Annotated in this window: 53 protein-coding genes (1 of these 53 only partly in view); 22 read left to right on the forward strand and 31 right to left on the reverse strand. The window is 69.1% G+C overall.

What is annotated here, in order from left to right; translation table 11 throughout:
• From DT074_RS16935 to DT074_RS16955, 5 genes are all read right to left on the reverse strand, one after another.
• Positions 1 to 276, reverse strand: a 276-nt coding sequence (locus tag DT074_RS16935) for a DUF3035 domain-containing protein (protein WP_119421040.1), incomplete at its 3' end; no start/stop codon positions are given.
• 5 nt (positions 277 to 281) lie between these two features.
• The gene (lspA, locus tag DT074_RS16940; RefSeq protein WP_368744732.1) at positions 282 to 800 is read right to left on the reverse strand and encodes a signal peptidase II; all 519 of its coding nucleotides are present in this window, start codon (positions 798 to 800) and stop codon (positions 282 to 284) included.
• A gap of 91 nt (positions 801 to 891) precedes the next feature.
• A complete protein-coding gene (gene ileS, locus DT074_RS16945) occupies positions 892 to 3,750 on the reverse strand; it encodes an isoleucine--tRNA ligase (protein ID WP_119421042.1) in 2,859 nt (952 codons plus the stop codon).
• A gap of 147 nt (positions 3,751 to 3,897) precedes the next feature.
• Positions 3,898 to 4,353, reverse strand: coding sequence for a methylated-DNA--[protein]-cysteine S-methyltransferase (locus DT074_RS16950; protein WP_119421043.1), 456 nt, complete (start codon positions 4,351 to 4,353; stop codon positions 3,898 to 3,900).
• A 45-nt stretch (positions 4,354 to 4,398) separates the two neighbouring features.
• A complete protein-coding gene (locus tag DT074_RS16955) occupies positions 4,399 to 6,447 on the reverse strand; it encodes a thioredoxin domain-containing protein (RefSeq protein WP_119421044.1) in 2,049 nt (682 codons plus the stop codon).
• A gap of 101 nt (positions 6,448 to 6,548) precedes the next feature.
• Here DT074_RS16955 and DT074_RS16960 point away from each other — a divergent pair, with 101 nt between their 5' ends.
• Together DT074_RS16960 and DT074_RS16965 are read left to right on the forward strand one after the other, a co-directional pair.
• Positions 6,549 to 6,782 (forward strand): metallothionein, encoded by a 234-nt coding sequence (locus DT074_RS16960; RefSeq protein WP_119421045.1) that lies wholly within the window; start codon positions 6,549 to 6,551, stop codon positions 6,780 to 6,782.
• Between the two features lie 18 nt (positions 6,783 to 6,800).
• A complete protein-coding gene (locus tag DT074_RS16965; RefSeq protein WP_119421046.1) occupies positions 6,801 to 7,214 on the forward strand; it encodes a VOC family protein in 414 nt (137 codons plus the stop codon).
• 3 nt (positions 7,215 to 7,217) lie between these two features.
• Here the strand turns inward: DT074_RS16965 and DT074_RS16970 are convergent, their stop codons facing one another.
• Both DT074_RS16970 and DT074_RS16975 read right to left on the reverse strand, forming a co-directional pair.
• Positions 7,218 to 7,778 carry a GNAT family N-acetyltransferase gene (locus DT074_RS16970; protein ID WP_368744734.1) on the reverse strand — a complete coding sequence of 187 codons (561 nt, stop codon included), beginning with the start codon at positions 7,776 to 7,778 and terminating at the stop codon, positions 7,218 to 7,220.
• Positions 7,775 to 8,128 (reverse strand): Mpo1-like protein, encoded by a 354-nt coding sequence (locus DT074_RS16975; protein WP_119421047.1) that lies wholly within the window; start codon positions 8,126 to 8,128, stop codon positions 7,775 to 7,777. The genes DT074_RS16970 and DT074_RS16975 overlap by 4 nt, the downstream gene beginning before the upstream one ends.
• Before the next feature lie 196 nt (positions 8,129 to 8,324).
• Here DT074_RS16975 and rpmB point away from each other — a divergent pair, with 196 nt between their 5' ends.
• Complete coding sequence (gene rpmB, locus DT074_RS16980) at positions 8,325 to 8,615, forward strand: 50S ribosomal protein L28 (protein ID WP_119421048.1); 291 nt, start codon at positions 8,325 to 8,327, stop codon at positions 8,613 to 8,615.
• 13 nt (positions 8,616 to 8,628) lie between these two features.
• On the opposite strand, the gene DT074_RS16985 is transcribed toward rpmB, so the two are convergent.
• The 9 genes from DT074_RS16985 to pyrF form a co-directional block, all read right to left on the reverse strand.
• A complete protein-coding gene (locus DT074_RS16985; protein ID WP_119421049.1) occupies positions 8,629 to 9,591 on the reverse strand; it encodes an esterase-like activity of phytase family protein in 963 nt (320 codons plus the stop codon).
• Positions 9,591 to 10,166 (reverse strand): 16S rRNA (guanine(966)-N(2))-methyltransferase RsmD, encoded by a 576-nt coding sequence (gene rsmD, locus DT074_RS16990; protein WP_119421050.1) that lies wholly within the window; start codon positions 10,164 to 10,166, stop codon positions 9,591 to 9,593. The genes DT074_RS16985 and rsmD overlap by 1 nt, the downstream gene beginning before the upstream one ends.
• 32 nt (positions 10,167 to 10,198) lie before the next feature.
• Positions 10,199 to 14,464, reverse strand: a complete 4,266-nt coding sequence (locus tag DT074_RS16995) for a PAS-domain containing protein (protein ID WP_162914964.1) — start codon at positions 14,462 to 14,464, stop codon at positions 10,199 to 10,201.
• A 131-nt stretch (positions 14,465 to 14,595) separates the two neighbouring features.
• Entirely contained in the window at positions 14,596 to 15,879 is a 1,284-nt protein-coding gene (locus DT074_RS17000; RefSeq protein ID WP_119421052.1) for a bifunctional folylpolyglutamate synthase/dihydrofolate synthase, read from the reverse strand.
• Positions 15,880 to 15,892: 13 nt separating this feature from the next.
• Positions 15,893 to 16,798, reverse strand: coding sequence for an acetyl-CoA carboxylase, carboxyltransferase subunit beta (accD, locus tag DT074_RS17005; protein ID WP_119421053.1), 906 nt, complete (start codon positions 16,796 to 16,798; stop codon positions 15,893 to 15,895).
• Positions 16,795 to 17,601: a tryptophan synthase subunit alpha gene (gene trpA / locus DT074_RS17010; RefSeq protein WP_119421054.1), complete on the reverse strand. Its 807-nt coding sequence runs from the start codon at positions 17,599 to 17,601 to the stop codon at positions 16,795 to 16,797. Before trpA ends, accD begins: the two co-directional genes overlap by 4 nt.
• A gap of 73 nt (positions 17,602 to 17,674) precedes the next feature.
• Positions 17,675 to 18,895 carry a tryptophan synthase subunit beta gene (gene trpB, locus DT074_RS17015; RefSeq protein WP_119421055.1) on the reverse strand — a complete coding sequence of 407 codons (1,221 nt, stop codon included), beginning with the start codon at positions 18,893 to 18,895 and terminating at the stop codon, positions 17,675 to 17,677.
• 35 nt (positions 18,896 to 18,930) lie between these two features.
• Positions 18,931 to 19,578 carry a phosphoribosylanthranilate isomerase gene (locus tag DT074_RS17020; protein WP_119421056.1) on the reverse strand — a complete coding sequence of 216 codons (648 nt, stop codon included), beginning with the start codon at positions 19,576 to 19,578 and terminating at the stop codon, positions 18,931 to 18,933.
• On the reverse strand, positions 19,575 to 20,279 hold the full coding sequence (pyrF, locus tag DT074_RS17025) for an orotidine-5'-phosphate decarboxylase (RefSeq protein ID WP_119421057.1): 705 nt from the start codon (positions 20,277 to 20,279) through the stop codon (positions 19,575 to 19,577). Before pyrF ends, DT074_RS17020 begins: the two co-directional genes overlap by 4 nt.
• A 130-nt stretch (positions 20,280 to 20,409) precedes the next feature.
• Between pyrF and DT074_RS17030 the strand changes: the two genes are divergently transcribed.
• From DT074_RS17030 to DT074_RS17060, 7 genes are all read left to right on the forward strand, one after another.
• On the forward strand, positions 20,410 to 21,495 hold the full coding sequence (locus tag DT074_RS17030; RefSeq protein WP_368744735.1) for an HlyD family secretion protein: 1,086 nt from the start codon (positions 20,410 to 20,412) through the stop codon (positions 21,493 to 21,495).
• A 145-nt stretch (positions 21,496 to 21,640) separates the two neighbouring features.
• A complete protein-coding gene (locus DT074_RS17035) occupies positions 21,641 to 23,239 on the forward strand; it encodes a DHA2 family efflux MFS transporter permease subunit (RefSeq protein WP_368744736.1) in 1,599 nt (532 codons plus the stop codon).
• Position 23,240: 1 nt separating this feature from the next.
• Positions 23,241 to 23,903 carry a TetR/AcrR family transcriptional regulator gene (locus DT074_RS17040; RefSeq protein ID WP_119421058.1) on the forward strand — a complete coding sequence of 221 codons (663 nt, stop codon included), beginning with the start codon at positions 23,241 to 23,243 and terminating at the stop codon, positions 23,901 to 23,903.
• A gap of 31 nt (positions 23,904 to 23,934) precedes the next feature.
• On the forward strand, positions 23,935 to 24,222 hold the full coding sequence (locus tag DT074_RS17045) for a type II toxin-antitoxin system RelE/ParE family toxin (protein ID WP_119421059.1): 288 nt from the start codon (positions 23,935 to 23,937) through the stop codon (positions 24,220 to 24,222).
• A gap of 5 nt (positions 24,223 to 24,227) precedes the next feature.
• Entirely contained in the window at positions 24,228 to 24,515 is a 288-nt protein-coding gene (locus tag DT074_RS17050) for a HigA family addiction module antitoxin (RefSeq protein ID WP_119421060.1), read from the forward strand.
• 61 nt (positions 24,516 to 24,576) lie between these two features.
• Entirely contained in the window at positions 24,577 to 25,209 is a 633-nt protein-coding gene (locus tag DT074_RS17055; RefSeq protein ID WP_119421061.1) for a hypothetical protein, read from the forward strand.
• Between the two features lies 1 nt (position 25,210).
• Positions 25,211 to 26,704: a S1 family peptidase gene (locus DT074_RS17060; RefSeq protein WP_119421062.1), complete on the forward strand. Its 1,494-nt coding sequence runs from the start codon at positions 25,211 to 25,213 to the stop codon at positions 26,702 to 26,704.
• A gap of 21 nt (positions 26,705 to 26,725) precedes the next feature.
• On the opposite strand, the gene DT074_RS17065 is transcribed toward DT074_RS17060, so the two are convergent.
• Complete coding sequence (locus DT074_RS17065) at positions 26,726 to 26,965, reverse strand: hypothetical protein (protein WP_119421100.1); 240 nt, start codon at positions 26,963 to 26,965, stop codon at positions 26,726 to 26,728.
• Between the two features lie 337 nt (positions 26,966 to 27,302).
• Between DT074_RS17065 and DT074_RS17070 the strand changes: the two genes are divergently transcribed.
• The 3 genes from DT074_RS17070 (at position 27,303) to DT074_RS17080 (ending at position 30,830) form a co-directional block, all read left to right on the forward strand.
• Entirely contained in the window at positions 27,303 to 28,814 is a 1,512-nt protein-coding gene (locus tag DT074_RS17070; protein WP_119421063.1) for a sensor histidine kinase, read from the forward strand.
• A gap of 59 nt (positions 28,815 to 28,873) precedes the next feature.
• Entirely contained in the window at positions 28,874 to 29,302 is a 429-nt protein-coding gene (mce, locus tag DT074_RS17075) for a methylmalonyl-CoA epimerase (RefSeq protein ID WP_119421064.1), read from the forward strand.
• 121 nt (positions 29,303 to 29,423) lie between these two features.
• A complete protein-coding gene (locus DT074_RS17080; RefSeq protein ID WP_119421065.1) occupies positions 29,424 to 30,830 on the forward strand; it encodes an EAL domain-containing protein in 1,407 nt (468 codons plus the stop codon).
• Between the two features lie 63 nt (positions 30,831 to 30,893).
• Here the strand turns inward: DT074_RS17080 and DT074_RS17085 are convergent, their stop codons facing one another.
• The 5 genes from DT074_RS17085 to mnmE are packed head-to-tail and all read right to left on the reverse strand — an operon-like array spanning position 30,894 to position 36,523.
• Complete coding sequence (locus DT074_RS17085) at positions 30,894 to 31,802, reverse strand: ParB/RepB/Spo0J family partition protein (RefSeq protein WP_119421066.1); 909 nt, start codon at positions 31,800 to 31,802, stop codon at positions 30,894 to 30,896.
• Between the two features lie 25 nt (positions 31,803 to 31,827).
• Positions 31,828 to 32,655 carry a ParA family protein gene (locus DT074_RS17090; RefSeq protein WP_368744738.1) on the reverse strand — a complete coding sequence of 276 codons (828 nt, stop codon included), beginning with the start codon at positions 32,653 to 32,655 and terminating at the stop codon, positions 31,828 to 31,830.
• Positions 32,636 to 33,253, reverse strand: coding sequence for a 16S rRNA (guanine(527)-N(7))-methyltransferase RsmG (gene rsmG / locus DT074_RS17095; protein WP_119421067.1), 618 nt, complete (start codon positions 33,251 to 33,253; stop codon positions 32,636 to 32,638). The genes DT074_RS17090 and rsmG overlap by 20 nt, the downstream gene beginning before the upstream one ends.
• Positions 33,253 to 35,130, reverse strand: a complete 1,878-nt coding sequence (gene mnmG / locus DT074_RS17100) for a tRNA uridine-5-carboxymethylaminomethyl(34) synthesis enzyme MnmG (protein ID WP_119421068.1) — start codon at positions 35,128 to 35,130, stop codon at positions 33,253 to 33,255. Before mnmG ends, rsmG begins: the two co-directional genes overlap by 1 nt.
• A 49-nt stretch (positions 35,131 to 35,179) precedes the next feature.
• Complete coding sequence (gene mnmE / locus DT074_RS17105) at positions 35,180 to 36,523, reverse strand: tRNA uridine-5-carboxymethylaminomethyl(34) synthesis GTPase MnmE (RefSeq protein ID WP_119421069.1); 1,344 nt, start codon at positions 36,521 to 36,523, stop codon at positions 35,180 to 35,182.
• A 42-nt stretch (positions 36,524 to 36,565) separates the two neighbouring features.
• Between mnmE and DT074_RS17110 the strand changes: the two genes are divergently transcribed.
• Entirely contained in the window at positions 36,566 to 37,165 is a 600-nt protein-coding gene (locus DT074_RS17110; protein WP_368744739.1) for a P-loop nucleotide/nucleoside kinase family protein, read from the forward strand.
• 3 nt (positions 37,166 to 37,168) lie between these two features.
• Here DT074_RS17110 and DT074_RS17115 read toward each other — a convergent pair whose 3' ends face one another.
• From DT074_RS17115 to DT074_RS17135, 5 genes are all read right to left on the reverse strand, one after another.
• Entirely contained in the window at positions 37,169 to 37,561 is a 393-nt protein-coding gene (locus DT074_RS17115) for a (2Fe-2S) ferredoxin domain-containing protein (protein WP_119421071.1), read from the reverse strand.
• A 16-nt stretch (positions 37,562 to 37,577) separates the two neighbouring features.
• A complete protein-coding gene (locus DT074_RS17120) occupies positions 37,578 to 37,838 on the reverse strand; it encodes a DUF6489 family protein (RefSeq protein ID WP_119421072.1) in 261 nt (86 codons plus the stop codon).
• A gap of 92 nt (positions 37,839 to 37,930) precedes the next feature.
• Complete coding sequence (locus DT074_RS17125; RefSeq protein WP_162914965.1) at positions 37,931 to 39,175, reverse strand: MFS transporter; 1,245 nt, start codon at positions 39,173 to 39,175, stop codon at positions 37,931 to 37,933.
• Positions 39,176 to 39,512: 337 nt separating this feature from the next.
• Entirely contained in the window at positions 39,513 to 40,820 is a 1,308-nt protein-coding gene (locus tag DT074_RS17130; protein WP_119421074.1) for a polyhydroxyalkanoate depolymerase, read from the reverse strand.
• A 78-nt stretch (positions 40,821 to 40,898) separates the two neighbouring features.
• Entirely contained in the window at positions 40,899 to 41,783 is an 885-nt protein-coding gene (locus tag DT074_RS17135; protein WP_368744740.1) for a pyruvate, water dikinase regulatory protein, read from the reverse strand.
• Positions 41,784 to 42,260: 477 nt separating this feature from the next.
• Here DT074_RS17135 and hemE point away from each other — a divergent pair, with 477 nt between their 5' ends.
• The 5 genes from hemE to serB all read left to right on the forward strand — a co-directional run bounded on the left by hemE (position 42,261) and on the right by serB (position 46,440).
• Positions 42,261 to 43,220, forward strand: a complete 960-nt coding sequence (gene hemE / locus DT074_RS17140; protein WP_438503691.1) for a uroporphyrinogen decarboxylase — start codon at positions 42,261 to 42,263, stop codon at positions 43,218 to 43,220.
• Complete coding sequence (gene hemH, locus DT074_RS17145) at positions 43,217 to 44,242, forward strand: ferrochelatase (protein WP_119421076.1); 1,026 nt, start codon at positions 43,217 to 43,219, stop codon at positions 44,240 to 44,242. Before hemE ends, hemH begins: the two co-directional genes overlap by 4 nt.
• Positions 44,243 to 44,245: 3 nt before the next feature.
• The gene (gene hemJ, locus DT074_RS17150; RefSeq protein WP_119421077.1) at positions 44,246 to 44,683 is read left to right on the forward strand and encodes a protoporphyrinogen oxidase HemJ; all 438 of its coding nucleotides are present in this window, start codon (positions 44,246 to 44,248) and stop codon (positions 44,681 to 44,683) included.
• Between the two features lie 78 nt (positions 44,684 to 44,761).
• A complete protein-coding gene (locus DT074_RS17155) occupies positions 44,762 to 45,496 on the forward strand; it encodes a glutamine amidotransferase-related protein (RefSeq protein ID WP_119421078.1) in 735 nt (244 codons plus the stop codon).
• A gap of 62 nt (positions 45,497 to 45,558) precedes the next feature.
• Positions 45,559 to 46,440, forward strand: a complete 882-nt coding sequence (gene serB, locus DT074_RS17160; protein ID WP_119421079.1) for a phosphoserine phosphatase SerB — start codon at positions 45,559 to 45,561, stop codon at positions 46,438 to 46,440.
• Here the strand turns inward: serB and DT074_RS17165 are convergent.
• Positions 46,413 to 47,669 (reverse strand): MFS transporter, encoded by a 1,257-nt coding sequence (locus DT074_RS17165; protein WP_119421080.1) that lies wholly within the window; start codon positions 47,667 to 47,669, stop codon positions 46,413 to 46,415. The two genes, serB and DT074_RS17165, sit on opposite strands and share 28 nt — an antisense overlap.
• A gap of 65 nt (positions 47,670 to 47,734) precedes the next feature.
• Between DT074_RS17165 and DT074_RS17170 the strand changes: the two genes are divergently transcribed.
• A complete protein-coding gene (locus DT074_RS17170; RefSeq protein ID WP_162914966.1) occupies positions 47,735 to 48,769 on the forward strand; it encodes a DUF2125 domain-containing protein in 1,035 nt (344 codons plus the stop codon).
• A gap of 11 nt (positions 48,770 to 48,780) precedes the next feature.
• On the opposite strand, the gene DT074_RS17175 is transcribed toward DT074_RS17170, so the two are convergent.
• Entirely contained in the window at positions 48,781 to 49,725 is a 945-nt protein-coding gene (locus tag DT074_RS17175; protein WP_119421082.1) for an autotransporter outer membrane beta-barrel domain-containing protein, read from the reverse strand.
• Positions 49,726 to 49,869: 144 nt separating this feature from the next.
• Here DT074_RS17175 and DT074_RS17180 point away from each other — a divergent pair, with 144 nt between their 5' ends.
• Positions 49,870 to 52,167, forward strand: coding sequence for a caspase family protein (locus tag DT074_RS17180; protein WP_119421083.1), 2,298 nt, complete (start codon positions 49,870 to 49,872; stop codon positions 52,165 to 52,167).
• Positions 52,168 to 52,169: 2 nt separating this feature from the next.
• Here DT074_RS17180 and DT074_RS17185 read toward each other — a convergent pair whose 3' ends face one another.
• Positions 52,170 to 52,820 carry a COQ9 family protein gene (locus tag DT074_RS17185; protein ID WP_119421084.1) on the reverse strand — a complete coding sequence of 217 codons (651 nt, stop codon included), beginning with the start codon at positions 52,818 to 52,820 and terminating at the stop codon, positions 52,170 to 52,172.
• Complete coding sequence (def, locus tag DT074_RS17190) at positions 52,820 to 53,347, reverse strand: peptide deformylase (RefSeq protein ID WP_119421085.1); 528 nt, start codon at positions 53,345 to 53,347, stop codon at positions 52,820 to 52,822. Before def ends, DT074_RS17185 begins: the two co-directional genes overlap by 1 nt.
• A 79-nt stretch (positions 53,348 to 53,426) precedes the next feature.
• Between def and DT074_RS17195 the strand changes: the two genes are divergently transcribed.
• Positions 53,427 to 55,143, forward strand: the 5' portion of a protein-coding gene (locus DT074_RS17195; RefSeq protein WP_119421086.1) for a xanthine dehydrogenase family protein molybdopterin-binding subunit. It continues 533 nt past the right edge of the window; the window shows 1,717 of its 2,250 coding nt (coding positions 1-1,717); the start codon lies at positions 53,427 to 53,429; its stop codon lies beyond the right edge, outside the window.

Genomic DNA, 55,143 nt, shown 5'->3' on the forward strand with positions numbered 1-55,143 from the left:
CTCGCCGGCGGAGCGGCCGGCGGCCGGGGTCGGGGCCGCGCCGGTCAGCGCCGTCTGTGCGGCGTCGCGCGGGCGCTGCTCCTGGGGACGGGGGGCGCCGGGCTCCGGCGGGCGCAGCTGGAAGTCGGGCGGCACGGAGAGTGGCGCCCGGGTCACCACCTCGAACTCGTTCGGCGCCTGCCTTGCGGTGCCGAAGGTGTCGCGGATGGTGTCGCAGCCGCCGAGCAGGGGAGCCGCGGCCAGGCCGGCCAGGAGGAGTGCCTTCGAAGCGCGCATCGTGCCTATTCTAAACTCCGTGACCTTGTCGGCAATATGGCGCCGAGGATCAGCCCGACCGCCCCGCAGGTGATCGCCGCGTCGGCGATGTTGAAGGCCGGCCAGTGCCATCCGCCCAGGTGGAAATCGAAGAAATCCGCCACCGCGCCATAGACGACCCGGTCGATCGCATTGCCGAGCGCGCCCCCGATGACGAGGCCGAGCGCCAGCCGGTCGATGCCCCGCTCCGCCTTGCGCAGCCAGAAGCCGAGCAGGACGGAAACCGCGATCGAGAGCACCACCAGAATCCAGCGCTGGTTGTCGCCGAACCACTCGCCGCCCAGCATCCCGAAGCTGACGCCCCGGTTCCAGACCTGGACCAGGTTGAAGAACGGGGCGATCTCAAGGCCGCCGGGATTGGCCCGCATCAGGTCGACCAGGACGAATTTGGAGGCCTGGTCCAGGACCAGCACGACGGCCACGACCATCAGGCCGAAGCGGAGTTCACCCTGGGATATCGTCATGGCCGGGCTTGACCCGGCCATCCACGCCTCCGGACGGCGCGGCGTAAACCGTGGATGCCCGGGTCAAGCCCGGGCATGACGAAACAGCGTGATTGCGGCTGCCATTGCCGCATCATGCCACCGCGTCGTCGCAGCGGCGGCAGAGGTCGGGCTTCCTCTGCTTGCCGACCTCGGGCAGGACCTGCCAGCAGCGCTGGCATTTGTGGCCCGCCGCCGCCTTCGACACGACGGCGACGCCGCTCACATCCGGCAGACGGAACGCATCGGCCGGTCCGTCGCCCTCGATGGTCTCGATGCCGGAGGTGATGCAGGTTTCGGCGAAGTCGATGCCTTCCAGCGCCGCGCGGCGCTCGCCGCTCAGGTACACCACCGGCCCCGCCTGCAGCGAGGAGCCGATGCGCTTCTCCTTGCGCTCGATCTCCAGCGCGCCGGTGACGACGCGGCGGATGTCGCGGATCTCGTCCCATGTCGCGGCCAGCGCCGGGTCCAACCATTCCGCCGGCACGTCGGGGAAGGTGCGCAGATGCACGCTCGACTTTTCGCCGGGGAAGCGCGCGAGCCAGGCCTCCTCCGCCGTGAAGCAGATGAACGGCGCGAGCCAGGCCGTCAGGTGCATGAACAGCGCGTCCAGCACCGTGCGCGCGGCGCGGCGGCGGGTGCTGGTGGGCGCGTCGCAATAGACCGCGTCCTTGCGGATGTCGAAATAGAAGCTGGAGAGATCGACGGCGCAGAAGTTGTAGAGCGCGACGTACATGCGGTGGAAGTCGTAGGCCTGGCAGCTCTCCTTCACCACGCGGTCGAGCTCGGCGAGCCGGTGCAGCACCCAGCGTTCCAGCGGCGGCATCTCGGCATGCGGCAACCGCTCGCTTTCCTGGAAGCCGGCGAGATTGCCGAGCAGGTAGCGCATGGTGTTGCGCAGGCGGCGATAGGCGTCCGCGTTCGCCTGGATGATGGCGGGGCCGACGCTCTGGTCCTCGGTGTAGTCGGTCGAGACGACCCAGAGCCTGAGGATGTCGGCACCGGACTGCTTGATGACATCCGCCGGCTCGACCGCATTGCCGAGCGACTTCGACATCTTGCGGCCCTTCTCGTCGAGCGTGAAGCCATGCGTCAGCACGGCGTCGTAGGGCGCCCGCCCGCGGGTGCCGCAGCTCTCCAGCAGCGAGGAGTGGAACCAGCCGCGATGCTGGTCGGAGCCTTCGAGATAGAGCGAGGCCGGCCATTTCAGGTCCGGCCGCTGCTCCAGCACGAAGGCATGGGTGGAGCCTGAATCGAACCAGACATCCAGGATGTCGGTCACCATCTTCCACTCGGCCGGATTGTACTGGTTGCCGAGGAAGTCCTCCGGCTTCGCCGTGAACCACGCATCGGCGCCGCCCTTGAGACAGGCCTGCACCACGCGCTCGTTCACCGCCTCGTCGCGCAGCAGCTCGCCGGTCTCCTTGTGCTCGAACACGGTGATCGGCACGCCCCAGGCGCGCTGGCGGCTGATCACCCAGTCAGGCCGCTGCTCGATCATCGAGTAGAGCCGGTTGCGGCCCTGGGCGGGGAAGAACTCGGTCGCCTCGATCGCGGCCAGCGCCTTCTTGCGCAGGTCGTTGGTCGCCATCGAGATGAACCATTGCGGCGTGTTGCGGAAGATCAGCGGCGCCTTCGACCGCCAGGAATGCGGATACTGGTGGCGCAGCCGCCCGCGCCCGACCAGCGCGCCGGCCTGCGCCATCGCCTCCATCACGCGGCGGTTGGCGTCGACCGGCTTGCCGGCATCGTCGAACACACGGGCCGGTTTGTCGCCGCCGAACAGCGGCACGTGGCGGAAATAGCGGCCGTCCTCGTCCACCGTATGCGGCACCTCGATGCCGTTGGCGGTGCCGAGATTGTAGTCGTCGGCGCCGTGACCCGGCGCGATGTGCACGAAGCCGGTGCCGGCATCCATGGTGACGAAATCGCCGGCCAGGACCGGCACGTCGAAATCGTAGCCCTGGCCACGCAGCGGATGCGCGCAGACGGTGCCGACCAGATCGGCGCCCTTGAACCGCGCGAGCTCGCTCCAGGTCGCGATGCCGCAGGCCCGCGCCGTGCCTTCGGCGAGATCGGCCGCCACGACGATCTCGTCGCCCACCTTGGCGAGCGACTTCTCGCCCAGGCTGTCGATGCGCAGACGCGCGTACTCGGCCTCGGCGGAGAGCGCGATGGCGCGGTTGCCGGGCAAGGTCCAGGGCGTGGTGGTCCAGATCACGATCGCGGCACCGGCCAAAGCCGGCAGAGCGGGCTTCACCACCGGGAACTTCACGAACACGGTGTCGGAGGTGTGCTCGTGATACTCGACCTCGGCCTCGGCCAGCGCCGTCCGCTCGACGATCGACCACAGAACCGGCTTCGAGCCCTTGAACAGGCCGCCGTTCATCAGGAATTTCTGGATCTCGCGGACGATCTGCGCCTCGGCGGCGAAGCTCATCGTCGTATAGGGATTGTCCCAGTCGCCGATCACGCCGAAGCGCTTGAACTCCTCGCGCTGGACGTTGACCCAGTGATCAGCGAAGTCGCGGCATTCCTGGCGGAACTCGGCGATCGGCACGTCGTCCTTGTTCTTGCCCGCCGCGCGGTACTTCTCCTCGATCTTCCACTCGATCGGCAGGCCGTGGCAGTCCCAGCCCGGCACATAATTGGCGTCGAAGCCCATCATCTGCCGCGAGCGGTTGATCACGTCCTTCAGGATCTTGTTGAGCGCGTGCCCGATATGCAGGTTGCCGTTGGCATAGGGCGGGCCGTCATGCAGGACGAAGAGCTCGCGGCCCTTCGACTGCTCTCTGAGCGTCCGATAGAGGTCGAGCCTGGCCCAATGTTTCAGGATCTCCGGCTCCTTGGCCGGCAGGCCCGCCTTCATCGGGAAATCGGTGGTGGGGAGGAAGACGGTGGCGCGGTAGTCGGTGCCGCCTTCCGTCGTCTTCTTGTCTTGCGGGGTGCTCATCGGGCGCTCCCGGCGCGCTGCAACGGAGGAGAATTAGGGGCGAGTGACGGTGTCCCGGACCCTCAGCCGAGGGCCGGGCCGATAATTCGCGCCGCGCCGGGTATGCGGAAGTCGCCCATGGCGGCGGGTTCTACCGGTCGGGGCGCCCTAGAGCAAGGCGCCCTCGCGGCGCAGCAGGTCGAGCTTGGTCGGCAGGCCCTTGCCGCCGGAAAAGCCGCCGAGCCGGCCGCTGGAGCCGAGCACCCGGTGGCAGGGGATCAGGATCGGGATCGGGTTGGCGCCGCAGGCCTGGCCGACGGCGCGCGGCACGCTTTTCAGCCGCCCGGCGAAATCGGCGTAAGTAGCTGTTTCGCTGTAGGGAATCTCGCGCATCAGGCGCCAGACCTGCTTCTGGAAACGGGTGCCGCCGGGATCCAGCGGCAGCTCGCAAGGCCCCGCTCGGCCGGCGAAATAGCGCTCCAGGAAGCGCGCCGCCTGGCGCAGCACCGGCGCGCCGTCGCCCGCCGCCGCCGGCGCCGGCCCGAAGCGGAGCGCAATGATCGCCCCCTCGCGCTCGTAGAGCGAAAGCTTGCCGAGTGGGCTGTCGATATTGAGCGTGTGCATCGCCGCTTTGGCGCCGTCTCCCCGGCGCAGAATAGCAGCGATCGTTCAGGGTTGCGGCAGCTCTTCGGCGAGCGCGGCGGGGTCGGTGACGGGGAGCGAGCAGGTCTCGCCGATGCAGACATAGGCCGTGGCCTTGCCGCCCTGCGCGCGCTTGCCGTGGGCGGGATGGCCCGCGGGCAGGTCCTGGCCGGGCGCCACCACGGCGATGATGCGGTCGGGGCAGGAGACCGATCGGGCGGCGGCGAGCAGAGCTTCGGTTTCCGGTTCGCCACGGCTGCCGACCACGGCGACGTTGACCGGACGAAACAGGGTTTCGGCGTTGTTCAGAAGGGTCGCATAGGCGAAGGCATTGCGGCCGAGTTCGGCCGCGAAGGCGTCGATGAGAGCGAGGGCGCGCTCGCGATACTTCGCCTCGCCGGTCAGCGCCTCGAGCCGCGCCAAGACGCCGACCATGGTGCCGTTGCCCGAGGGCACGGCGTTGTCATGCGCGTGGCGGGTGCGGACGATCAGCGCCTCGGCATCGTCGGCGGTGTAGAAATAGCCGCCGCGTTCTGCGTCCCAGTAGTGCCGGTCGAGCACCGCGACCCACGCGGCGGCCTGGGTCAGGTAGTTCGGCGTGCCGGTCGCTTCATGCAGCGCCAGCGCCGCACGCGCCATGTTGGCGTGGTCGTCAAGGAAGCCATCGCGCGCGAGCTTGCCCGCGCGCCAGGCATGGCGGAGCCGCCCGTCCGACTGCATCGTCGTGGTCACGAAGGCGAAGGCGCGCTCCGCCGCTTCGATCCAGGCCGGGGCGCGGAAGGCGGCGCCGGCATCGGACATGGCCGCGATCATCAGCCCGTTCCAATCGGCCAGCACCTTGTCGTCCCAGCCGGGCTTGATGCGGTGCTCGCGAACAGCGAACAGCTTCGCGCGGCAGTGTGCGAGCTTCGCTTCCGTCGCCGCATCGGCGAGCGCCGGCCGGCCTGAGCGGTTCAGGATGGTATGGCCTTCCCAGTTGCCGTGCGGCGTGACGTCGTAGTGGTGCTTGAACAGCGCCGCATCCGGGCCGAGCGCGGCGTCGATCTCCGCCTCGGTCCAGACGTAGAACTTGCCTTCCGCGCCTTCGGAATCGGCATCCTGGGTCGCCGCGAAGCCGCCGCCTTCGGCGATCATCTCGCGCAGCACCCATTCGATGGTCTCGTGGATGCGCTGCTCGTAGAGCGGCGCGGCGGTCTCCGCATGCACGAGGCGCAGCAGGTCGATCAGCTGCGCGTTGTCGTACAGCATCTTCTCGAAATGCGGCGCCAGCCAGCGAGCATCGGTGGAATAGCGCGAATAGCCGCCGCCGAGATGGTCGTAGATGCCGCCCTGGCTCATCTTGTCGAGCGTCAGGGTCACCGCATCGCGGAACATGGCGCCGCCGGTGCGCAGATAGCCGCGCCACAGAACCTCGATGTTGTAGGTCTGGGGAAACTTGGGCGCGTCGCCGATGCCGCCTTCGACCGGATCGACCTCGCGCAGCAGGCGCGTCGCCACCTTGCCGAGGAAATCCGGCGAGATCTCCGCCTTGTCGCCCTCGGCGCCGCGCGCCGAAAGCTTGCCGAGCCCGTCGAGCAGCGCGGTGCGGTTCTTGGCGATGGTGTCGCTGTCCTCGCGGAACACCTGGGCCACGCGGCGCAGCAAGTCCTTGAAGGCCGGCCGGCCCCAGCGGCTCTCCGGCGGGAAATAGGTGCCGCCCCAGAACGGCTCGCCATCCGGATTGAGGAACATGGTGAGCGGCCAGCCGCCCTGCTCGCCGAGCAGGGCCAGCGCGCTCTGGTAGATGCTGTCGATATCGGGACGCTCCTCGCGGTCGACCTTGATGTTGACGAAGAGCTCGTTCATCACCGCGGCGGTGGCGTCGTCCTCGAAGCTCTCATGCGCCATCACGTGGCACCAGTGGCAGGCCGCGTAGCCGACCGAAAGCAGGATCGGCTTGCCTGTCGCACGGGCATGCGCCAGGACCTCCGGCGCCCAGGCCTGCCAGTGCACCGGATTGTCGTGGTGCTGCAGCAGATAGGGGCTCGATTCGCGGTCGAGGTTGTTGCGCGCGAAGTCGCTCGGAGCGGTGCTCATCCCGGCAACCTATGGCGCCGCCGGTGGGGCGGCAACCGCGGAACCTTCGCCGCCACCTTCCGTTGCCTTGGCAGGCCCTTTCCGGATCAGGAGACCCCGCCATGGCCGTCTGCGACCAATGCGGCAACGACTACGACAAGGCCTTCCGCGTGCTGCAGAAGGACAAGACCTGGACCTTCGACAGTTTCGAATGCGCGATCGAGGCGCTGGCACCGCGCTGCGCCCATTGCCAGTGCCGGGTGATCGGCCATGGTGTAGAAAAGAGCGGCGCGATCTTCTGCTGTGCCCATTGCGCCGGCCGCAGCGGCGCCACGGAGCTCAGGGACCGCGCCTGAAGAAAGGCCGGTGAGCCCATGCCGAAGCTCGACGCCGTGCTGGAGACTTCGCTCTATTTCGACGACCTCGACGCCGCCAAGCGCTTCTACGGCGAGGTGATGGGCCTTAAGCCCATGTTCGAGGACGACCGGCTCGCCGCCTGCCCGATCGGCGCCGGCAGCGTGCTGCTGATGTTCAAGCGCGGCCACACCGCGGACGACACGCAGATCCCCGGCGGCACCGTGCCGGGCCATGACGGCCAGGGCAAAGGCCACGTTGCCTTCGCCATCGATGCCGGCGCACTCGCCGACTGGGAAGCGCATCTCGAGCGCCACAAGGTCGCAATCGAAAGCCGGGTCGCGTGGGCGAAGGGCGGCAAGAGCCTGTTCTTCCGCGATCCCGAGGGCAATCTGCTGGAGGTCGCGACGCCCGGGCTGTGGCGCAACTACTGACTGCTACAGGCTCTTGCGCATCAGCGGCCGGTTGGGCGTCCGGCGCGCCGCTTCCTTGAAGCCGGCGCCCGTGAAGCAGGAAGCCACGCCCACGAAGGCGCCGCCCCAGGCGGTGCTGCCGACCTTTTCCATCGGATAGGCCTCGACCAGGCGGGCCCCGGCCTGCTTCGCATGCGCCGTCGCCGCCTTGACCAGCGCCGCCATCACGCCACGGCCGCGATATTCCTTGTCGATGTAGAAGCAGGTGATCGCCCAGGCCGGCTTGTCGTCGATCGGCTTGGCCACGCGCGAAGTGGCAATCCGCGGCGTCGCCTCCCGCGGCGCGATGGCGCACCAGCCGACGGCGCGCCGCCCGTCATAGGCGAGGATGCCGGGCGGCGGGCCCTTCTCGACCAGGCGCTTGAAGGCGCGCTTGCGGCCGTCGCGGCCATGCCCGGTCCATTCGCCGCGGGTCAGCCGGAACCACATGCACCAGCAGCCGGAGACGGCGCCGCGGGTCGGGCCGAACAGCGCCTCGAGATCGGCCCAGCGATCCGGCGCCAGCGGATGGAAGGCGAGCTTCACGCTGCCCGCGCAGGTGTCGAGGCGACGCCTGCGGCAGCGAGATGCGGGCCGAGCCGGCCGGTGAGCCAGAGCCCGTACATGCGAAAGTCGCTGCCGAGCGACCAGAAGGGGTAGGTGAACGTCGCCGGCCGGTTGTGCTCGACGAAGAAATGCGCGGTCCAGGCCGGGCCGTAGCCGGCCACCAACGCGGCCAGGAACCACCACCAGATGCCGGTCAGCCCCAGCGCGACCAGGCAGAGGATGGCGAGCGTCGAGCCGACATAGTGCAGCGCACGCGCCGACGGCTTGCTGTGCTCGCGCAGGTAATAGGGCCAGAACTCGGCATAGGTCGAAATCCGCGCCTGGGCCATGGCAGATCCTCCCGGTCCGGATATTAGCGTTTATTTATATCGGGATAGACGAAAAACCAGAAGGCGGACGCGGGCGCGACGTTTGCGGCCCAGCCTTGACAGCGCGCCCCCCCGCCCTTAGGAAACGCGCCTTCGCGGCGGGCCCTTCCCGCCGCGCTACGTGTTCGGTGCCCTGCTGGAAGGGCGGAGGAGCGTCATGTCCCGTCGTTGCGAACTCACCGGCAAGGGCGTCCAGTCCGGCAACAACGTGAGCCACGCCAACAACAAGACGCGGCGCAAGTTCAAGCCGAACCTGCGGGTGGTCACGGTGATGAGCGACAAGCTCAACCGGTCGATCCGGCTGCGCCTCTCGGCCCACGGCATGAAGTCGATGGAGCATGCCGGCGGCCTCGACGCCTGGCTGCTGAAGACCGACAGCGAGCTGCTGTCGCCGACCGCGCTGCGCCTGAAGCGCGACCTGAAGAAGAAGCTCGCCGCCGCGGCCTGAGGCTTCCCGGCCTTCAGTCCAGCCGGAACTGCAGCAGCAAGGTCCGCTGCAGCATGTTCGTGTTGTCGTCCGAGATCAGGTAGACCAAGGTCTCGCCGCGCGGCCCGCGGCCGATCGCGATCCCCTCGAAATTGTCGACCGTCAGCGGCGAGGCGAGCTCGGCCAGCGGCTCGGGCACGAGCGCCGCGCCGGGGCGGATCGTCCCCGCCGGTATGCGCGAGAGCCGGGCGGCCACGCCGCCGATCAGGGTGAAGCGCCGTTCCAGCAGCAAAACATCGCCGCCGGGCAGCAGTGCCGCCGCCGTGGGGCGGAACAACAGGCTGCGCCTGACAGTGAGGCGATGCCAGCCGGCCGCATCCTGCAGCCATGCGGCGCCCTCGGTTTCGCCTTCCAGCGGATCCTCGGCAAGCGCCAGCAACCGGCTTTGCGGCAAGGCCGCCAGCGCCTCGATGCCGCCATTCGGCGGCAGGCGGGACAGGCGGCCGGGCGCGGGGAACGGCACCGGCCGCGTCGCGGTCGGCGGCTGGCCCGGCGGATAGCGCACGAGGCGGTGGCGCTGCTCGAAGGCAATCACCAGCGAGCCGTCGTCGAGCCGCGCCGTCGCCTCGGCATCGGCGCCGCGCTTGCCGCCCAACGGCTGACCATCGAGCCCGATCAGGCGCGCGAGATCCGCTCGATCCGGCGCCAGAAGCCGGCCCTCTGCGTCAAGCGCAATCGCCAGGCTGAGATAGAAACCCTGGTCCGCAACGGCGCGCAGCTCGGCACCGTCCGCCGCCAGCTCGAGATCGGAGAACCCGCCCCAGCCCTCGTGCACGGCCTTGAGCTCATACCCCGCGAGGTAGGTCAGGCGACCGACGCCCTGCCGTTCCGGCCGGTCGCCGTCGAGCGGCACCGGAACGGAGGTAATGGCAACACGCTCGGCCACCGCCGGCATGCCGGCCAGGGCCGCCAGCGCCACGAGCAGCACGAAACGCATCACTGGGCGGCAACCCGGCGCAGGAAATGCAGCGCGGCGCGGCCATAGCGGCGGCGGTCGACCAGCTCGAATCCATCCGGCGCCTCGAAGGCCTCGCGATCCTCGGTCTCGACCACCGCCGCGGCCTCGGGCGCGAGCCAGCCGCCCTCGGCCAGCTCGACCAGCGCGAGCGCGGCGAGACCCGATCGATAGGGTGGGTCGAGCAGCACGAGATCGGCGGCGCGGCTGGCGCGGCCGGGATGGGTGGCGTCGCGCTCGACGACCTGGCCTTGCTGCTCGGCGCCGAGCTGGCGCAGGTTGCGCCGGATCAGCGCCGCCGCCTCGGCATCCCGCTCCAGGAAGATGGCGGCACGGGCGCCGCGCGACAGCGCCTCGATGCCGGCGGCACCGGTGCCGGCGAAGGCATCGAGCACCACGGCGTCGAGGGGCAGCGGGCCGGCCGGGCGTCGCCAGGCCGGCGCATGGGCGAGAATGCCGAACAGCGCCTCGCGCACGCGGTCCGAGGTCGGCCTGACGGCAGCGCCCTCGGGCGCCATCAGGCGCCGCCCGCGCCAGGTTCCGGCAATGATCCGCATGGCCCGCTTTGTGGCGGGCTATGTTTGCGAGTTCAAGCGCCGATGATCGGCAGCAGCACGGTCACCGTGGTGCCGCGGTTGAGCTCACTCTCGATCTCGAGCTTGCCGCCATGCAGTTCGATCAGCCGCTTGCTGATGGAAAGGCCGAGGCCGGTGCCCTGGATCGGCTGGGTCATGACGTTGCCGGCACGTTCGAACGGCCGCGCAAGACGGCCGATATCCTGCTTGGCGATCCCGATGCCCTGGTCGGCGATGCGATAGCGGAGCATGCCCTCCACCACACCCGCACTGAGCGTCACCGTATCGCCTGCCTTGGAGAACTTGATCGCGTTGGAGAGCAGGTTGAGCAGCACCTGGCGTACCGCGCGGCGGTCGAGGGCGACGCGCGGCATGCCGGCCTCGATCTCGGCCCCGAGGGCGACGCCCGCCTTGTCGGCCTGCACCCCGATCACGCCGATCGCCTCGTGCGCCAGGTCGTCGGGCTTCACCGTCTCCCGGCGCAGCTCGTAGCGGCCGGCCTCGATGCGCGACATGTCGAGCATGTCGTTGATCAGGTCGAGCAGCAGCATGCCGCTCGAATGGATATCGGCCGCGTAGTCGAGATAGCGCGGCGTGCCGAGCGGACCCAGCATCTCCTTCGCCATGGTCTCGGAAAAGCCGAGGATGGCGTTGAGCGGCGTGCGCAGCTCGTGACTCATGGTGGCGAGGAAGGTCGACTTGGCGCGGCTCGCCTGCTCCGCCGCCTCCTTCGCGTCGACCAGCTGAGTCTCCTGGTGCTTGCGCGCGGTGATGTCGATATCGAGGCGGACCGTGCCGCCTTCAGGGAGGCGCTGCTCGCGCACCAGCAGGGTACGCCCGTCGGTGAAGGTGATCTCGCGCACGCCGAAGGCCCGATGCGCCTGGTTGCGCTGCGCGATGAACTCGTCGGCGGAGAGCTTGCCGGTATCGACCTTGCCCGAGCGGACATGCCGTTCGACCCACTCACGGAACGGCATGCCGCGCATGACCGGCACCCCGGTGACGCTGAAGAGCTCCTCCAGCGGCCGATTCCACAGGAGCAGGCGATCCTGCGCGTCCCACAAGCTGAAACCGTCGTCGAGCGTCTCGATGGCAGTGCGCAATTGCTGCTCCGCCTCGTGCACCAGCCGCTCCTGGCGCTTGCGCTCGGTGATGTCGGTGTCGAGCCGGACGATGCCGCCATCGGGCAGGGCGCGCTCGCGGACCAGGATGGTCGAGCCGTCGCGATAGATCGCTTCGCGGGTTTCCAGGCGGCGATGGCGCTGCGCCGCCGTCTCGGCATAGTCGGACGGCTGCAGGCCGCCGGTATCGACCGCCCCCTCCTGCGCCCTGAGCAGGATGAAATCGCGATAGGTGATGCCGCGGATCGGACCCGAGCCGGTCGCACTGAGCCGACGCTCGAACGGCTGGTTCCACAGCAGCAGGCGATCGTTCCTGTCCCACAGGCTGAAGCTGTCGTCGATCGAATCGATCGCGGTGCGCAGCAACAGCTCGGCCTCGCGTTCGCGCCGGTCGCGCTCGCGTTCCGCGGTGACGTCGGCAAAGATCGTGACCATGCCGCCCGCTTCGGTGGCACGCGTGCGGATATTGAGAATGCGACCGTCGGCCAGCCGCACATCCACGGCATCCGGCCCCTTCTTGGGGGCGAGCCAGCCCGAGAACCATTGCTCCGGGTTGGTGTCGAGGATGGGATCGGCGAAGAAGCCGCGGAGGAACAGCAGGCGGCGCACATCGTCCGACGTCTTGCCGGCCAGATCCTCCGCCGCGAAGCCGAACATCTGCAGATAGCGGCGATTGCACATCACTGGCAGATCTTTCGCATCGCGCAGAATGAAGCCGTCGGACAGGCTTTCGATGGCATCGCGCAACTGCGCCTCGGCGCGTAGCGCGCGCGTCTCGCGCTCGCGGTCGGCGGTGACGTCGCTGAGAATGGTCACCATGGCGCCGCCCGCCGTGCGCCGGGTGCGCACGTTGAGAACCCGACCGTCGGCCAGACGGCTATCCACCGCCTCGGCCTCGCCCGCTGCACCCAGGCGGTGCGCGCGCCGCTCGGCAAGCCAGGCTTCCGGATCCTGCAACGCCATGGGCTCGGCGAAGAACTTGCGCGCCAGCAGATGCCGGCGGACCTCTTCGGATGTCATCTGCGCCAGCGCGGCGGGATCATCAAAGCCGAGCAGGTCGAGGTAGCGGCGGTTGTACATCACCGGCCGGTCATCGCCGTCGCGCAGGATGAAGGCGTCCGACAGGCTTTCGATCGCGTCGCGCAGCTGCTCTTCGGCCCGGCGCGCGCGCGTCTCGCGATCGCGGTCACGGGTGATGTCACTGGTCACCTGCAGCAGCATGCCATCGGGCATGCGCCGCGCGCGAACATGCAGGGTGCGGCCGTCGCGCAGCTTGACCTCGCGGTCATGCAGGCCGGCGGTGACGCCCGCCTTCTGCCGGTCGCGCCAGCTTTCCACGTCGAAGGGCGTGATGGCCGCGTCGTAGAATCCGCGCTGGTGCAACACGCGCGCGACCTCGGTCCAGGTCTTGCCGGTCAGCTCCGCCTCGGCGAGGCCGAAGATCTCCAGGTGCCGGCTGTTGGACAGAATCAGCCTGTCGTCGGGGCCCCAGAGCGAGAAGCCGTCGCTCATGCTCTCGATCGCTTCGCGCAAGCGAAGCTCCGCCGCCACCGCACGGGCCTCGCGGGCCCGGTCCTCGGTGACGTCGCTCATGATCGAGACCAGGCCGCCGTCGCGCGTGCGCTGGGTGCGTACGCGATTGATGCGCCCGTCGGCCAGCGTGATGTCGCGGCCGAAGTCGTCGTGCCAGCGCGCGGTCAGGCGATCGGCAATCCATTTCTCGGGATCGGCCTTCGCCAGCGGGTCGTCGAAGAAGCCGCGCGCCAACAGGCGCCGCATGTTTTCGGCATAGGTGCGTCCCTGCACCTCTTCCACCGAGCCGAATCCGATCTGGTCGACATAGCGCTGATTGCAGACGACGACGCGATCGTCGGCGTCATAGAGCACGAAGGTATCGGCCATCGCCTCAATGGCGTCGCGCAGGCGCTGCTCCGCGGCCACCGCCCGCGCCTCGCGGCGCGCGAGCTCCGCCTCGCGGCGACGCATGTCGGTGACATCGGTCCGGATGCCGACCAGGCCGCCCTCGCGCGTCGGATGCACGCGGTACTGGAAGATGCGTCCGTCGGAGGTTTCGATCTGCGCGCCTTCGGTTCGGCGCGAGCTGCTCTTGCGACGCTCGCGAAGCCTGGTCACCCACCCGGCCGGGTCGGCCTGCGCCGCCGGATCGGCGAAATAGCCGCTCGCGGCCGCTTTCCGCATCAGATCGTCGTAGGTCTGCCCGACGATGGCCTCCGTTGAACCGTAGATCGGGCTTTGCCGGATCAGCGCCTCGTTGCCGATGACGACGCGATCCTCGGCGTCGTAGAGGATGAAGCCGTCGGCCAGCGCGTCGATGGCGTCGCGCAGGCGGTGCTCGGCCGCAACGGCGCGCGCCTCCCGCGCGGCAAGCTCCTGCTCGCGCCGCTTGGTCTCGGTGATATCGACCCGGATGCCGACGGTGCCGCCGTCGCTGGTGCGCCGGTCGCGACAGGCGAACCAGCGGCCGCGGCGCGTCTGCACCTCGTAATCGGCAAAGCCCGGCGCGCGCAGCGCCAGCACATAGTCGATCCAGCCCTGGTCGGTGGCGAATTCCGGCGGCCGCAGGATCAGGCCCCGCTGCAGGATATCGGTCAGCAGCTCGCGATAGGTGCGGCCGATCGCGCCGTCGCCGAAGGTTGCCGCGAAGCCCGGCAGCGAGTTGTTGAACTTGACCAGGCGGTCGTCCTTGTCGAACAGGACGAAGCCGTCGGAGAGGCTCTCGATCGCGTCGGTAAGGCGGACTTCCGCCGCCCGGGCCCGCGCTTCCGCCTCGACCTCGGCGGTGATCTCCCGGCCCACGCCGCGATAGCCGGCGAAGCGGCCTTCGGCGTCATGGATCGGCTTGCCGCCGGTAAAGAACCAGCGCGTGCGGCCTTCGCTGTCCTGGCGGGCGAAACGGAAGTCGCGAAACGGCCGGTGGTTCAGCAGATCGTCGAGGTGGCGGGACCAGGCCTCGGGGCTGACCCCGAGCGGGCGGGTCTCGCCGCGGGTCTTGCCGAGGAAGTCGCCGGCCGGAAACCCCGATGCGGCCTCGACATTGGACGAGAAATAGGTGAAGCGGAGATCAGCGTCCTGTTCCCAGAACCATTCGAAGGCGGCGTCGGCGAAATCGCGCAGTCGGTCCTCGGCAGACGCGTCCATGCGGCTGCCGTCAGCGGAAGACATGGCTCTGCCGGCGCGGGCGGGAACCGACATAAAGGGGACAACCTCGAATACTGCCGCTCAATCAAATGTAAAGTTGTTTAAGGATCAGATAATCGAACCTGGTTTCGCTAACCGTTCGCGGCCAGGATCGCCCCTGCCAAATATAATGATCCTGTGATCAACAGGCGCGCCGAGGCGGCCCTCGCGGCGACGATCGCCATGGCGGCGGCCGGGTCGGCCGCCGGCGCCGCGGCCATGCCGAGACCGGCGGCGGCGGCGACAATGGCCTCCGGCGGGTGACAGTTCGGATCGCCTGGAATGGCGATGCCGACCACGCCGGCGGCGAGGCCGACAAAGGGCGCCAGCAGGTCGGCCGCATCGCGGTTCGCCTTCGCCGCGACGATCAGATGCGTGGGCCGCGACGGCAGGCTGCGGAGAAACGCCGCGGCGGCCCGGGCGCCGTGCGGGTTGTGGCCGCCGTCGAGCCAGATCTCGCCCTCAGGCAGGGCATCGACCAGCGGCCCGCGGCGCAGCCGCTGCAGCCGCGCCGGCCAGTCGGCGGCGGTGAGCCCGGCCGCAATGGCGGCGGCATCCAGCCGGAAACCGTCGAGCCGCCGGGCGCAGGCGACCGCGGTCGCCGCATTGTCGATCTGGTGGTCGCCCGGCAGGACCGGCGCCGGCAGGTCCAGCGCGCCTGCGGCGTCGCGGTAGCGAAAGCCCTCTGCCAGCCGCTCGACTTGGAACTCCCCGTCGCGCCGAAACAGCGGGGCGCCGATGCGGGCGGCGGCGGCGGCGATCACCGCCGCGGCCTCCGGGCGTTGCGGCCCGATCACGCCGATGACGCCGGGCTTCAGGATGCCGGCCTTGGCGGTGGCGATCTCCGGCAGGGTCCGCCCCAGAAACTCCATGTGGTCGAAATCGATCGGCGTGATCGCGGTCAGCGCCGGCCGGTCGACCACGTTGGTCGAATCGAAATTGCCACCGAGCCCGGTCTCGAGCAGCAGAACGTCGCCCGGGTGGCGGGCGAAGGCGAGCAAGGCCGCCGCGGTGACGATCTCGAACTCGGTGATGGCCAAGCCGGCATTGGCGGTTTCCGCCGCCTCCAGCACGGCTTCGAGCTCGGCATCCTCGATCAGCCGGCCGGCCAGCCGGATGCGCTCGTTGAAGCGCACGAGATGCGGCGAGGTGAAGGCATGCACGCGATATCCGGCGGCCTCCAGCATCGCGCGCAGATAGGCGATCAGCGAGCCCTTGCCGTTGGTGCCGGCGACGTGGATCACCGGCGGCAGCTGGCGCTCGGGATGTCCAAGCGTCGCCAGGATGCGATGCATGCGGCCGAGCGAGAGATCGATCAGGCGCGGATGCAGCTTGCGCAGCCGCGCCAGGATCAGATCGTGGCGGGGCGGCGGCATATCAGCTCGCATGTCAGTTGGCGGTGGGCGCCGCTTCCGGGATGTCGATCTCGGCCACCGCCTGGACCTGCTCGCGCACCGTCAGCAGACCGATGAGACGGGCCAGCGCTTCCTTCAGCCGGTGGCGATGCACCACCATGTCGAGCATGCCGTGCTCCAGCAGATACTCGGCGCGCTGGAAGCCCTGGGGCAGCGTCTCGCGGATGGTCTGCTCGATCACGCGCGGACCGGCGAAGCCGATCAGCGCCCCCGGCTCGGCAATGTGGATGTCGCCCAGCATGGCATAGGAGGCGGTGACGCCGCCGGTGGTGGGGTCGGTCAGCACGACGATATAGGGCAGGCCGGCCTCGCGCAGGCGCTGCACCGCCACGGTCGAGCGCGGCATCTGCATCAGCGACAGGATGCCTTCCTGCATGCGGGCGCCGCCGGAAGCGGTGACGACGACCAGGGGGCAGCGCTCGCTCACGGCCTTCAGCGCCGCGGTGACGAAGGCCTCGCCGACGGCGAGCCCCATGGAGCCGCCCATGAAGGCGAAGTCCTGCACCGTCACCACCGCCGGATGGCCGCCGATGCGCCCCAGGCCCACGGTCATCGCATCCGGCGATTCGGATCTGGCCCGCGCTTCCTTCATGCGATCCGAATAGCGCTTGGAATCGCGGAACTTGAGCGGGTCCATCGGGACGTCGGGCACCGGCACCCGAGTCCACTGCGCGTCGTCGAACAGCATTTCGAGCCGCGCCTTGGCGCCGAGGCGCATGTGATGGCCGCAATGCGGGCAGACGCGTTGCGCCGCGTCGAGGTCGCGCTGGAACACCATCTGGGCGCAGGCCGGGCACTTGGTCCAGAGGTTGTCCTTGACCTCCTTCTTGGCGCCGAGGGCGCGGATCTTCGGCAGGACGGTGTTGGTGAGCCAATTCATCTTGCGCTCCTCACCCCCTCCGCCAGGCGTTGCACCAAGCCGTGCACGCGCGTGACCGCTTCGTCCGGCGTCTTCGCCGCGCCGACCTCGTTGACCAGGGCGGAGCCGACCACCGCCGCATCGGCGACGCGGGCGATGGCCGCGGCCTGCTCCGGCGTGCGGATGCCGAACCCGACCGCGACCGGCAGCTTGCAGGTCTGCTTGATGCGGCCCACCGCCTTCGCCACCACGTCGGCATCCGGCGCCGCCGCGCCGGTGATGCCGGTGATGGAGACGTAGTAGAGGAAGCCCGAGGCGCCTTCGAGCACCGCCGGCAGCCGCGCCGCATCCGTCGTCGGCGTGGCGAGGCGGATGATGTCGATGCCGGCCTTTACGGCCGGGCCGCGCAGCGCGCCGTCTTCCTCCGGCGGCAGGTCGACGATGATCAGCCCGTCGACGCCGGCCTGCTTGGCGGCGGCGATGAACGCCTCCAGCCCCTTGTTGTGGATCGGGTTGTAGTAGCCCATCAGGACGATCGGCGTGGTCTGGTCCTTGGCGCGGAACCGCGCGACGAGTTCCAGCGTCTTGTTCAGCGTGGCACCGGACTTCAGCGCGCGCAGCGACGACAACTGGACCGCCGGGCCATCCGCCATCGGATCGGTGAACGGCATGCCGAGCTCGATCAGGTCGGCGCCGGCGGCCGGCAGGCCCTCGACGATGCGCGCCGCCGTCGCCATGTCCGGATCGCCGGCGGTGACGAAGGCGACCAGCCCGGCGCGGCCTTCTTTCTTGAGCTGCGCGAAGCGCGCCTCGATACGGCTCATCGAACCGCCCTCGCCGCTATCGTCATGGCCGGGCTTGTCCCGGCCATGACGGGCGGAGGGAGGATGTCGCCCATCACAGCTTGCTCCCCATCGCATCGGCCACGGTGAAGACGTCCTTGTCGCCGCGGCCCGACATGTTCATCAGCATGATGTGGTCGCGCGGCCGGTTCGGCGCGTCGCGCATGATATGCGCCAGCGCATGCGACGGCTCCAGCGCCGGCAGGATGCCTTCGAGCCGGGCGCAGAGCTGGAACGCGGCCAGCGCCTCCTTGTCGGTGACGGAGACGTAGTTCACCCGGCCCGAATCATTAAGCCAAGCATGTTCGGGCCCGATGCCGGGATAGTCGAGCCCGGCCGAGATCGAATGCGCCTCGGTAATCTGGCCGTCATCGTCCTGCAGCAGATAGGTGCGGTTGCCGTGCAGCACGCCGGGCCGGCCGGCGGAAAGCGAGGCGGCATGCTGGCCGGTCTCGATGCCGTGGCCGGCCGCCTCGACGCCGATGATCTCGACCGAAGGATCATCGAGGAAGGGATGGAACAGGCCGATGGCATTGGAGCCGCCGCCGATGCAGGCGACCAGGCTGTCGGGCAGGCGGCCCTCGGCCTCTTGCATCTGCGCCTTCGCCTCGTTGCCGATCACCGCCTGGAAGTCGCGCACCAGCATCGGATAGGGATGCGGGCCGGCTGCCGTGCCGATGATGTAGTAGGTGTCGTGCACGTTGGTGACCCAGTCGCGCAGCGCTTCGTTCATCGCGTCCTTCAGGGTGCGCGAGCCGGACTTGACCGCGCGCACCTCGGCGCCGAGCAGCTCCATGCGGAACACGTTCGGCTTCTGGCGCTCGATATCGACCTCGCCCATGTAGATCACGCAGGGGAAGCCGAAGCGCGCCGCCACCGTCGCCGTCGCCACGCCGTGCTGGCCGGCGCCGGTCTCGGCGATGATGCGGGTCTTGCCCATGCGCTTGGCGAGCAGGATCTGGCCGACGCAATTGTTGATCTTGTGCGCGCCGGTGTGGTTCAGCTCCTCGCGCTTGAAGTAGATCTTGGCGCCGCCGAGATGCTGGGTCAGCCGCTCGGCGTAGTAGAGCGCGCTGGGCCGGCCGACATAGTGCTTGAGATAGCCGCCGAGCTCGGCCTGGAAAGCCGCGTCGTCCTTCGCCGCGAGATAGTGCTTCTCGAGGTCGAGGATCAGCGGCATCAGCGTCTCGGCGACATAGCGGCCGCCATAGCCGCCGAAATGGCCGGTCGGATCAGGACCGATACGGAAGGAATTGGGGCGTTGGGTGACGTTCATCGGGGAAGCTCTGTCGGCTGGGGCGCGACCGGCGCCTAGAGCGCGCGCGCCGCGCGGAGGAAGGCCTGGATGCGCTTCGGGTCCTTTACGCCCAGGCGCTGTTCGACGCCGGATGAGACGTCCACCGCCATCGCTCCGCTCTGCCGGACCGCTTCCGCGAGGTTGTCGGCATCGAGCCCGCCGGCGAGCAGCCACGGCCGCTTGAACCGGCGGCCTTGGAGCAAGGTCCAGTCGAAGCTGACGCGATTTCCGCCGGGCAGAGCATTGGTCATGGTTTTAGGCGGTTTGGCGTCGAACAGCAACCAATCGGCCACGCCGTCGAAGGCCGAGGCGGCGTCGAGATCGGCGGCATTTTCGACCTTGATCGCCTTGATCACCGGGCGCTTGAAGGTGGCACGCACCTCCTTCACCCGCGCGGGCGTTTCCGAGCCGTGCAGCTGGATCAGGTCGAGCGGCGCCTCGGCCAGAACGGCGCCGAGCTCGCTGTCCTTCGGATCGACGAACAGGCCGACCCGGTCGATGCCGCTCGGCACGCCGGCGACCAGGCGCCCGGCGGCTTCCGGCGTCAGATTGCGCGGCGAGGGCGGATAGAACACGAAGCCGACCATGGCGGCGCCTTCCACCACCGCCATGGCGACGCTGTCCGGCGCATCGAGGCCGCAGATCTTGACGAACAGGCTCATGCCGCGATCTCGGCGGCGATCGCCGCCACCGCCTTGGCGGGGTCCGGCGCCGCATTGATCGGCCGGCCGATGACGAGCCAGTCGGCCCCGGCTTCCAGCGCCTCGCGCGGGGTCATCACTCGCTTCTGGTCGTCGGCCTTGCTGCCGGCCGGGCGGATGCCGGGCACCACCAGCTGCACCTTGGGCCCGAAGGCGGCGCGCAGCGGCATGATCTCCTGCGGCGCGCAGATCAGCCCGTCCAGGCCGCAATCGACCGCCAGCCGGGCGAGGCGCAGCACCTGCTGCTCCACCGAGCCAGTGACGCCGGTCGCCGCGAGGTCGCCGGCATCGAGCGAGGTCAGCACGGTGACGCCGAGCAGCTTCGGCCGCACCTGGCCGAACTCGGCAGCCGCCGCAGCGGCGGCGCGCAGCATGGCCGGGCCGCCGGCCGCGTGGATGGTGATGAAGGTCGGCGCCAGCACCGCCGCCGAGCGGATCGCGCCGGCCACCGTGTTCGGGATGTCGTGGAACTTGACGTCGAGGAAGAGCGGCGTGCCGGGCTCGCGCACGTCGCGCACGCCCTGCGGGCCGTTGGCGGCGAAGAACTCCTTGCCGAGCTTGATGCCGAAGCCGGCCGCGGCGGCGATATCGGCCAGCGCCTTGGCATTGGCCAGGTCGGGCGTGTCGATGGCGCAGAAGACGGGGTGGCGACGGCGGGTCATGAGGCCTCTCGGCAGCGGCGCCGCGTCTTAACGCAATCGCGCCCGGGAGGGAACGCCGGCGGCTCGAAACCCGACTCGATTTATCAAACTGTGCGGTCTAGTTTGCCTTCCGGAAGCGCCTCGGAATCCCATGATACGCAAAATCCTGCTGTCGATCCTGCTGGTCGCCGCGCTGGCGGCGGGCAGCTATTGGGGCTGGGGCTGGTGGCAGCATGGCCGTTTCGTGGAAAGCACCGACAACGCCTATGTCGAGGCCAACCTGACCGTCATCGCGCCCAAGGTCGCGGGCTACGTCGCCGAGGTGGCGGTGGCCGAGAACCAGGGCGTGAAGGCGGGCGACGTGCTGGCGGTGATCGACGACAGCGACTACCGCATCCGGCTGGCCCAGGCCGAGGCCAAGCTCGCCACCGCCCGCGCCGGCATCCAGAGCGCGGAGACCCGGCTCACCCTCAACGTCAACCTGGTCGCCGAGGCGCAGGCGGTGGTCGCGGCCGCCGAGGCCGACCTCGCCCATGCGCTGCTCGAGGTCAACCGCTACAGGTCGCTGTCGGAACAGAACATCGCCTCGCGCCAGCGCTACGACACGGCGCAGACCGATCACCGCAAGGCGGTCGCCGCGCGCGACCGCGTCCGCGCCGCGCTCGCTTCCCAGGTCGGCCAGGTGCAGCTGCTCACCGCGCAGCGCCGCGAGGCGGAGGCGCAGGCGATGGAGGCGCAGGCCGCGCTCGCCGCCGCCAAGCTCGATCTCGACAACACGACGATCCGCGCGCCGGCCGACGGCATCGTCGGCAACCGCTCGGTGCAGACCGGGCAGTATGTGCGGCCCGGCGCGCAGATGATGGTGCTGGTGCCGACCGGCTCCACCTACGTGGTCGCCAATTTCAAGGAGACGCAGCTCGCCCGCATGCGGCCGGGTCAGGCGGTGGCGGTGACGGTCGACGCGTTCCGCGGCGCCCGGCTCGCCGGCCATATCGAGAGCTTCGCGCCGGCGAGCGGCGCCAAGTTCAGCCTGCTGCCGCCGGAGAACGCGACCGGCAATTTCACCAAGATCGTGCAGCGCGTGCCGGTGCGCATCCGCCTCGCCGACGACGACCCGCTGGTGCGCCGCCTGGTGCCGGGCCTCTCCGTCGAGGTCGCCGTCGACACCCGCGCCGAAGCGGCCAAGGTCGCGACGCCGAATTTCGGCATCGGCGCGCCGGCGGGAGCGGGGCGGTGACAGCGCCCTTGTCCTTCGAGACGCACGCTGCGCGTGCTCCTCAGGGCGAGGGCGGCCGCGATGTCATGTCGGTCGACTACCTCATCCTGAGGAGCGCTCCGCAAGGAGCGCGTCTCGAAGGACGAGGTAGACGCCGCACGGCGCCATGACCGCCCCGCATCCCTCCACCCTGCCGCCGGCGCCGCAGAGCGGGCGCTATGGCGTGCTGACGCCGGCCTTCGGCGGCGGGCGGATGCTGGCCGGCTATATCGCCATGGTGTTCGGGTTGTTCATGGCGATCCTGGACATCCAGATCGTCTCTTCCTCGCTGGCCGAGATCCAGGCCGGCCTCTCCGCCACGCCGGACGAGATCAGCTGGGTGCAGTCGTCCTACCTGATCGCCGAAGTGATCATGATCCCACTGTCGGGCTACCTGTCGCGGCTGCTCTCGACGCGGATCCTGTTCGTGCTCTCGGCCGCGAGCTTCACCATTGCCTCGGTCGCCTGCGCCTTCGCCACCTCGCTGGAAGCGATGATCGTGGCGCGCGCGGCGCAGGGCTTCCTCGGCGGCGCCATGATCCCGACCGTGTTCGCCGCAAGCTTCATGCTCTATCCCGGCGAGCGGCGGGTGCGCGCCTCGGTGATCGTCGGCCTGGTCGCCACCTTGGCGCCGACCATCGGACCGACCTTGGGCGGCTGGATCACCGATTGGCTCTCCTGGCACTGGTTGTTCCTGATCAACGTGGTGCCGGGGATCTGTATCTGCATCGCGGTCTGGCTGTTCGCCGATCTCGACCGGCCGGACTGGTCGCTGCTCAGGAACATCGATTTCGCCGGCCTGGTCGGCATGGCGCTGTTCCTCGGCAGCCTGGAATACGTGCTGGAGGAGGGGCCCCGGAACGACTGGCTGGAGGACCCGTCGATCTTCGACTTCACCGTCGTCGCGGTGGTGGGCGGCCTGATCTTCTTCTGGCGCACCTTCACGGCGAAGAATCCGATCGTCGACCTGCGCCCCTTCACCGACCGCAACTTCGCCACCGGCACCATCTTCGGCTTCACCTTGGGCGTCGCGCTCTACGGTCTCGTCTACGTGCTGCCGCTCTACCTCGCCCAGGTGCGCCATCTCACAGCGGCGCAGATCGGCGAGATCCTGTTCGTCACCGGCGCCTGCCAGTTCATCGTCGCGCCGCTAGCCGGCCGGCTGACCCAGGCGATCGATGCGCGGCTGATCCTCACCCTCGGCTTCGCGCTGCTCGGGATCTCGACCTGGCAGATGACGCATGTGACCAACGAGTGGGAATTCCACGAGCTGCTCTGGCCGCAGGTCTGGCGCGGTATCGGGCTGATGCTCTGCATCGTGCCGATCAACTTTCTCGCTCTCGGCACGCTTCCGCCGCCGCTGCTCAAGAGCGCGGCCGGGCTCTACAACCTGACGCGCAATCTGGGCGGCGCCTTCGGCATCGCCATCATCAACTCGCTGTTGATCGATGCGCGGGCCGAGCACTGGACCACGCTCTCGGCCAAGGTGACGCCCGGCGCGCCGGAAGTGCAGGCCTTCCTCGACCGCGTCACCGCCCGGATGGGCGACATGATTCCGGGCGATGCCGAGCTCGCGGCCATGAAGCGGCTGGTCGGCCTGGCGCAGCAGCAGGTGCTGGTGATGAGCTTCGCCGACACCTTCGCCGCGCTGACGGCGGCGTTCTTCGGCGTCGCCGCCGCGGTCTGGCTGATGCGCAAACCCGCACCGGCGCCGGGAGGGGCGTGAGATGACAGCACATCTCGATCCACCCGAATTCCCCGCGCGCCGCGGCCGCAAGCCCGACCAGAAGAAGCGCGAAGCGATTTTCGACGCGGCGCATCGCCTGTTCATGACCCGCGGCTATGCCGCCAGCGTGGATGCGATCGCGGCCGAAGCCGGCGTCTCCAAGCAGACCGTCTACAAGGCCTTCCCGGCCAAGGTGGAGCTGTTCGCCGCCATCGCGGGGCGCATCTCCGACGGCATCGTGGCGCCGCTCGACCAGGCGCATGCCGACGCGCTGAGCCCGGCCGAGGTGCTGACCGAGCTGTCGCGCCACATCTTCGAAGTGGTCTATGCCGACAGCTCGATCGCCCTGCACCGCGTGCTGATCGCCGAGCGGGCGCAGTTCCCGGAACTGGCCGAGACCTTCTACCGCGTCGGCCCCGGCGCGACGCGCGTGCGCCTCGCCGAATACCTCGCCCGCGAAACCGCGCGCGGCCGGCTCAGGACACCCGAGCCCGACGTCGCCGCCGAGCACTTCCTCGGCATGCTGACCGGCCACAGCTACATGCGCCGCCTGCTCGGGCTGGAGGCCGCGCTGACCGATACGGAGAAGGCGCGACGGATCGAGGCGGCGGTGAGGGGATTCCTGCGGGCTTATAGGGCGCAGGATACTGCCATCGATCGTTGATATTCACCGCGTAGCATCGTACGTTTTTGCCGTGATCCGGTCGTGGCGCAACGCGGCGAGCCGCAAGGTCTGGGAAGGCGAGCGGCCGAACCAATTCCGCGGGCTCGACCACGCCGCCGCGGTCGATCTATTGCTGGCCTTGAATGTGGCTACTGCATTGCGTGATCTAAACCCTTTGAGCAGCGTGGGTCTGCACAAGCTGAAGGGCAATCGCAAGGGTCAGTGGGCCATGACGGTGAACGGTCCGTGGCGCATCTGTTTCGAGTTTCGCGCCGGCGATGCCTGCGAGGTCGAGATAGTCGATTATCACAAAGGATGATACCGATGCCTCCTGCCGTACACCCCGGTCGCCTGCTGAGGCGCGAGCTGGCAGCCCGCGGCTTGAGCGCCAATCGACTCGCCATTGCGCTCGGCGTGCCATCGGGCCGAATCACCGACATCCTGAACGGGCGGCGCGCTATCAGCGCCGACACTGCCGTGCGGCTCGGGCGGTTCTTCGGCAACCGGCCGCAATTCTGGCTCGATCTGCAGAGCCAGTACGAGATTGCCCAGGTCGAGCGCGACCACGGCCCGGCGATCCGGAAGCGCGTGCAGCCGGCCGACGCGGCCTGAGCGGCGCCTTCGCCCTCCCGCTGACAAATGCTAACCTTCCGCTTCGGCGGGAGGTTCTTGCATGGCGACAGCGCGCGACACGGGCGAGGCGGTCGACTGGGCCGGCGGGGTGGCGCTGGGGTTGCTGCTCGGGCTGCTGATCGGCCTGTCCGTCACGCCCGTTGTTTCCATCGTCGTCACCGCGCTGGTCGGGCTGCTCGCGGGCTTGTTCGGGCTGGGTGAGAAGAGCGCGCTCGGGATCTCCGCCGCCGGCGCGCGGCGGCTGGCGGCGTTCGGCTTCGCTGCGGTCATCGCCACGCCGATCGCGATCTGGCTGCGCACGCATGATGTGCTGGCGCCGTCGCTGGCCGATCAGCGCGCGACGCTGCGCGAGATCGGCTATGCCGATGGCTCGCCCGAGCAGAAGGAGATGCTGCGCTTCCTGCGCTATGGCATCGCGCCGGCCGGCAGCACCGTCACCGCGGAGGCCTCGCGCGGCGCGACGGCGCGCGGCGGCGTGCTCTATGCCGGCAATCCGGCCGCGCTCTGCGGGCGGCTGATGCAGGCCGGCGCGACGCCGGACCTGCTGCTGCAGCTCGACAACGCCGGCGATGCGAAGCTGCGTGACATGGCCACGCGCATCCGTGCCCTGCCGCCCGAGAAGCAGACGCCGGCGCTGGATTTTGCCCGCATCTTCCTCTGCGAGGGCGGCTGAGATGCGTGGGGCCGCGCTGATCGCCGCGCTGGCGCTGCTCGCCGGCAGCGCGGCGGCGCAGCAGCAAGAAGGCCCGAGCTTCGCCGCGCGCGAGGCGGCGCTGAAATCGCTGGTGCATGTGGCGGCCGAGGATTGCGCCGACGGCTCCGCCCGGGCCGGCAGCGGCTTTGCCTTCGAGCAGCCGGGCCGCGTCGTGACCGCGCATCATGTGGTCGGCGGCTGCCGCCGCGTCACCGTCACCTATGAAGGCGCGCCACAAGGCACGGCGCGGCAGAAGCCGGCGCAGATCGCGCGTGTGCTGGCGGTGAGCGACCTCGCCCTGCTGGAAGTGAGCGGCGCGCCGCCTGTGCCGGTGCTGCGGCTCGCGCCGCCGCCGCCCGACCGGGCGAAATCCTATGCCGGCTTCGGCTATCAGAACGGTCAGCTCACCGCCGGCGACCAGCTGGTCACCTTCTCCACCGGGCAGAGCCGGCTCGCCGACATCCTGCCGCCGGAGGCGCAGCAGGAGCTGGCCCGCGCCGGCTCGCGCATCGACACGCGGCGCGACGTGCTGCGCTTCAACGTGGCGCTGCAGCCCGGCATGTCGGGCGGTCCGATCATCAACGGGCAAGGCCAGGTCGTCGGCATCGTCGCCGGCGGGCTGAAGGCGGGCGCGGCGCCGGCGAGCTGGGGCTGGCCGGCGGAATGGGTGGCCGATCTGCTGCGCTCCAACGACGCGCGCGAGCAGCCGGTGCGGGTCGCCGGCACCTACTACTCGCTGAGCGACATGCGCGCGGTGGCGCAGGCCGAGGCGAGCGGGCGGCGCATGCGCTGCGGCCAGCTCGATTTCGAGTTCCGCGGCACGCGGCGCTTCGCCGATGTGGCGCGCGGGTCGGACGATCATCCGCGCCTGGAATACCTGCTGCAGATCGGCGGCCAGCCGCGCGCGGCGATCGATGCGCTCGCCTTCGACATCTGGGTGCATCGCGAGAGCGGCGCCACCGCCGTGGTGCCGTCGGGCTATCCGATGCAGAACCAGGGCGAGGTCTGTGTGGTGCGGTCGGCCACCGGGCCGTTCCTGCAGGTGGTCTGGGGCGTGCCGGCCTTCACCCAGCTGCAGGCCTCGCAGGCCTCGATCTTCTTCGAGCAGCGGGTGATGTATCCGCTGGCGCCGTATAATTTCGGCTTCGAGATCGATCCGGCGCTGACCACCCAAGGCCCGCAATTCCGCGACAACGGCATGGTGTTCAACCGCAAGGGCTTCACCCAGCCCAAGGTCTATTGGGTGCCCGGCATGCCGTTCCCGCCGCTGGCCCATTCGTTCGAGACGCTGATCGCGAAATCCGGCTCGTTCCTCGGCGTCGGCACGCTGAACAACGACATGCCGCAGGGCCAGCTGCAGCGCTTCTGCCTGCAGGGCGGCCAGATGCCGGCTTGCCCGGCGGTGCTCGCCAATATCGTGGAATGGACCCGCTTCATCCTGGCGACCCAGCTCTCAACCTATCCGGCTACCTGAGGCGGATCCGTCCGCGGCGGGTCAGTCGCCTTCGCCGCCGGCTTGCCCATCGCCGTCGCCGGCCAGCATGCCGAAATCCTTCGACCGTGCGTCCTCGTCGGCGATGACGAACCCCTCGCCCGCGAGGCCGCGCTTCAGCAGCTCCCGGACGGCGGCGGCCCGGCTCGGCATGCGGCGGGCGAAACGCCAGTCGTCCAAGGCCCGCAGCTCTTCACGGGTCAGCATGATCTGCAGGCGCTCGCCCCTCGACAAGCCGTTCACGTCCAGCCCCTTGCTTCCCTTCACGATCCTCAACCCCCGCTCCGCGCGAGGCCGTGTCGGATCGCCTCGCCGGCCAAGCTAACGCGCATCCCGTGAAAGGGTTGCACTTTGCGCCTTTTACTCATTTTTGTCAAATTACTACGATGACTCATCCTCTTCCAAAGTAGTGAGCAGCCCCATTTTAATAATTTCCGCTACAGACTGCAAAGGCGAGCTAAACACTTGGTAAATCATTGTTTAGATCGAGTTATTTCACAGGAATCTCCGAGTCCTGACCTTGCCGGGTTTGGTCGACCGGCCTAATGTTGTCTTGTGGGGTCGGAGAAAGGACGGGGAGATGACAGCCTCGATTCCGCTCGGCGACTTGATCGGGTCGGTCGCATCCGCCCAAGCAGTTGAAGCAGCGAACGTCTTCCTTATGCGGCCCGACCGGCGCGGCATCAGGGAAGGCGTGCCGCCCGCACTTTCCCTCGGCGCCGAGCTGTTGGCCATTGCGCGCGAGGTCGCGGCCGCGACCCGCTTTGCCGGTCGGATCGATCTGGCCGATGCGCGGGCCGTGCCACCCGCCCGCCCCGACGCGCTGCCCTCGCTGACCCTGCTGGTGGCCGAGGCGGTGCGGAATGCCGTCCGGCATGCCCACCCTTCCGGTGTTGCCGGCATCATCCGCCTGGGCTGTCGGCGCGTCCCCACCGGTGAGATGGTGGTGGAGATCCAGGACGACGGCGTCGGCCTGCCCGAGGGTTTCGACGAGGCGCGGCATGGCGGCGGCTTCCGGCTGATGCGCGCCGCGGCGGCGCGGCTCGGCGCGGCGATGACCTATCGCTCCTCGCCGCTCGGATTGCGGCTGCGCTTCCGGCTGCCGGCATCGGTGCTCTCTCGACCGGAAGCAACGGCGGCCGACGCCCTGCTCGAAGCCTTGCCGACCGGCATCTATCTCACCGACGCGGCCGGCGGCATCACCTGGTTCAATCGCGCTGCCGCCACGATCTGGGGCCGCCGTCCGGCGCCGGGCGAGAAGTGGTGCGGATCGTGGAAGCTGCACGATGCGGAAGGTCGGCCGCTGGCGCATGCCGATTGCCCGATGGCGGTGGCGTTGCGCGAGCGCCGCGAGCTCAGCGGCGCCGAAGCGACGGTCGAGCGCCCGGATGGCAGCCGCGTGCCGTTGATGGTGTTCCCCACGCTGCTGCGCAATGCCGCCGGCGAGGTCACCGGCGCGGCGAACCTGATGGTCGAGATCGGCGAGCGCAAGCGCGTCGAGCAGCGCCAGCAGCTGCTCAGCGGCGAGCTGCAGCATCGGGTGAAGAACCTGTTCGCAATCACCCGCGCGGTCGTGGCGCAGAGCCTGCGCGGCGCCGGCGCCGACATCGCGCGCGGCACGGTGCTCGGCCGGCTGCAGGCGCTGGCGGCGAACTACGACCGGCTGAGCGCCAGCGGCTGGAGCGGTGCCGCGCTGGGCGATGTGGTGCGCGACGCGCTCGAAGCGTTCGGCGATCGCGTCGCGATCGATGGGCCGGAGGTCACGCTCAATCCGCGCGCGGCGCAGAGCTTCGCACTGGCCGTGCACGAGCTTGCCACCAACGCGGCGAAGCACGGCGCGCTGTCGGCGCAGGGCGGTCGCGTCATCGTCACCTGGGGCATCGACGGCGAGGGCAGCGCGCTGCGCTTTCGGTGGGTCGAGGTCGGCGGGCCCGCGGTCACGCCGCCGGTACAGAAGGGCTTCGGCAGCGTGATGCTGGAGCAGGTGATGGCACAGGATTTCGGCCGCGCACCGGAAATACGGTTCGCCCCGGCCGGCCTGACCTACGAGCTGGTCGCCGGCCTCGACCACATCTCGCCGGCGCCGGCTTGACCGCGCGCGCGGGACGGCTAAGACCTGGGCCAAGCGAACAAGCTCCGGAGATCCGCGCCATGATCGGCCGCCTGAACCATGTCGGCGTCGCCACGCCGTCGATCGACGAATCGGTGAAGCTCTATCGCGACGTGCTGGGCGCCACCAGCATCACCGAGAAATGGGCCATGCCCGAACAGGGCGTGTGGGTCTGCTTCGTCAACCTGCCGAATTCGCAGATCGAGCTGATCGAGCCCTATGGCGACAGCTCGCCGATCACGGGCTTCCTGGCCAAGAACCCGCTCGGCGGCCAGCACCATGTCTGCTTCGAGGTGGACGACATCATCGCCGCGCGCGACGAGATGCGGGCCAAGGGCGCGACGGTGCTCGGCACCGGCGAGCCCCGCATCGGCGCGCATGGCGTGCCGGTCATCTTCGTGCATCCGAAGAATATGGGCGGCGTGCTGGTCGAGCTGATGCTGAAGCCGCCCGCCCAGGCCGCCCATTGACCGCGGCAGACCGAGCGCGGCCATAGGGTTACCGCGCCGCAACCTCGCTTCTTAAGAAAACCTTCACGCCGCCTCTGCAATCTCTTGCATTGTTGGAGATTGTAAGAGCAACGCTGGTCGGATGACCTCCCACCACGACCCGATGTCGCGCCAGCTGCGCCGGGCATTGGCCGCGCTGTTCGGGCGCCTGCAGACCGCCGTGGCGCCGCCCGCGCCGCGATCGGCCGCGCGCGCCGCCAAGCCGATCGAACCCGACGCCTTCCCCCAGGCCTTGTTGGAGCAGCTGCGCAAGAGCGGCTCCGTGCTGGCCGGCCGGGTGCAGCTGATCGGGCTGGAGAAGGTCCGCGACAGTCTGGGTAATCGCTGGGAGGAGAAGCGCGACCACGTGCTCTCCATCGCCACCCAGATCATCAAAGAGCAGATGGCGAGCCCGGATTACTGGCGCGCGGTCGGCGAAGCCAGCTTCCTGCTGGTCTTCGCCCGGGCCAGCCGGGCCGAGGCCGAGCTCCGCACCGCCACCATGCTGGACCGCATCCATCGCCGCCTGCTCGGCGAAGGCGCACCGTTCGACCAGATCGAGGTCAAGACGCTGGTGGTCGAGGTCGACGGCCGGGTTGCCTTCCGCGAGGTCGACGCGGTCGAGATCCTGACCCGGGCGCTGGCCGAGGAAGAGCGCGCCGCCCAGGTGGTGCCGGCGCCTACCGGCGCCGATCCGCTGATGCCGCCGTCGCTGCGCTTCCGCTACCGGCCGATCTGGCAGGTGCGGCAGGGCGTGGTCGACACCTATCAATGCGTCGCCGAGGCGGTGCTGCCGGATGGCCGGCTGCTGCGCGACTATCGCGTCCTGCCGGGCGGTCTGCGCTCCTCGCTGGTCAGCGAACTGGACGAGCGCGGCCTGAAGCGCGCCGTCGCCGATCTGACCGAACTTGCGCGCGCCGCGCCGGATGGCCTGCCCACCGTGGCGGTGACCGTGCATTGCCGAACGCTGGAGACGCCGGCGGCCCGGCAGGCCTATCTCAAGCTCTGCAACGAGATCCCGGAGAAGCTCCGGCAGCACCTGGTGTTCGAAGTGGCGGCGCTGCCCGCCTTCGCGCCGGAGAGCCGGGTGCACAACTTCGCCTTCCTGCTGCGCGCCTTCAGCCGGGCGCTGGTGCTGCGCGTGCAGGAGCCGAACCAGTACCCGGCCTCGCTGCGCGCGCTCGGCATTCACGCGCTTTGCCTCGCCCTCGACGAGGTGCCGGGGGTCGCGGAAACCGATCCGGACGGCTTCGATACCCTGGTCCGGTTCCACAGCGCGTCGCGGCGTTCCGGCTGCGCCACCGTCGCGCGGGGGCTGGGCTCGACGCGGCTCGCCGCGGCCGCGCTCGCCGCCGGCTTCGATTTCCTGGCCGGCGAAGCGCTGCTGGGGATGCACGAAAAACCCGGCGCGGTCGAGAAGTACACTTTGAACGACTTCGAAATGCTGGCCGCCACCGCGATGGACGCCAAAAAGCTGATCGCTGCCGGAAATTGGAAGAAATCCCAGTAGCGTCGCGTGGAACCGCGCGACAGCTGGCTGCGCAGCTTGTTTGGGAAACGAAACGATCAGCTGTTAGAGCGGGTCCTCGGGCGGTCGATTGTCGTTCGTTACAGTGACGGATTGAGTCAGCCGCTCGCATAGCGCCTGCAGCTGGTCGAGTGACTGATAGCTGATCTGCACCGTCCCGCGGCCGTTACGGTCGTGAACCGACACTTTGAATCCCAGGCTTTCCGTCAGGGATCGCTCCAGCGCGGCGGTGTTCGGGTCCGGTGCCTTCGGCGCCCGGGCGGCGTGCGGCCCTTTGGCCGGCGCCGCCGCCTCGGCTTCGCGCACGCTCATCTCGCCTTCGATCATGCGCTCGGCGAAGCGCTCCGGATCGGCCGTGCGGAGCGCCGCCCGGGCATGGCCGGCGGTCAGCTTGCCCTCGCGGATCCATTCCCGCACCCGCGACGGCAGTCCGAGCAGGCGGAGCGTGTTCGCCACATGGCTGCGGCTCTTGCCGACCACATCGGCCACCGCGTCCTGGGTATAGCCGAATTCCTCCATCAGGCGTTTATAGGCCTCGCCCTCCTCCACCGCGTTCAGGTCCTTGCGCTGGACGTTCTCGACGATGGCGATCTCGAGCGTCTCGCGGTCGGTCAGGTCGCGCAGCAGCACCGGCACTTCGTGCAGCGGCACCCGCTGCGCCGCACGCCAGCGCCGTTCGCCGGCCACGATCTCGTAGACATTGGGCTCCGCCGTCGGCCGCACCACGATCGGCTGCACGATCCCCACTTCGCGGATGGAGTTCGACAGCTCTTCCAGTGATTCCGGGGAGAAATCCCGCCGCGGCTGCAGTCGGCTGGGCCGCAGGAACTCGATCGGCAGGGTGCCGGTCGGCTTCGGCCGCGGCGCCGCCGCAGGTGCCGCTTCCACATTGTCGCCGAGCAGCGCCGAGAGGCCGCGGCCGAGCCCCTTCCTGCGCGCGCTGTCATCGGCCATGGCTGCCTCGCTCACTGTCGCTGCCTCAAGCTGCCTGTTCGGTCGTCCGCGCCCGCTCCTGGCGCAGCAGCTCGCCGGCCAGCCGCATATAGGCTTCGCTGCCAGGGCAGCGATAGTCGTAGATCAGCGCCGGCTTGCCATGGCTCGGCGCCTCCGAGATGCGCACGTTGCGCGGGATCACCGTCTGATAGACCTTGGCCCCGAGATGGGCACGCACATCGCGCGCGACCTGGTCGCAGAGGTTGTTGCGCCGGTCGAACATGGTCAGCACCACGCCCTGGATGTCGAGGCCGGGATTGAGCGTGTGGCGCACCCGCTCGATCGTCTTCAGCAGCAGCGACAGGCCTTCGAGGGCAAAGAACTCGCATTGCAACGGCACCAGCACCGCATCCGCCGCCACCATCGCGTTGAGGCTGAGCAGGTTCAGCGAGGGCGGGCAATCGACCAGGATATAGGCATAGTCCAGCGGCTTCTTGGTCGGCCCGACCTGCCGGTCGATGGCGTCGCGCAGACGGTGCGCGCGGCGCTCCATCTCCACCAGCTCGAGTTCGGCGCCGGAGAGGTCGATGGTCGACGGCACGATGTCGAGATTGGGGATCCCGCTCGGCACCGCCGCGTCGACCAGATCCGCCTCGCCCAGCAGCACTTCGTAGATCGACGTGCTGCGCGCGTGCCGGCCGATACCGAGCCCGGTCGAGGCATTGCCCTGCGGGTCCATGTCGAGGATCAGGGTGCGCATGCCCACGGCGGCGAGCGCGGTGGCCAGGTTGATCGCCGTCGTGGTCTTGCCGACGCCGCCCTTCTGGTTGGCCAGCGCCAGCACCCGCGGCTTCTCAATGATCGGCGTCAGCACGCGAAAGTCCTCCCACGCGCAGGACAACCCCCGAGGGGTCCGAGCGGCTCGGCAGCCGCTCCGTGGTGAATCTCCAACATTTCGCGGCTTCCGTCAATTCGGCGTCTATATCTTGGCCTTTGAGGAACAGGCCCAAGGTGTTGGGGGTCCAGAACCGCGCCGCCGCTGCCAGCAGACGGCCGAGCGGCGCGAAGGCGCGCGCGGTCACCACGTCGGCGGCGAGACCCTCCACCGCTTCGATCCGCGCCACATGTACCGTTACGGCGGCGCCGGTGACCCGCGCCGCCTCGCGGAGGAAGGCGGCCTTGCGCGCGTCGGACTCGATCAGATGCACGCCCTGCACGCCCATGATCGCGAGCACGAGCCCGGGAAAGCCGGCGCCGGAGCCGAGATCCACCAGGCATTGCGTGTCGTCCGGCACCAGCGGCCGGAGCTGCGCCGAATCCAGCATGTGGCGGCGCCAGAGATCCGGCAGCGTCTTCGCACCGACGAGATTGATCGCCTTCTGCCAGCGGCGCAGCGATTCCGCATAGGCCTCCAGCCGTTCCCGTGTTTCACGTGAAACACCGGTCGCCGCCTGGAACTCGCCCGCGTCCATCAGGCCGACCGCCGCCGGCCCTCCTTCTTCACGTGGGCGAGCAGCGCGACGAGCGCCGCCGGCGTGATGCCCGGCAGGCGCGCCGCCTGGCCGAGGGTCACCGGCCGGGCGCGACCCAGCCGTTCCTGCATCTCCGCCGAAAGGCCGCCGACCGCGGCATAGTCGAGGCCGGCCGGCAGCTTCAGCTCCTCGTCGCGGCGGAAGGCCAGGATATCAGCCTCCTGGCGGTCGAGATAGCCGGCGTAGCCGGCATCGATCTCGACCTGCTCCACCACATCGGCCCGGATTCCCTGGAGATCGGGCCAGATGCGGCAGAGATCGGCCCAGGAAACCTGCGGATAGCCGAGCAGGTCGAAAGCCGAGCGGGCGACGCCGTCCTGATTCAACGCCAAGCCGAAGCCCTGCGCCTTGGAGGGTGAGATGGTCAGCTTGGCCAGCTTTTCCCGCGCCGCGGCCAGGGCGGAGCTCTTGGCCGCGAAATGCGTCGCCCGCTCGGTGCCGACGCAGCCCCATTGCAGGCCGAGACCGGTCAGCCGCTGGTCGGCATTGTCCGCCCGCAATTTCAGCCGGTACTCGGCCCGCGAGGTGAACATGCGATAGGGCTCGGTGACGCCGCGCGTCACCAGATCGTCGATCAGCACGCCGATATAGGCGTCGGCCCGGCCCAGCACGAAGCCCTCGCCCGCCGCGCCGGCGCCCGCGGCACGGCGGGCGGCGTTCAGCCCGGCCATCAGGCCCTGTGCCCCGGCCTCCTCGTATCCCGTGGTGCCGTTGATCTGCCCGGCCATGAACAGGCCGGCGATCCGCTTGGTCTCGAGCGTCGGATAGAGTTCGCGGGGGTCGACATGGTCGTATTCGATGGCATAGCCGGGCCGGAACATCGCCGCCCGTTCCAGGCCCGGGATGGTCTTCAGGATCTCGGCCTGCACGTCGCGCGGCAGCGAGGTGGAAATGCCGTTCGGGTATACGGTCGGATCGTCCAGCCCTTCCGGCTCCAGGAAGATCTGGTGCCGGTCGCGATGGCCGAAGCGGACGACCTTGTCCTCGACCGAGGGGCAATAGCGCGGCCCCACCCCCTCGATCTGGCCGGAAAACAGCGGCGCCCGGTGCAGGTTGGCCCGGATCAGCTCGGCCGTCGCCGACGTGGTCCAGGTGATGTGGCAATCCACCTGCGGCGTCGATATGCCATCGTTGAGGAAGGAGAACGGCACCGGCGGCCGGTCGCCGGCCTGGCGCTCCAGGGCCGCCCAGTCGATGGTGCGGCCGTCGAGGCGCGGCGGCGTGCCGGTCTTGAGCCGCCCGAGGGCAAAGCCGGCCCGGTCCAATGTCGCGGACAGGCCGATCGCCGGCGCATCGCCGGCCCGGCCGGCCGGAAAGCGCTCCTCGCCGATATGGATCAGCCCGCGCAGGAAGGTGCCGGTGGTCAGCACCACGGCGCCGGCCCGGATCGTATCGCCCTCGCCCGTCACCACCCCGGCGACCCGGCCATTGGCGATCACCAAGTCCTCGGCCGCCGCCGCGCGGATTTCCAGATTGGCCTGCTCCGCCAACAGCTTCTGCATGGCGGCGCGGTACAGCTTGCGGTCCGCCTGGGCCCGCGGCCCGCGCACTGCCGGGCCCTTGGAGCGGTTGAGCAGGCGGAACTGGATGCCGGCGGTATCGGCCGCGCGGCCCATCACGCCGTCCAGGGCGTCGATCTCGCGCACCAGATGGCCCTTGCCGACACCACCGAAGGCCGGGTTGCAGGACATTTCGCCAATCGTCTCGATCTTGTGGGTCAGCAGCAGGGTGCGGGCGCCTAGGCGCGCCGATGCCGCCGCCGCCTCGCAGCCGGCATGCCCGCCGCCGATCACCACCACGTCGTAGCCGCCGCTCATCTTCGTCTCACTCCACTGTTTCACGTGAAACAGCGCCCACTTGCCCAAATCACTTCCCGATACAAAACTCGCGGAACACCACGTCCAGCACGTCCTCGACATCGACCCGGCCGGTAATCCGGCCGATCGCCCGGGCCGCCAGGCGGACATCCTCCGCCACCAGTTCCGGCGCCGCGCCGTTCAGCGCGCGGTCGACCGCGGCCCTGCATTCCTCCAGCGCCGCCCGGTGCCGCGCCCGGGTGATGGCCGGGTGATAGGCGGCGCTCTCCAGCCGCTGTCGGACTTCCGCCGTCAGGCCCTCGATCAGCGCCGGCATGCCGCTGCCGGTCTTGACCGAGACCGGGTAGATCGCCGGCGCGGCGCCGTCAATACCGCGCAGCTTGAGATCGGCCTGTTTGAGGTCAGTCTTGTTGATCACCACCAGGGCGTTGCGATCGATCAGCTGGGCCACGCCCTCCAGACTGCCGCCGGCCTCGACCACGATCAGCTTGAGGTCGGCCGCCGCGCCGCGCGCCTTGGCCCGGCGCACGCCCTCGGCCTCGATCGGGTCGCCGGCCTCGCGCAGGCCCGCCGTGTCGGCCACCACGACAGGGTAGCCGCCGAGATCGAGATGGCATTCCAGCACGTCGCGGGTGGTGCCGGCGATGGCCGAGACGATGGCCGCATCGCGTTTCGCTAAAGCATTGAGAAGACTGGATTTTCCGGCATTCGGCGGGCCCAGTATGGCGATCTGGATGCCGTCGCGAAGGCGTTCGCCGCGGGCGCCGTCGGTCAGGTGGGTGGCGAGCGCGATCTCGAGCCCGGCCAACACCGGCATGACGGAGGCCAGCGCCTTGTCCTGCGGCACATCGCCTTCGTCGGGGAAGTCGAGCTCCGCCTCGAGCCGGGCCAGCACCGCCACCAGCCCGCCGCGCCAGGTCTCGTACAGCCTGCCGAGCGCGCCTTCCATCTGGCGCAGCGCCTGGCGGCGCTGGGCCTCCGTTTCGGCATCGACAAGGTCGGCGAGGCCTTCGGCCTCGGTCAGGTCCATCTTGTTGTTCTGGAAGGCACGCCGGCTGAACTCGCCGGGCTCCGCCGGGCGCAGGCCGGGGATCCGGCCCAGCGCATCGCAAACGGCGCGGATCACCGCCGGCCCGCCATGCACATGCAGCTCGGCCACGTCCTCCCCGGTGAAGCTCGCCGGCGCCGGGAACCAGAGGCAGAGCCCGCGATCGATGCTGCTGTCGCCGTCGTAGAAATCGGCGCGGCGCGCCTTGCGCGGCGGCGGCAGGTCGTCGCGCCCGGCCAGCTGCCGCAAGGCCTGGCCCGCGGCCGGGCCGGAAATCCGGATCACCGCAATGCCGGCGCGCCCCAGTCCGGACGCGAGCGCAAAAATGGTGCCCTGTGACGCCATTCGCCGTAGGTGACGCAAAATGCGACGCAAATCCAGAGACCTTTGCGCCATCTGTACAAAATACAACTTTCTTACCGAGCCGGGGCAGAAATTGCGCTATACTACGGTATGCATCTGATCGTCCTCTTCGGCCTTCCCGGCGTGGGCAAGCTTACGGTGGCGGAGCGTCTGGCCAAAGCGACTGGCTTCAAGCTGTTCCACAATCATCTGGTGGTCGACACCCTGCTCGCCGCCTTCGAGTTCGGCAGCCCGCCCTTCGTCGAGTTGCGCGAGAATTTCTGGCTCTCCGTATTCGACCGTGCGGCACGCGACAGCTCCGCCGGCTTGATCTTCACCTTCGCCCCGGAAGCGACCGTGCGCGACACGTTCATTCCGGAGCTGCAGCGCACGGTTTCCGCCCGCGGCGGCAGAGTGTCGTTCGTCGAACTCACCTGCCCGCTCGACATCCTGCGCGCGCGCATCGACGCGCCGTCGCGCCAGCGCGGCGGCAAGCTCGTCTCCGTCGAACTGTTCGATCAGCTGCGCGCGGCCGGCGCGTTCGATCGGCCGCTCATGCCGAAGCCCGACCTCGTGATCGACACGTCGATCATGGCGCCGGAGCAGGCCGCTTCGACGATCGCGGCCAAACTGCTGGCTGGCTGACCGTCAGCCCTTCGCCGCCAGCTTTTCCTTGGCCAGCTTGGCCGGCGTCTGATCCGGGGTCAGCATCAAGCGCGTGACGCGCCTGCCTTCGACGAGATGCGTCAGCAGCACCTCATCCACATCGGCCTCGGTCTTCACCGCGTACCAGATGCCCTCCGGATAGATCACCATGGTGGGGCCGAGCTCGCAGCGGTCGAGGCAGCCCGACTGATTGATCCGCACCTTGTTGAGCCCGAGCGCTTTCGCGCGGCTCTTCATGTAATCGCGCAGCGCCTCGGACCCACGCGCCTTGCAACAGCCGCGCGGGTGATCGGGCGCGCGCTCGTTGACGCAGACGAAGACGTGGGCGTCGAAATAGGGGCCCGGATCGTCCGGGCGCGTGCGATTGCTGCTCATCTCTGCTGGGCTGTCCTCACTTGTCCTTTTTCTGCTGGCCCCAATCGGCCGCCTGGGCGACCTGGTTCCAGAACAGCTTCTGCATCTCGCCGAGCCCCTGCATGGAGGCCGGCAGCCAGGTCCTCAACATGGTCTCCGGATCGGTGGCGGCAAGCGCCTGCGACATGCGCTGCTTGATCTCGTCCATCAGCGCCGCCTGCATGGGCGCGACGTCCGGCAGGCCGAGAAAGGCGCGCGCCTCGGCCGGTGTGCAGTCGATATCCACCTTGATCTTCATGGCCGGGCTCCGGTCGCGGCTCGCGCTCGCATCGGGCCCACTCTGGCCGCAAGCCGGCCGGACTGGCAAGCGCGGCGGTCAGGCGCCCGATTCTAAGAACGACGGGGACCGATCAGGACAACGCCGGCGGCGAAGCTCATCAGTCCCGCGGCGACCAGATGCGGCAGGGCGTAGGAGCCGTTGAGATCGCGCAGCCAGCCGAGCAAGCCGGGACCGAAGGCGTAGGTGACCTGGTTGATCGCCGTGAGCAGCGAAATGACGCGGGCGAAATCGCGCGGCGCAAACTCGCGCTGCACAATCAGGCTGGGGAAGGTGATCAAGTTGCCGACGCCGAGCCCGAACACGATGCAGGCGCCGAACACCACGGCCGGATCGGAGCTCGCCACCATGGTGGCCAGCGCCGCCACCTGCATGGCGAGGCAGCCCGCCGCGGCGTAGCGCGGCTGCAGGCGGTCGATGAAGAGCCCGGCGACCACACGGCCGACCACGGCGGCGATCGACGCGGCGCTGACGCAGATGCCGGCCATGGCCGGTCCCATCAGCGGCTGAAGATAAGCCAGCATGTGGATGATGAAGCCGACCTGCGCCAACAGGCCGGCGGCGAACGGCACCGTGATGGTCCAGAACTGCCGGTGGCGCATGATCTCCGGCCGGCTCAGTGCCGGCGCCGGCGCGGCGCTGCGGACGGCCGGCGCCGGGGCGCCGTCGGGATGCAGGCCGAGCGCCGCGGGGCCGCGATGCAGCCAGAGCAGGATCAGCGGGTAGAGCAACAACGCCATCGTCGCGACCGCGGCGATGAGCGCCGTCGCGAGGCCCCAGAGCTGGATCATCGCGATCAGCGCCGGGCCTACGACGATGCCGCCGGTGGAAGCGCCGTTCAGCGCGAGGCTCACGGCAAGGCCGCGCTTCCGGTCGAACCACGGCGCGAGGATAGCGTTGACCGCCGCCATGCTCATGCCGCACCAGCCGATCGACATCAGCAGGAAGCCCGGCGCCAGCTGCCAGACCTCATGCGCCAGCAGCAGCGTCAGCACACCCGCGCCCATCGACGCCGCAGTGACACTGACGACGAGGCGCGGGCCGAAACGCTCGATCGCGTCACCGACCATGAAGATGATGCCAGCGCCGGCGACGTAATAGAGCGTGATGAAGGCGGAGACATCGCCGATCGCCCAGCCGTGCTTCTCGACCAGTGCGGCGAGATAGACGCTCGGCCCGTAGAAGCCGAGGCCCCAGCCGAAGGTCGCGATCAGGAAGGCGAGGAGGACGATCTTCCAGCCGTGGTATAGGCCGCTCCGCCGTGCGCGCGCTTGAAGCCGATGCGAAGGTAAATCCACGTTCACAAACACCACGCCGTCCGGTCTAGGCCCCGGTCTAGGCCATGAGCCAATCTAGGCGCGGCCAGCGACCGATCCTATCTTCGCGTGCATTGGGTCGCGGTTATTTTGGTCTGCACCCAATCATTTCAGTCCAGAGTGCATTCTTGCGTACCGACGGGCCGCCTTGCTCCCCCTCCCCCCAAGGCGGCCCGTTTTTATTTTGCGCGACGCTTCCTCCCAACAGACACAGACCGTCATGCCCGTGCTCGTCACGGGCATCCACGACTTGCCGCAGCGCTGCCGATAGACGTGGATGGCCGGGCCAAGCCCGGCCAAGACGAAAGGTTGATGCCTGCTACTCCGCCGCTTGCGGCATCGCGCGGTCGGTGCGGCGGCGGCGCGGCGGGTTCACGGCGATGATGCGGTCGCGTGCGCTGCCGATCTCGCGGTCATATTCGCGGATGAAGGCCTTGATGCGCGGTGCGATCTCGCGCCGCCACTTGCCGCCGTTGAAGACGCCGTAATGGCCGGCATCCTTCTGCATGTAATAGCGCTTGGCGCTGGAGGTCAGGCCGGTGGTCAGCTTCAGTGCCGCCTTGGTCTGGCCGACGCCGCAGATATCGTCGAGCTCGCCTTCGACGCATAGCAGCGCCGTGCGGTCGATCATGCGCGGATCGACCGGATGCCAGCGCGCCACCATCTCGCCCTTCGGCAGCGCGTGGTCCTGGAACACCGTCTTGACCGTCTGCAGATAGAACTCGGCCGGCAGGTCCATGACGGCGAGATACTCGTCGTAGAAGGCGCGCTTCTGTGCCGCCGCCTCCTCGTCGCCCTGCACCAAGTGGTCGAACAGCTGGTGCATGGATTCACGGTGCCGGTCCAGGTTCATCGACACGAAGTTGGTGAGCTGGATGAAGCCCGGATAGACGCGCCGCATCGCGCCCGGATAGGGCGGCGGCACGGTCTGGATCACGTTCTCCTCGAACCAGTCGATGGAATGCTCCTGGGCCAGCTTGTTCACCGCGGTCGGGTTTTCGCGCGTGTCGATCGGCCCGCCGATCATGGTCAAGGTGGCCGGCACGCAGAGATCGCCCCACATCGACATCACCGAGACCGCGGCGAAGACCGGCACCGCCGGCTGGCACACCGCGATGACATGCGTGTTGGGGCCGAGGAAATGCAGGAAGTCCATCACATAGTCGATGTAGTCGGCCAGGTTGAACCGGTCCGAGGTGACCGGGATCATGCGCGCATCGAGCCAATCGGTGATGTAGACGTCGTGGTCCGGCAGCATCGCCTCCACCGTGCCGCGCAGCAGCGTCGCGTAATGCCCCGACATCGGCGCCACGATCAGCAGCTTCGGGTCCTGCCGCTCGGTCGCGCGGTTGAAATGCAGCAGGTGGCAGTAGGCGCGCTTGATCACCGCCTCTTCGGTCACCGCCACCTTGCGCCCGTCGATCTCGGTCTCGCCGAGGCCCCAGGCCGGCTTGCCATAGCGCCGTGTCAGCTGTTCGAAGATCGAGGCGGCCGAAGCCATGTTGCGGCCAAGCGGCGTGCCGGCGAAGAGGTTGAACGGATTGTTGAGAAGCTTGGTTACCCCGTCATTCATCATACGAGCCGGCAGCAGCGCCAAGTGCTGCATCTCGTGCAGAAAATAGAGCATCCGACACTTCCTTCCCGGCACAGGGCCGGACAATGTCGGATCACGCTACGCGGGCGGGGTTAACGGGCCCGTAGCGGCCTATTCGTCACCACGACTTGTTGCGCCAAGGCCCTCGCCAGCCTCTTCCTGCCGCCGGGCATAGAGGTTGAGAATCGATGCCGCGGTCTCCTCGATCGAGCGTCGCGTCACGTCGATCACCGGCCAGCCATGCTGGCTGAACAGGCGACGCGCGGACGCGACCTCCTCCTTGACCAGCTCGAGATCGACATAGTCCGTGTCATTCTTCTGGTTCAATGCCAGCAGCCGATTCCGCCGCACCTGCACCAAGCGCTCCGGGTTGGTGGTCAGCGCGACGATCAGCGGCTTGCGCAGGCCCGCCAGCTCGGGCGGCGCCGGCATGTTCGGGATTAGCGGGATGTTCGCCGTCTTCAGCCCGCGATTGGCGAGGTAGATGCTGGTCGGCGTCTTCGAAGTCCGCGAGACGCCGACCAGCACGATATCCGCCTCTTCGAGATCGACCAGTCCCTGGCCGTCGTCATGCGCCATGCTGAACTGCATGGCATCGATGCGGCGGAAATATTCGCGGTCCATCACATGCTGGCGCCCGGGCAGCGCGCGGCTCTGCGCGCCGAGATAGTGGCCGAGACCGTCCAGCACCGGCGCCAGCACATCCACCGCCGGCAGATGCTGCTTGCGTGCGCCCTGCACCAGCGTCTTGCGCACCTCCGCGTTCACCACCGTGAACATGACGATGCCGGGATGCGCATGAATGGCCTGCAGCACGCGCTCGGCCTGCGTCTTGGTCCGCACCAGCGCCCAGAGATGCACTTCGGCCTCCGCCGAATCCTCGAACTGCACCAGTGCCGCCTTGGCGATCGCCGAGAGCGTCTCGCCGGTCGCGTCGGAAACCAGATGCAGATGAAAGCGTTTCATCTGCTGTGCCGGTTCGCTGTCGTGCCGCATCGGCATGTCATCCACAGGGAGGCAGGGGAAAAGTCAGGGACGAAGGCGGAATATGCGCTGGGTTAGCCGCTCGCGCGGGTTCGCTCAACCCTGTCGATGATTCTATCCGCTCGGTCGCCGGCCGGGGGATAGAATCTGCAGCCATCCCGCCGACCGGGGACAAGCGCTTCCGCCATACCTACCGGCGCATCTCATCCACGCAATCCACGCTATCCAGAGACGTCGGTTCGACCTCTTGCAGAACGAACAGCTGAGAGCAACGCACAGCCGAAGCTGCAGCGGCATCTCATCCACATGACGCTGTGGAGCGTAGAACCGTGACGGTAATCCCCGATTCCCACCCCTCCTACCACCACCACCACCTTTCTCTTTCTAGAGAGACTCTTTAAGGAAGTAGGAAAGGCAGGCGCTGTGAACGCATCCCCTCTCATTCGCACATTGAAAGGCGAACGTGTCGATCCGGTGCCAGTCTGGCTGATGCGCCAGGCTGGGCGGTATCTGCCGGACTATCGCGCGACGCGGGCGAAGGCCCGCGGCTTTCTGGATTTCTGCCTGACGCCCAAGCTGGCGATCGAGGCGACGCTGCAGCCGGTCGATCGCTTCGGCATGGACGCGGCCATTCTGTTCGCCGATCTGCCGCTGCCGGCATTGGGCCTCGGCCGCGCGCTCGACTACCGCGACGGCGAAGGGCCGGTGCTGGAGCCGTTGACCGACGGCGAGGCGGTGAAGCGCCTCGATATCGCTGGTGTGCGGCGCGTGCTCGCGCCGGTCTTCGAGACGGTGGCCGGCGTGCGCGCGAAGCTTCCACGCGAAGTGGCGCTAATCGGGTTTGCCGGCGCGCCTTGGACCTTGGCCTGCTACATGGTGCAAGGCCGCGGCAGCGCGGAATTCGCCGCGCCGCGGCGCTGGGCTTGGCGCGACCCGGAAAGCTTCGCCGCGCTGATCGACCGTCTGACGGAAGCCACGATCGAGTATCTGTGCGGGCAGATCGAGGCCGGGGCCGACGCGGTGCAGCTGTTCGACAGCTGGGCCGGCCTGCTGCCCGAAGAGGAGTTCCGCCGCTGGTGCGTCGAGCCGGTGTGCAGGATCCGCGCCGCATTGGCGCAGCATCATCCCGGCGTGCCTGTGATCGCGTTTCCGCGGGGTGCCGGCCAGCTCTATCAGGGCTATGCGGCGGCGACGGGCGTGGATGCGGTCGCCATCGATCAGACGGTTCCCGTCGGCTGGGCGGCGGCCTGGATCCAGCCGCAGGCCTGCGTGCAGGGCAATCTCGACCCGCAGCTCGTGGTCGCTGGCGGGCCGGCTCTGCCGGCCGAGGTGCGGCGCATCCGTGCCGGCCTCGCCGGCGGCGCGCACGTGTTCAATCTCGGCCACGGCCTGGTGCCGGACACGCCGCCCGAACATGTCGCTGCGCTGGTCACGGAGCTCCGCCGGTGAGCCGCACCGCCGTCGTACTGTTCAATCTCGGCGGGCCGGACAGCCTGGATGCGGTCAAGCCGTTCCTGGTGAACCTGTTCTCCGACCCTGCCATCCTGCGCGTGCCGGGCCTCGTGCGCGGGTTGCTGGCGCGGCTGATCGCCGGGCGCCGGGCGCCGATCGCGCGCGAGATCTATCGCAAGCTCGGCGGCCGCTCGCCGATCCTGCCGCAGACCGAAGCGCAGGCGGCGGCGCTGAAAGCGGCGCTGGGCGGCGAGGCGGAGGTTGTGATCGCCATGCGTTACTGGCGGCCCTTCGCCGCCGATGCCGCCGCGCGCGTCGCCGCCTTCCGGCCCGACCGCATCGTGCTGCTGCCGCTCTATCCGCAATTCTCTACCACTACGACGGCATCGTCGCTCAGCGACTGGCACCGGGCGGCCAAGGCGGTGGGGATCGGTCACCTGCCACAGCACACGATCTGCTGCTACCCGGGCGAGCCGGGATTCGTCGCCACGCAGGCCGAGGCCATTGGCGCCGCGCTGGACCAGGTGCCGCCCGGCATGCCGGTGCGGGTGCTGTTCTCCGCCCATGGCCTGCCGAAGCGCATCGTCGACGACGGCGACCCCTATCCGCATCTGGTCGAGCGCACCGCGGCTGCCATCGTGGCCCGGCTGGCGCGGCCGGGCCTCGACTGGCTGGTCTCCTACCAGAGCCGGGTCGGGCCGCTGGAATGGATCGGGCCATCGACCGATGCCGAAATCGACCGCGCCGGCCGCGACAAGACGGCCCTGGTGGTGGCGCCGATCGCCTTCGTGTCGGAGCATTCCGAGACGCTGGTCGAGCTCGACATCGAGTACCGGCACCGTGCCGAGGAGGAAGGCGTGCCGCTTTATCTGCGGGTGCCCACCGCCGGCGTCGCGCCCGATTTCATTGCCGGCCTCGCCGGCCTCGTGCGCGAGGCGCTCGGGCGGCCGGGGGTCGCCCCGTATGGCGGCCGGCGCTTCTGCCCGACCGCCTGCGGCCGTTGCCCGGTTCCGGGCTAGGCCATGATCGGCGCTGAATATTACTTATGGATCAAGGCGTTCCACCTGATCGCGGTGATCGCCTGGATGGCCGGCATGCTGTATCTGCCGCGGCTTTACGTCTATCACTGCCAGGCGGCGCCGGGCTCCCCGCAATCGGAAACCTTCAAGGTGATGGAGCGCCGCCTGCTCCGCGCCATCATCGATCCGGCGATGATCGCCGCCTGGGCGCTGGGCCTCTGGCTGGCCTTCCTAGGCGATCACTGGGGCAGCGGCTGGTTTCACGGCAAGCTGTTGCTTCTGCTCGGCATGCAACTGATCCATGCCGCCTATGCCCGCTGGCGAAGACATTTCGCGGCCGACGCGAATACTCTCTCCGAGAAGGTTTTCCGCATCGCCAACGAAGTACCGACCGTGCTGATGATCGGAATCGTCCTTCTCGTCATCGTGAAGCCGTTCTGAATTCCGCCGCGATTTCGTGCGTATTGCGCCGAACTGAATCATCAGTATCTTAACCGGCATCGCCATAAGATTTGCTCGATGAGCAACCAGAAAGTTCTTCTCGTCGTTCACCAGGAGATGTCGGATCCCGGCCGGGTGCGGCAGCATCTCGAGCAGTTGGGCTACGACTGCGATCTCCGGCGCCATGCCTGCGGCGATCCCCTGCCCGGGGACCTCGACGGCCATGCCGGCGTCGTCATCTTCGGCGGGCCGATGAGCGCCAATGACGACCATCTGGACTTCATCCGGAACGAGATCCGCCTGATCGAGCGCACCGTCTCGGCCGGCAAGCCGTTCCTCGGCATCTGCCTCGGTGCCCAGATGCTGGCCCGCGCCTATGGCTCCAAGGTCGCGCCGCATCCAGATGGCTGGCATGAGATCGGCTATTACGAGCTGACGCCGACCGAGGCCGGCCGCCACCTGTTCGAACCGGGCTTCCATGTCTATCAGTGGCACGGCGAGGGCTTCGACATGCCGGGCTGCGGCACCCATCTCGCCGCCACCGAATGGTTCCCGCACCAGGCCTTCCAGGTCGGCGACAACGCCTATGGCGTGCAGTTCCACCCCGACGTGACCGGCCAGATGATGGAGCGCTGGACGGCCCGCGCCCGGCACCGGATGGTGCTGCCCGGCGCCCAGGCGCGCGACAAGCAGCTCCGCCTGCGCGACCGGTACGAGCCGATGATGGAGAAATGGTGCGAGCGTTTCTTCCGCACCTGGCTCGGCCTCGGCAATGCCCGGCCACAGGAAATGGTGCAAGCCGCGGCGGAGTGAACGGCGGCGGAGTAAACGGCGCGATTGCGCTGGCCCGCCGCTCCGGCTAGAGCGGCGCTGACATGCAGCACGTCCTCGTCCTTATCGCCGATCCGGAAGACCGCCCTCTGGAAGCGGCGGATGTCGCCTTGGCCGCCGAGGTGCTGGGCGACGCCGCGGGAGCGCCGCGCTGGCTGTCGCGCGAACGCGCGGTCGAGATCGCCTGCGCCGACTTCGTCGACGAGGCGTTGTTGCGCGACGCCTTCGAGGACGCGCCGATCGACATCGCCATCGTGCCGGCCGCGCAGCGCCGCAAGCGGCTGCTGGTGGCCGACATGGATTCCACCATCATCACCGTCGAGTGCCTGGACGAGCTCGCCGATTTCGCCGGGCTGAAGCCGAAGATCGCCGCCATCACCGAGCGCGCCATGCGGGGCGAGCTCGACTTCAAGGCGGCTTTGCGCGAGCGCGTCGGCATGCTGACCGGGCTCGACGAAAGCGCGCTGGCGCGGGCTTATGGCGAGCGCGTGCATCTGACGCCCGGCGCGCGCGCGCTGGTCGGGACGATGCGCAAGCACGGCGCCTATGCGGCGCTGGTGTCCGGCGGCTTCACCTATTTCACTGCGCGCGTGCGCGAGGCGGCCGGCTTCGACCAGGACAGCGCCAACACGCTGCTCATCGAAGCGGGCCGCCTGACCGGCAAGGTGGCGGAACCGATCCTGGATTCCTCCGCCAAGCTCGCGACCCTGCAGCAGCTGACGCGCGAGCGGGGCCTCGATCCGGCGGAGACGCTGGCCGTCGGCGACGGCGCCAACGATCTGCCGATGCTGCAGGCCGCGGGGCTCGGCGTCGCCTTCCGTGCCAAGCCCAAGGTCGCGGCGGCGGCACAGGTGCGGATCGAGCACGGCGACCTGACGGCGCTGCTTTACCTGCAGGGCTATGCCGACGAGGATTTCGCCGTCTGAACCGCGGCGAAGCGCGGCCCGGAATCGGGGCCCAGCGCGAAGATCGCCGCGCCCACCACCAGCGACAGCGCAAGCAGCAGGAACACCGCCCGATAGGCCTCGACCGGATAAGGCGCGCCGTCCGGCGATATCCACTGCACGATCAGGCCGGACAGATAGGGCAGTGCGAAGGCGCCGGCGACCTGCGCCAAGTTGACGGTGGTGACGCCGCGTCCGAGCAGGGACGGCGGAAACAGGCTGCGGCCATGCGCGACGATGACCACGCTGTAGGCGCCGATCAGGCAGAAAGCGATCAGCAGCGCATAGGAACCGAAGCGCAGATCCGCCGGCAGGAAGGCGAGCGCGACCAAGGCACCCGCCGCCGCGACCGCGCCGGCGATGATGATCGGCTTGCGCCGGCCGATCAGGCGGTCGAGCGGTCCATAGGCGAAGATGCCGGCGATCTGGCCGACCGCCATCGCGAGGATCACGTTGCCGCGGGCGATGGTGTCGAGCCCATGCACATGCTGCAGATAGGGGCCGGCCCATAGGCCGAGCAGGGTCACGATGGCCGCATAGGCGACCGAGTGGATGGCGAAGGTCTGACCGAGCCCGCGCGCACCGAGCACCGAGCCGAGGCCGCGCAGGATCTCGCCCAGGGTCTCGCGCGACGCCGGCAGCGGCGCCGCGCCAGGCGGCGCGTCGCGGGCGCCGAGATAGAAGATCACTCCGACCACGCCCGAGATCGCCGCGATCACCAGGAATGAGTTGCGCCAGCCGACCGCTTCCGTCAACAGCGCCAGCGGCGTGCCGGCCATCAAGGTGCCGAGATTGGACAGCGCAAAAACCCAGGACAGCACCAGCGCATAGCGGTCCGCCGGGGCCCAGCGCGCGGTCAGCACGACAGCGCCCATGAAACTGCCGCCGCAGCCGATGCCGATGACCAGCCGCGCGGCGATCAGCTCCGCCGCGTCGCGCGCCAGGGCATTGCCGATGGCGCCGATCACCGCGACAATCGTCAGCGCCGCGACGGTGCGCCGCACGCCGATCCGGTCGAAAGCCATGCCGACCGGCACCTGGGCCAGGCCGAGGCCAAGGAAGAACGCGCCGCCGGCGAGCGATAACGAGGTGGCCGACAGGCCGAGATCGCGCAGCAGGTCCGGCGCGATGGCGCCATAGGCGACGCGGAAGAACTGGCTGACCAGCGTGAGCAGGACGAGCAGGGCGACGATGCGGAACAGCGGTTTCATGGCGTCATCCTAGCGGCGTCTCGATGCCCCTTGCTGCGGTCGCGACCAATGCGTATCGAGGGGCGATGCGGCTCCGGATCCCGTATCTCGTCATCATCGCTGTGATCGTCGCCGGCATCGCCGGCTGGACGGGCTACTGGTTCTGGCTGCAGGGGCGGGTCGAGCAGGAGGTCGCCGCCTGGGTCGAGGCGCGCCAGGCCGAGGGCTACGAGATCGCCGATGCCGGGCGTCGCATCGGCGGCTTTCCCGCGCGCATGCAGGTGACGGTGGCGCAGCCGACCATCGCCAAGCCGGGCCACTGGCGCTGGCAGGCGGCCGGCCAGGTGGTCGTCTACCTGCAGCCCTGGAATCTCACCCACGTCATCGTCAATCTTGGCCCGAGCCACCAGCTCGAATGGGTCGAGGGCGATACGGTGCGCCGTGCCGGCGTCACCGCCGAGCGCGCGCTGGCCAGCGGGATCTTTTCGGGTACCGGGCGTCTGGAACAGGGCGCGCTCGACATCGCCAGGCCGGTCGTCGTCGACAGCGCGACCGGCACCAGCAGCGCCGACCGTGCGCAGCTGCACAGCCGCGCCAATCACGGCGAGACCGAGCAGCGGCCGGATGACAGCCTCAGCCTGGCGCTGCAGATCGACAATGCCGCCCTGCCGCCGGCGGCCAACACGCCGCTCGGGAATGCGCTGGCCTTGCTCCGCATCAACGCGACCTTGCCGCCGCCGCTGCCGCCGCCCTCCCGCCGCGCCGAGGCGCTGGAGGCCTGGCGCGCGGCCGGCGGCGTCGTCAACCTGGACAGGTTCGAGCTGCGCTGGGGACCGCTCGACGCCGACGGCAGCGGTACGGTCGCCATCGACCGCGAGCTCCGGCCGCTCTTTGCGCTGGCAACCGAGCTGCGCGGCTTCGGCCCGACACTCGATGCCTATGCCGAAGCGGGGCTGCTGAAGCCGAAGCTCGCGCGCAACGCCAAGTTCGCGCTCACCGCCCTCGCCAAGCCCGACAGCAATGGCCGGCCGACAGTGAAGCTGCCGATCTCGGCGCAGGACGGCCGGCTCTATCTGGGCCCGGTCGGGGTTGCCGATCTCGCGCCGATCGTGCCGCGCTAGGGCGCTACCGGTCAGAACCGGAAGCGGGCGTTCAGAATGGCGCCGACGTTGTTGGAATCGTCGTTGATCGTCTCGACCTGCATGGCCACGCCGAACGACACGCTCTGAGTCGGCTGCACGTCCACGCCCAGGGTCAGGTAGAGATAGTGGCGATCGGTGTTGACACCCGGGTCCTGGTGGGTGGCGTCGTATTCGTACTGCGCCATGACGTAGGGAACGAACTCGGCGATCATGTAACCGGCCAGTGCGCCGACATACAGGAAATGGGTGTTCGTCGTGTCGTCGCTGCTGGAGCCGGTGTTGCGCAGGTTGGTGTGATTGAAACGCCACCCGGTCTTGGCGCGGATCACCCAGCTCTCGACCACGTTGCCGTAGTTCATCGACAGGTCGCTGAACAACGTGTCGGCACTGACCCGGGAATCGCTGATGTCGCTGAAGCTGTAGCCGGCGATGGCCAGCGGATAGAGATGGTCGGTCAGCAGATACGAGACGTAGGGCGAAATGGTGTAGGTATCGACGTTGATGCTCTGTGGCGAAATGGCGCCGCCCGACGTGGCCGAAAGGCCGTCGGCGACGGCATGGCCGAGCGAGGCCGAGCCGCCGACCACGAAGCGGTCGAGCTTCAGGTCGCCGCCGATGATCGCCTCGTAGACGTCGAGATCGCCGTCCGGTCCGCCTTTCACCACGGTGTCGATATCGTGATAGCTGGTGGTGAACCAGACCGAGCCCGAGGCCTGATCGGCGCCGCGGCCGCCGCCGACGGTGGCTGCGGCGATGGTGGATTGCTGCACCTGGGTGCCGAGCCGGCGGGCGATGGCATCGGCGATCTGGCGGCTGGTCTGCTTGACCGTCTCGTCCACCGCGTCGGCGGCGAAAGCGGGAGTGCCTGCCGCCGCGACCAGGGTTGCACCGGCGACGCCCGCCGCCAGCGCGAGACGCGACAACACCTTGCTCATGGATGGCCCCACCGACCGCGTGTTTGAAATGTCAATGTTGCGGGCGATAAGATGAGCGCGGATTACTTTTGTCAATTGACTGATCGGGTTGGGAAAATGGTCGCTCGGCGCCGTGATATCCGGGCAACACCTCGTTATCCCGGCATGAAGAGCCTGGTCGCCTGTCTTGCTGTCGGGATGGTCGCGGTCGCCCAGATTCCGCTCGCCCTGGCCCAGGGCGGCGTCACCGGGAACATCAGCCGCAGCATCAGCGAGGCGATCAGCGCCAATGTCGCCCGCGGCATCATCTATCCCAAGCTCGCCTATCGGAATCTGCCCGGCGCCGTGCAGTGGATGACCTTGGCGGCGGATGGCCGGACTTTGGCCGTGGTGCTGTCCGACAACACCGTTCGCCTCTGGGATCTCGAACTCGGCGTGCAGCGCCCGCCGATCGCCGCTTCGTCCGGGGTCGTGGCGGTGGCGCTGTCGGCCGACGGCACCCGGCTGGCGGTGGCGGAGCGCTCCGGAAAAGTCCGGGTCGTGGATGCCTGGGACGGCCGGGAACTGGCGTCGGCCGCGCTCGGTGCCCCGGCGACGGCCCTGGCATGGTGGCCGAAGGGCGACCGCCTGGCGTTGCTGGGTACCGACGGCGCGCTGAGCCTGTGGGCACCGGAAGCCGGCCCACCGCGCAAGCTCGCCAATGCCGGTGCGCCGCCAACCGCCCTTGCCATCGGGCCGGGCGACGAGCTGGCCGTCGGCGACGCCGCTGGCAAAGTGACATTGGTCGATGCCGTCACCGGAACCTTGCGCCCGGGTTTCGCCTTCGGCGCGCCGGTCACGTCGTTGGCCTACGATCCGGCCGGTCGGTCCTGGCTCGTCGGCGGTGACAAGGGCTTGCTCGCCCGCGGCGGCCAGCAACTTGCGGGAACGCGTTCCGGCGATGCCGTGGCCGACATCGATCCGTCGACGTCGACCGCCCTGCTGCGCCGCGGCGACGACCGGCTGATCCTGGTCGACCTGGCGAGCGGTACCATCCGCGCGGAGGCGAAGTTCGACGGCGCCAGGATCGTCGGGGCGAAGATCGGCCAGGGCGCCAAGTTCCTGCTGGCCGGCGAGGCCTCCGGCATCGTGCGGCTGTGGGATGTGAAACAGGCGCGCCCGATCGTGCAGCTCGTCTCCACCACCGCCGGCTGGACGGTGATCGACGTGCAGGGCCGGTTCGATGGCTCGCAGACCGGCATGGAATCGATTTCCTGGTCGGCCAAGGGCTTCGACCTGACATTGGACCGGTTCGCCAAGCGGTTCTTCGAACCGGGCCTGCTCGCGCTCTACTACGCCGAGCAATCCGCCAAGCTCGCCAAGCTGCCGGGCGAGCCGGAGAAGGGCGTCTCGGCCCCGCCGAAGGTGGAGCTCGAGATCGAAAGCCGCGAGGTCGAGGCCGGCAAGGAGATCGCGCCGCTGGTCGTGGCCGAGGATATGGGCGGCGGCATCGGCGATCTCCGCCTCTACCACAACGGCAAGCTGGTCGATCCCGGCGCGCTGATCCAGCAGCAGGAAGTGAAGCAGGGCGGCCGCACGCTCCGCGTCCAGGCCTACCGCGTGACGCCGGTGCCCGGCATCAACACCTTGCGCGCGGTCGGCGCCGGCAAATGGGATGTCGAAGGCGCCTCGCCGCGCGAGACCTTCGTCGCCAAGGGCGAGACGCGGCGCGGCACCCTGCACCTGATCTCGATCGGCATCAGCACCTACGCGGCGCCCGAGCTGAAGCTGGATTACAGCGTGCGCGACGCCGACGCGGTGACCTCGCGGCTGACCGCCGGTGCGCGGGCGCTGGTCGACCGTGTGGAAGTGCGGCGACTGGCGGACCGCCAGGCGACGCGCAAGGGAATACTGGACGAGCTCGCGCGGCTGAAAGGCGCTCGACCGGAAGACATCGTCGTCGTCTACCTCGCCGGCCATGGCGTCGCCACCGAGGAGGACTGGCTGTTCCTGCCCTACGACGTGCCGTACCTGCGGGATGTCCGGCAATATGCGCCGCATGCGCTGAAGGCGACCGATCTGGAGGCGGCGCTGGTCGGGTCGCCGGCACAGCGCGTGCTGCTCGCCATCGATGCCTGCTATTCCGGCGGCGGCCTGATCGCCTTCGAGGAACGGCAGGATTTCCACCGCCGCCTGTTCCGCGACCTATCGAAGAGTGCCGGCATCACCGTGCTGGCGGCGACGCGCTGGGACCAGTCGGCGGCCGAGCTGCATGCGCTCGGCCACGGCGTCTTCACCTATGTCACCTTGTCGGGACTGGATGGCCGGGCCGCCCTGGCGCAGGCGAACCTGGTGACGGCGCACGAGCTGACCGGCTTCGTCGGCCGCAACCTGCCGCCGCTGTCGCGCCGCTATCTGAAGGAGGCGCAGGAAGTCAGCGCCTTCACCCTCGGCGCCGATTTCCCGCTGGTCCAGGCGCGATAGACTTATGCGCCGCGGGTGCGGCGCAGGAGGCGGAATGGGTCCGGCAGGCGCTCGGCCAGCTTTTCGACCCGGCTGCGGGCGCCCTGGATGCGCATGATGTCGGCGAGGCGGCGGTCGAGGAAGGCCCAGCTCGCCTCCTGGCCGGGCGAGCGGTCGTCGAGCCAGAACAGCAGGGTCGTCGAGTAGACGCCGGCCAGCAGGAAGCGCTTCGTGTACCAGCTGAAATCGGTAGAGACATCGCCCACCGCATGCCAGATCGCATCCACCGTGCGATGCAGCTGGCGCAGCGCCAGCGGTGCGCGGTGCGGCAAGGTCATGGCGCCGACCGCCTTGCGCACCGCCTCGCGATGCGGCGCCAGGTGCTCGAGCCGCAGGCGGATGGCGAGCGCCACCTTCTCGCGCAGCTTCAGGTTGGCGAGATCCTGGGCCGCCAGCGCTTCCAGCATGGCGCGGTCGGCCTCGGCGACATGAAACTCGATCAGGTCGACGGCGCCGCCGGGAAAGGCGCGCATGGCCATGCTGCGCTCGAAGCCGGCCGCCTCGGTCGCGCGCAGCAGGGTGGATTCGCTCCAGCCGTCGAACGGCACATCGGGCAGCGCCGCCGCCAGGATGGCGCGCTTCTCGGCGAGCAGGTGCTCGGCTTGCTCGGGCATCAGTCGACATCCTCCGGCAATACGATCTGGCCGAGATGGTGCTTCGCCTCGGTCTCGAAGATCAGATAGCGGAGATCAGGCATGCGCTGGGGATACAGCACGCCGTCGAGATGGTCGCATTCGTGCTGCACCACGCGGGCATGCATGTCCTCGGCCTCGCGCTCGACCTTGCGGCCGTCGAAGTCGAGGCCGGAATAGCGGATGCGGCGCCAGCGCGGCACCACCCCGCGCAGGCCCGGCACCGAGAGACAGCCTTCCCAGCCGAGTGCCATTTCATCGCCCAGCGGCTCGATCACCGGGTTGATCAAGATATCGGGCGTCGCCGTCACCTGCTCGGCATGGAAGATGACCAGGCGCTTGCCGACATGCACCTGCGGCGCCGCCAGGCCGCGGCCGCCGATATCCTCCAGCGTGTCGATCATGTCGCGCACCAGCTGCACGATCTCCGGCGCGCCCGGGTCGGCGACGGGCTCCGCCGGCTTCATCAGCACCGGGTGGCCCATGCGGGCGATCTTCAGAATGGCCATGGCCTGAATATGGGTCGGGGCACGCGGCGGGTCAAAAGGAGTCCTGCGTCCGTGGTGATGTTCCGGTAACCTTTCGCCCATGATCCGCCTGGAAGATTTCCGCTTCGTCACCGGCGCTGGCCGGTTCACCGACGACATCGTGCCGGCCGGCGCAGGCCGCGGCTTCGTGCTGCGCTCGCCGCATGCGCATGCCGAGATCCGAAGCATCGACACCGCGGCCGCTAAGGCCATGCCGGGCGTGCTGGCCGTGCTGACCGGCGTCGACCAGGCGGGCGACGGCATCCGCCCGATCCGCTGCCCGGCCACCGTGGCGAAGCCGGACCGGAGCGATTATGTCGACCCGCCGCGCATGCCGCTGGCGGTCGGCCGTGTGCGCCATGTCGGCGACGCCGTTGCCTTCGTGGTCGCGGAGACGGTCGAGCAGGCGCGCGATGCGGCGGAGGCGATCGAGATCGACTACGACCCGCTGCCGGCCGTGGTCGATGCCGAAGCCGCGGCCGCCCCGGACGCGCCACAGGTCTGGGACCAGGCGCCGGGCAATCTCTGCGTCACCTATGCCAAGGGCGACGTCGCGGCGGTCGATGCCGCCTTTGCCGGCGCGGCGCGCACGGTCAGCCTGCGGGTGGTCAACAACCGCCTCGTGGTGAGCTCGCTGGAGGCGCGTAACGCGCTCGGCCAGTTCGATCCGGCCGGCAACCGCTATACGCTGACCACTACCAGCCAGGGCGTGCACTTCCTGCGCAAGATCCTGTGCGACGCGCTGGGCGTCGCTGCCGATCGGCTTCGCGTGCTGACGCCGGATGTGGGCGGCGGATTCGGCATGAAGTTCCAGGCCTATCCGGAGCAGGCCCTGGTGCTGTGGGCGGCGCGCAAGCTCGGCCGACCGGTGCACTGGACGTCCGAGCGTGCGGAGGCCTTCCTCAGCGACACCCATGCCCGCGCGCATGTCAGCGAGGGCGAGCTCGCGCTGGATGCCGATGGCCGCATCCTCGCCTATCGCGCGCGGAGCCTCGCCGATGCCGGGGCCTATCTCTCGTCCTATGCGCCGGCGATTCCCACGCTCGGCTTCGCCAAGGTGCTGACCGGTCCCTACAAGGTGCCGGCGGCATCGCTCGATGTGCGGGTGTTGTTCACCAACACGGTGCCTGTCGACGCCTATCGCGGCGCCGGGAAGCCGGAGGCGCAATACCTGCTGGAGCGGCTGCTCGACATCGCCGCGGCCGAGCTCGGCCTCGACCGTGCCGAGATCCGCCGCCGCAACATGCTGCGGCCCTCCGACCTGCCTTGGACCAACATGTTCGGCGTGGTCTACGATTCCGGCGATTTCGCCGCGCCGCTCGACCGCGCGCTGACGCTCGCCGATCGCGCCGGCTTCGCTGCGCGCCGCGCGGCTTCGGCCGCGCGCGGGCGACGGCGCGGCTTCGGCCTCGCGGCCTATGTGCACGGTACCGGCGGCGATCCCTCCGAGCGCGGCGTGGTGGAGATCGACACGCAGGGCCGCGTCACCGCCAGGAGCGGCACGCAATCGCAGGGCCAGGGCCATGCCACCGCCTTTGCCGCCGTGGTCGCCGAGGCGCTCGGCATCGCGGCGGCGGATGTGGCCCTGATCCAGGGCGACAGCGACGCGCTCGACCGTGGCGGCGGCACCGGGGGCTCTTCCTCCCTCTTGCTCGGCGCCAGCGCGCTCGCCAAGGCCTCCGCCACCTTGATCGACAAGGGCCGCGCCGTCGCGGCGGAGGCGCTGGAGGCCGCGCCCGGCGATGTCGTGTTCGCAGCGGGCGAGTACCGCATCGCCG

Origin of the sequence: Desertibaculum subflavum (genome assembly GCA_003576705.1) — a bacterium.
Taxonomy (GTDB): domain Bacteria; phylum Pseudomonadota; class Alphaproteobacteria; order Ferrovibrionales; family Ferrovibrionaceae; genus Desertibaculum; species Desertibaculum subflavum.

Excerpts from the sequence above, each read along its gene's own strand:
- DT074_RS17080 (WP_119421065.1), top strand. The coding sequence starts at position 29,424 with ATGACCTCCCACCACGACCCGATGTCGCGCCAGCTGCGCCGGGCATTG.
- DT074_RS16960 (WP_119421045.1), top strand. The coding sequence starts at position 6,549 with ATGGCCGTCTGCGACCAATGCGGCAACGACTACGACAAGGCCTTCCGC.
- DT074_RS16955 (WP_119421044.1), bottom strand. The coding sequence starts at position 6,447 with ATGAGCACCGCTCCGAGCGACTTCGCGCGCAACAACCTCGACCGCGAA.
- DT074_RS17020 (WP_119421056.1), bottom strand. The coding sequence starts at position 19,578 with ATGAGCCTGTTCGTCAAGATCTGCGGCCTCGATGCGCCGGACAGCGTC.
- accD (WP_119421053.1), bottom strand. The coding sequence starts at position 16,798 with ATGAATTGGCTCACCAACACCGTCCTGCCGAAGATCCGCGCCCTCGGC.
- DT074_RS17085 (WP_119421066.1), bottom strand. The coding sequence starts at position 31,802 with ATGGCCGATGACAGCGCGCGCAGGAAGGGGCTCGGCCGCGGCCTCTCG.
- DT074_RS17130 (WP_119421074.1), bottom strand. The coding sequence starts at position 40,820 with ATGCTCTATTTTCTGCACGAGATGCAGCACTTGGCGCTGCTGCCGGCT.
- DT074_RS17000 (WP_119421052.1), bottom strand. The coding sequence starts at position 15,879 with ATGCCGCCGCCCCGCCACGATCTGATCCTGGCGCGGCTGCGCAAGCTG.
- DT074_RS16995 (WP_162914964.1), bottom strand. The coding sequence starts at position 14,464 with ATGGACGCGTCTGCCGAGGACCGACTGCGCGATTTCGCCGACGCCGCC.
- mnmE (WP_119421069.1), bottom strand. The coding sequence starts at position 36,523 with ATGGCGTCACAGGGCACCATTTTTGCGCTCGCGTCCGGACTGGGGCGC.
- rsmG (WP_119421067.1), bottom strand. The coding sequence starts at position 33,253 with ATGGACGCGGGCGAGTTCCAGGCGGCGACCGGTGTTTCACGTGAAACA.
- lspA (WP_368744732.1), bottom strand. The coding sequence starts at position 800 with ATGGCCGGGTCAAGCCCGGCCATGACGATATCCCAGGGTGAACTCCGC.
- DT074_RS17165 (WP_119421080.1), bottom strand. The coding sequence starts at position 47,669 with ATGAAACCGCTGTTCCGCATCGTCGCCCTGCTCGTCCTGCTCACGCTG.
- DT074_RS17050 (WP_119421060.1), top strand. The coding sequence starts at position 24,228 with ATGCCTCCTGCCGTACACCCCGGTCGCCTGCTGAGGCGCGAGCTGGCA.
- DT074_RS17155 (WP_119421078.1), top strand. The coding sequence starts at position 44,762 with ATGAGCAACCAGAAAGTTCTTCTCGTCGTTCACCAGGAGATGTCGGAT.
- DT074_RS17070 (WP_119421063.1), top strand. The coding sequence starts at position 27,303 with ATGACAGCCTCGATTCCGCTCGGCGACTTGATCGGGTCGGTCGCATCC.
- DT074_RS16950 (WP_119421043.1), bottom strand. The coding sequence starts at position 4,353 with ATGCACACGCTCAATATCGACAGCCCACTCGGCAAGCTTTCGCTCTAC.
- DT074_RS17060 (WP_119421062.1), top strand. The coding sequence starts at position 25,211 with ATGCGTGGGGCCGCGCTGATCGCCGCGCTGGCGCTGCTCGCCGGCAGC.
- DT074_RS17180 (WP_119421083.1), top strand. The coding sequence starts at position 49,870 with ATGAAGAGCCTGGTCGCCTGTCTTGCTGTCGGGATGGTCGCGGTCGCC.
- DT074_RS16965 (WP_119421046.1), top strand. The coding sequence starts at position 6,801 with ATGCCGAAGCTCGACGCCGTGCTGGAGACTTCGCTCTATTTCGACGAC.
- def (WP_119421085.1), bottom strand. The coding sequence starts at position 53,347 with ATGGCCATTCTGAAGATCGCCCGCATGGGCCACCCGGTGCTGATGAAG.
- DT074_RS17120 (WP_119421072.1), bottom strand. The coding sequence starts at position 37,838 with ATGAAGATCAAGGTGGATATCGACTGCACACCGGCCGAGGCGCGCGCC.
- DT074_RS17170 (WP_162914966.1), top strand. The coding sequence starts at position 47,735 with ATGCGGCTCCGGATCCCGTATCTCGTCATCATCGCTGTGATCGTCGCC.
- DT074_RS17115 (WP_119421071.1), bottom strand. The coding sequence starts at position 37,561 with ATGAGCAGCAATCGCACGCGCCCGGACGATCCGGGCCCCTATTTCGAC.
- mnmG (WP_119421068.1), bottom strand. The coding sequence starts at position 35,130 with ATGAGCGGCGGCTACGACGTGGTGGTGATCGGCGGCGGGCATGCCGGC.
- DT074_RS17185 (WP_119421084.1), bottom strand. The coding sequence starts at position 52,820 with ATGCCCGAGCAAGCCGAGCACCTGCTCGCCGAGAAGCGCGCCATCCTG.
- DT074_RS17035 (WP_368744736.1), top strand. The coding sequence starts at position 21,641 with ATGACCGCCCCGCATCCCTCCACCCTGCCGCCGGCGCCGCAGAGCGGG.
- hemJ (WP_119421077.1), top strand. The coding sequence starts at position 44,246 with ATGATCGGCGCTGAATATTACTTATGGATCAAGGCGTTCCACCTGATC.
- pyrF (WP_119421057.1), bottom strand. The coding sequence starts at position 20,279 with ATGACCCGCCGTCGCCACCCCGTCTTCTGCGCCATCGACACGCCCGAC.
- hemE (WP_438503691.1), top strand. The coding sequence starts at position 42,261 with ATGCGCCAGGCTGGGCGGTATCTGCCGGACTATCGCGCGACGCGGGCG.
- rsmD (WP_119421050.1), bottom strand. The coding sequence starts at position 10,166 with ATGCGGATCATTGCCGGAACCTGGCGCGGGCGGCGCCTGATGGCGCCC.
- rpmB (WP_119421048.1), top strand. The coding sequence starts at position 8,325 with ATGTCCCGTCGTTGCGAACTCACCGGCAAGGGCGTCCAGTCCGGCAAC.
- DT074_RS16985 (WP_119421049.1), bottom strand. The coding sequence starts at position 9,591 with ATGCGTTTCGTGCTGCTCGTGGCGCTGGCGGCCCTGGCCGGCATGCCG.
- DT074_RS16975 (WP_119421047.1), bottom strand. The coding sequence starts at position 8,128 with ATGGCCCAGGCGCGGATTTCGACCTATGCCGAGTTCTGGCCCTATTAC.
- trpA (WP_119421054.1), bottom strand. The coding sequence starts at position 17,601 with ATGAGCCGTATCGAGGCGCGCTTCGCGCAGCTCAAGAAAGAAGGCCGC.
- DT074_RS17175 (WP_119421082.1), bottom strand. The coding sequence starts at position 49,725 with ATGAGCAAGGTGTTGTCGCGTCTCGCGCTGGCGGCGGGCGTCGCCGGT.
- serB (WP_119421079.1), top strand. The coding sequence starts at position 45,559 with ATGCAGCACGTCCTCGTCCTTATCGCCGATCCGGAAGACCGCCCTCTG.
- DT074_RS17135 (WP_368744740.1), bottom strand. The coding sequence starts at position 41,783 with ATGCGGCACGACAGCGAACCGGCACAGCAGATGAAACGCTTTCATCTG.
- DT074_RS17040 (WP_119421058.1), top strand. The coding sequence starts at position 23,241 with ATGACAGCACATCTCGATCCACCCGAATTCCCCGCGCGCCGCGGCCGC.
- DT074_RS17055 (WP_119421061.1), top strand. The coding sequence starts at position 24,577 with ATGGCGACAGCGCGCGACACGGGCGAGGCGGTCGACTGGGCCGGCGGG.
- mce (WP_119421064.1), top strand. The coding sequence starts at position 28,874 with ATGATCGGCCGCCTGAACCATGTCGGCGTCGCCACGCCGTCGATCGAC.
- DT074_RS17030 (WP_368744735.1), top strand. The coding sequence starts at position 20,410 with ATGATACGCAAAATCCTGCTGTCGATCCTGCTGGTCGCCGCGCTGGCG.
- trpB (WP_119421055.1), bottom strand. The coding sequence starts at position 18,895 with ATGAACGTCACCCAACGCCCCAATTCCTTCCGTATCGGTCCTGATCCG.
- ileS (WP_119421042.1), bottom strand. The coding sequence starts at position 3,750 with ATGAGCACCCCGCAAGACAAGAAGACGACGGAAGGCGGCACCGACTAC.